This is a genomic window from Ectobacillus sp. OTK (genome assembly GCF_059698935.1).
The window spans coordinates 4255093-4311320 of sequence record NZ_AP048547.1 but is presented as its reverse complement, the minus strand read 5'-3'; the positions used below and the strand labels follow the sequence as shown (position 1 = coordinate 4311320).

Sequence of the window (56228 nt, the reverse complement as noted above, 5' to 3'; positions counted from 1 at the left end):
CAACATATTAAACTTGGATGCCAACAGGATTTGATTTAAAATTAATTGACCTTATAACATGTTTATAAAGAAAGAGCAGCCTATTTTCATAGCTGCTCTTTCTTTTAAGCTATATTTTAGGAATAAAGTGTAAGTGCAGCTGCGTCCCTGTCTTTGCCTAAGGGCTCGCCAATCGGCGAAGCTTCCTTTATAGCTCACATTCTTCAAGAGACAACACTTTCGTTTTCTTCTTTATTTTATACCCAAGCCAAATAAGAAGGAAAACGGGCAGACCAATGTAGGAAACGAGTATACCCTTCCAATCGATGGTGCCTCCTGTAAAAGCAGAATAGTTTTGTCCTAAAATGACGACTGTACATAGCACGAAAGCAAAGATCGGACCGAACGGGAACCATGCAGCTTTATATGGCAGGTCCTTTAGGTCATATCCTTGCGCAAGATATGCTTTGCGGAAGCGATAGTGGCTAATGGCAATTCCAAGCCAGGCGATAAACCCAGACATGCCCGATGCGTTTAAAAGCCAGCTATACACAACGCCATCCCCAAATAAAGAAGCAAAAAATGCAAGAGCGCCAACTGCAGAAGTGACAATTAACGCGTTAACCGGTATACCGCGCTTGTCCAGCTTAGCAAGAAACTTCGGTGCTTTGCCTTCACGTGCTAAGTCCCAAAGCATTCGTGTTGAAGCGTACATTCCGGAGTTTCCTGCTGATAACACTGCAGTCAAAATAATTGCGTTCATGACGGATGCAGCAAAGGCAATTCCAACTTTATCAAACACGAGCGTGAATGGGCTGACTGAAATATCACCGTTGGCTAAATTCTCATTTGTATAAGGAATTAAGAGAGAGATTACGAGAATGGCCAGAACATAGAATAAAAGAATACGCCAAAATACTTGTCGAACCGCACGAGGAATATTGCGGCGCGGATCCTCTGTTTCGCCGGCTGCTACGCCTAAAAGCTCTGTCCCCTGAAAGGAGAATCCAGCAGCCATGAACACACCGAGCATTGTCATAAATCCGCCATGAAATGGAGCGTCGCCGATTGTAAAATTCTTAAAACCGACTGCTTTTCCGCCAATAATTCCAAAAATCATAAGAAACCCTGCGATTAAAAAGATAATAACAGTAACAACTTTAATTAAAGAAAACCAGTACTCTGCTTCTCCGAATCCTTTGACGGATAAATAGTTGAGGCCAAACATAACGAGTAGAAAAAGAGCACTCCATAAGAGAGAAGAGCTTTCCGGGAACCAAAACTTCATAATCATCGTGACAGCGGATAATTCAGCTGCAATTGTAATGGCCCAGTTATACCAATAATTCCAGCCAAGTGCAAATCCTAATGCAGGATCAACAAATTTCGTTGCATATGTGCTGAATGATCCGGCCACAGGCATGAATGTTGCCATTTCTGCCAAGCTGGTCATAAGGAAGTACACCATAATCCCGATAGCGAGGTAAGAAACAAGGGTTCCGCCTGGCCCGGCTGTGTGAATAGCACCGCCGCTTGCTAAAAATAAACCTGTACCAATCGTTCCGCCGAGTGAAATCATTGTTAAATGCCGTGATTTTAATCCGCGCTTTAACTCAGTTTCTGCTGGTATGACGGATGATACTGTTTTTGTTGTACGTTTCATACAAATACTCCTATTCATTCGTGATAGTGGAAGGAGCGGGGAAATAGAAAAAGCCGTCGAAGGATTGACGGCTGTTATATACTGCCCACATCATGCCTTCCGTAAGATAGCGCATCACGTTTGCCGGATTTCGCAAACGTGACAGTTCTGTCCCTGTTCGGAAACAGCCCCAGCTCATGCCCCCAGAGAGAAACACAAACTTCGGCGACTTTTCCTTTCTAACGGAGTCTATGATGTTCTCTGCATCTCATCCGTCCTACTCATAAAAGCCGCGACCTCTACCTCATCGGATTGATGAGGATTTCATATCTATGAAATTTTTAAAGACGAAATAAATTATACAAAGAACGGAAAGAAGTTGCAATAGTTTTATTAATATAGTAAGTGTCCGCAGCTTCAGTGTTTTGTAATCCACACGATATCTTCAGCCGGACTTTCTCCACTTCCTTAAAATCCCCTAGGACAAACAAGGACACCCCCGCTGCCGCATACATATAATAACGAACACCACTTTTCGCGGAGGTGAAGGGATGGGTTTACTCGCAGCAATCGGTTATATGATTAAGGAGCTCTTATTGTTTGTCTCGTACGTAAAAAACAACGCGTTTCCGCAGCCGCTTTCGCCTGACGATGAAAAAAGATACTTGGAATTAATGGAGCAGGGTGACGCGAATGCGCGCAATCTCCTCATTGAACATAACCTGCGGCTTGTGGCACACATCGTAAAGAAGTTTGAAAACACTGGGGAAGATGCAGAGGATTTAATCTCGATTGGAACGATTGGTTTAATTAAAGCGATCGAAAGCTTTTCGCAGGGAAAGGGGACGAAGCTGGCAACGTATGCGGCTCGTTGTATCGAAAATGAGATTCTGATGCACCTGCGGGCGTTAAAGAAAACAAAGAAGGATGTATCGCTTCATGATCCGATTGGTCAAGACAAAGAAGGGAATGAAATTTCTTTGATTGATATTTTGAAATCGGAATCTGAGGATGTGATTGATACGATTCAGCTCAGCATGGAGCTTGAGAAAATTAGGGAGTATATTGATGTGCTGGATGAACGCGAAAAAGAGGTCGTCGTCAATCGATTCGGTCTTGGGATGGAGAAGGAAAAGACGCAGCGGGAAATTGCGAAGGCGCTCGGTATTTCAAGAAGCTATGTGTCACGTATTGAAAAGCGTGCGCTTATGAAGATGTTTCATGAGTTTGTGCGGGCAGAGAAGGAAAAAAAGACGAGAGAGTAAAAGGAGGATTCCCCGAGGGTAAAGGCTTGTCGGGGAACCCTCCTTTTACATTTTTTTCACTTTAAAGCTGCTTACCATTAAAAAGGAAAGAAGAAGCAGAAGAAATAGAAGGGCCCAACCTGGTACGGAGCCAATTAGGAAATAGGCAAGTGTTACGAGACAGCCTGCTGCTGTAATGGGAACTCCTTGAAAATAGCCATTCGACTCGGACACATTAAAGCGTGCGAGACGAAAGGCGCCAGATGCTATGTATAATGTAGTGAAAAATACAGCTGGTGCACTATACTCATGTAATGCCCCTTGATACAGCAAAAGAGCGGGGGCTACACCGAAGGAAACGAGGTCGCACAGCGAATCGAGCTGTTTGCCAAGCTCTGATTCAATGCCTAATTTACGCGCGATCATACCATCAAAACGATCTGATAAAGCAGCCAAAAAAATAAAAATAAGAGCGAGATTTAGTTCGTTGCGGACGGTGAATAATATGGAAGCGCTTCCTAATGATAAGTTAAGCATAGTAAAGATGTTGGCAGTTTGGGCTTTGAGCTTCTTAAGTGTGGCATCTAGATTTTCTAGAAAAAACAAAGGCTGTTCACTCCTTATAGATTGAGAATAGATTTTAGAATATAATAGCAATATTGTAAAGAAGAAACACGTATTCGTAAAGACAAATTTTGGGAGGTTTCATATTTGCGGCGTACATTGTATCGATTTTTGATTGAACTAACAAACGGGCGTATCACATCATATTTGCTGCGTAAGTTTGCGCAGTCCCGCCTAAGCGCCATGATAATACCATCATATGCAAAAGTATTTCAAATACAACATGGTGAGATGGAAAAAGAATTAAAGGACTACCGTACACTGCATGAGCTGTTTACAAGAAGGCTGAAGGAGAGCGTGCGTCCTGTTGATCCTGATCCTTTAGTGATTAGCAGCCCGGTTGATGGAGTGTTTGAGGCTTACGGTCCGATTGAAGAGTCGACAGAGTTTGTTGTAAAAGGCAAGCGTTATTCTCTTGTGGATATGCTTGGCAGCGAGGAGGCGGCTTCTGTATATCGAGGCGGTACATATGTGGTACTATACTTAAGTCCAAGTCATTATCATCGGATCCATAGTCCAATTAGCGGAGTTGTACGGAAGCGATTTGAGCTGGGAAGAAAGTCCTACCCAGTTAACAGGATCGGTCTTGCATACGGTAGAGAGCCGTTATCAAAAAATTATCGGGTCATCACTGAGGTTGAGAGTGAAGGCAAGCATGTTGCCATCGTCAAGGTTGGTGCGATGTTCGTTAATAGCATTGAATTGCTGCACAGAAATGACGTTTTACAAAAAGGGGAAGAAATGGCGTATTTTACGTTCGGCTCAACCGTTGTCCTTTTATTCGAGCGCGATATGGTGGAAGTGAATGCGTCTTTGCAAAGAGGACAGCAAATCCGTGTAGGACAACGGCTGGCGGTGCAGAAAAGGTTGTAAAGATGCCGATTTTGTGTTAGAAAGAGAAGAGCCGTCTTTTTTAGATGGCTCTTTTTCGGTTGTCTTTATCTATGATGAACGCTTTTGATCAAGCTTGTCCTCTAAGGAACGGCGAATAATTTCTTGTTTAATAAGCAAGATGAACTCAGGATTTAATTTCAGCTCTTTTGCTTTATAATAAGATTCAGCAAGCAATTCATCTGATAACTTTTCCATAGTTCCATGCCACCTCCTAAGAAATGATAGAGAAGCTGTCTGTATTGTTTTGTTGAGTATACTGTATCAAAAATATTCCAGTGTCACAACATCTCGGTTATCCACACCCTAATGTGGGCAACCTGTGCAAAGATTGTGTGTAATGTTAGAATTGAAAGAAAGCAGTTGTGTGGAAATTGTGCATAGAGTTATCCACAGCGAGATTTGCAAAAAATGCTGTCGAAACATTTTACATAAAATTCCTTTGAAAGAGATGAAAGTATGCTTAAATTATTTTTACCACAAGAATATGTGAAGAATGTATATGAAATTACGCCCGAGGCATTGACGGAACGCGGTATAAAAGGCATTATTACGGATCTTGACAATACGCTCATTGAATGGGATAGACCAAATGCTACGCCGGAGCTGGAAAAATGGCTCGAAAGTATGAATAATAGCGGCATTAAGGTTACGGTTGTATCTAATAATAATGAACAAAGAGTAAAGGATTTCGCTGACCCATTGCTCATTCCATTTATTCATAGCGCCCGCAAGCCGATGACTCGCGCCTTTAAACAGGCATTAGATACGATGGGACTTCAGGCGCAGGAGGTTGTTGTAATCGGAGACCAGCTGCTCACAGATGTGCTTGGCGGCAACCGTCTCGGCTTATATACGATTCTTGTTGTGCCTGTGGCGCAGACAGACGGCTTCATGACGCGATTTAATCGGAAGATTGAGCGGCAGATTATGCGGAATTTAAGACAAAAAGGTTTAATTCAATGGGAGGAATAACGATTGACAGAAGCAATGAAATGTATTGGGTGCGGCGTTTTAGTTCAAACGGAGGATAAGCAAGGAATCGGCTATGCGCCGCCATCGGCTTTAGAAAAGGAGCCGCTTATATGTCAGCGTTGTTTTCGTTTAAAGCATTATAATGACATTCAAGATGTGTCCTTAACAGATGATGATTTTCTTCGTATTTTGAATGGAATTGGTCAGACGGATGCGCTTGTTGTGAAGATCGTAGATATTTTTGACTTTAACGGAAGCTGGCTGCCGGGGCTGCATCGCTTTGTTGGAAAGAATAAAGTGTTGCTTGTCGGAAACAAAGCGGATCTTATTCCGAAATCTGTGAAGCCGGAAAAAGTGATTCATTGGATGAAGTATAGCGCTAAGCAGCTTGGATTGAAGCCTGAGGATGTGTTTTTAATTAGCGCAGCGAAAGGAAACGGTATCGAGGAATTGGCAGGTGCAATCGAGCATTATCGCGAGGGAAAGGACGTCTATATTGTCGGATGTACGAATGTTGGAAAATCAACGTTTATTAACCGCATGATTAAGCAATTTAGCGATGAAACAGAGAACGTGATTACAACATCGCATTTTCCGGGAACAACGCTCGATTTAATTGATATTCCGCTTGATGACGAGTCTTCGATGTATGATACGCCGGGCATTATTAATCATCATCAAATGGCACACTTTGTCGATAAGAAAAGCTTAAAGGTGATTACGCCGACGAAGGAAGTAAAGGCGATGGTGTTTCAATTGAATGAACAGCAAACGCTCTTTTTCGGCGGATTGGCACGCTTGGATTATGTGAGCGGCGGCAGACGGTCCTTCGTGTGTTATGTATCTAACCATTTGAAAATTCATCGTACAAAGCTGGAAAAAGCGGATGATTTATACAAAAATCATCTTGGAGAATTACTCACGCCTCCATCAGGGGAAGAACTCAAGGAGTTTCCGGAGCTTGTGAGGCATGAATTTACGATTCATGAGAGAAAGACGGATATTGTATTTTCCGGGCTAGGCTGGGTAACGGTAAATGAGCCGGGCGCAAAGGTTGTTGTACACGTGCCGAAGGGTGTAGGCGCTTCGCTTCGGAAGTCTTTAATTTAATGCATCTTAGAATCCACATCATGTTCCTGCAAAAAATACAAATAGGGAAGTGGAGAGACTATTATGAAACAGCTATACGGTGTAATTGGCAATCCAATTGGGCATTCCTTATCGCCGCATATGCACAATGATGCATTTACAGCGTTAGGAATTGATGCACATTACCATGCGTTTGCCATTGAGGAGGAAAAGCTTGAGGACGCAGTGAAGGGCTTTAAAGCGATTGGACTGTCAGGCTTCAATGTCACGACTCCTCATAAGGTGAATATTATGAAGTATTTAGATGAAATTGATGAGCTGTCACAGCAGATCGGCGCTGTCAATACGGTTGTGAATCGCGATGGGAAGCTGATTGGCTATAACACGGATGGAATAGGGTACGTTCGTTCGTTACAGTCTATAAGTAATGAGCCGCTCACTCAAAAACGCATTTTAATCATCGGAGCAGGAGGGGCCAGCCGCGCAATCTTTTTCACACTTGCATCGATTGGCGTTGCATCCGTTGATATTGCAAACCGGACGCTCGAAAAAGCTGTAGATCTCATTAGGTCGTGCCGCTATAGCGTACAAGCAGAGGCGCTTACAATGCAGCAGGCACAAGAGCGTCATCATGAATATGATATTATTATTCAAACGACAACACTTGGGATGTACCCGAATGTACAGGATACTCCTTTACAAGTGCAGCAGCTGAAGGAAGGCGCGATCGTGTCAGATATTATCTACAATCCGCGTCAAACGGCGTTGCTTCGAGCAGCTGAGCAGCATGGAGCCGTGGTTCAAAACGGTATTGACATGTTTGTATACCAAGGAGCGATGGCGTTTGAAATGTGGACGGGCCAATGGCCGGATATAGAGCGGATGAAGCAAATTGTCATAACAAAGCTTGGAGGATAAATCAATGTTAACAGGAAAACAAAAGCGGTATTTGCGCTCGCAGGCGCATCACCTCACACCGATTTTTCAAGTCGGTAAAGGCGGCGTAAACGAGCATTTGATTAAGCATGTTCAAGAGGCGCTTGAAACACGCGAGTTAATTAAGGTAAGTGTTTTACAAAACTGTGAAGAGGATCGCCACGAGGTTGCGGAGGAATTGTCTGGCGGCGCAGGAGCGGAACTGGTGCAGGTAATCGGGAGTACGATTGTGTTATATAAAGAATCGCAGGATCATAAACAAATCGTTCTGCCATGAAGAGGATTGGAGTAATCGGTGGGACGTTTGATCCGCCGCATAACGGGCATTTGTTAATAGCTAATGAGGTGTACGATGCTTTGCGGTTGGATGAAGTGTGGTTTATGCCGAATGCTTCTCCTCCGCATAAAATGGAGAAACATGTGACAAGTACACATGATCGGGTTGAGATGCTGAAGCTTGCGATTGAAGGGGAGCCGCATTTTTCCCTTTGTCTTGTTGAATTAGAGCGTCAAGGACCTTCCTACACATACGATACGATGCTAGAGCTAAAGAAAGCATATCCAGATACTGGCTTTTACTTTATCATTGGCGGCGATATGGTGGAATATTTGCCGAAATGGTATCGGGTTGAAGGGCTGCTTACGCTGGTCACCTTTGTCGGAGTCACGCGCCCTGGATACACATTATCGTCTCCGTATGATATAGTTACACTGGAAATACCGGAATTTTCCGTGTCCTCCTCGTTAATTCGCGAACGATTTGCAGAGGGGAGAACGACACGTTACTTGCTTCCGGAAAAGGTTCAGGATTATATTGAGAGGAATGGAGTATATGGAGCGGCAGCAAGCATTGGAAATCGTCCGCAAGCAAATGCATGAAAGGCGATATATTCATACGATCGGCGTAATGGAAACGGCAATAGAGCTTGCCGGGCTGTATGGGGCTGATGTGAAAAAAGCGGAATTGGCTGCTATTTTTCATGATTACGCAAAGTGCAGACCGATTGCGGAAATGGAACAAATTATAAAGGAACAGAATATGCCGCAGGATTTATTGGAGTATAATAAGGAATTGTGGCATGCTCCTGTTGGGGCCTATCTTGTGGAAAAAGAAGTGGGTATAACTGACCATGAAATTTTACAGGCCATTACGTATCATACAAGCGGACACGAGAAGATGACGCTGTTAGATACCATTATTTACGTGGCGGATTATATAGAGCCGGGTCGAAAGTTTTCAGGGGTTGAGGAAGTGAGGGTGTTAGCGCGCACGGATTTGCAAGCGGCACTCCTGCAGGCGGTGAAGAATACGATTTCTTTTCTAATGAGCAAAAATCAAACGATTTATCCGCTCACGTTCTACACCTATAATGCATTGCTGAAGGAGGAACAAGCTGAATGAATGAAAAACAACTGTTGACAGTAACAGCTAAAGCAGCTGATGATAAAAAAGCAGAGGACATTATTGTTTTAAATATGCAAGGTGTTTCGCCGGTTGCGGATTATTTTTTGATTTGCCACGGTAATTCTGATAAGCAAGTACAAGCAATTGCTCGTGAAATGAAGGAAAAAGCGCATGAAAATGGATTTCATGTAAAGCGTATCGAGGGCTTTGATGAAGCGAAGTGGATTCTTGTTGATTTAGGTGATGTAATCGCCCACGTGTTTCATAAGGAAGATCGCAGCTATTACAATTTAGAAAGACTTTGGGGCGATGTTCCGCGTGAGGATATAACGGAAGCGTTGAGCCGATGAGCTATGGACAATTTGCTTTGCTGTACGACGAATTGATGAGCGATATGCCCTATGATAAATGGGTTGCGTTCGTCGACGCGAAGCGGAGGGAAACAGGTGTGTCCGGCACTTCTTTGTTGGATCTTGCTTGCGGCACAGGCAATATTGCATTACCGCTTACAAAGGCCGGCTATGAAGTAACAGGCACAGACTTGTCCGATGACATGCTCACAATCGCGCAGCAAAAGCTGACTGCAGCAGGGATAAGTATTCCGTTATATCAGCAGGATATGAGAGAGCTGGATCTTCCACAGACGTTTGACATTGTGACGATTTTTTGTGATTCCTTAAACTATATAACGGAAGAAGAGGATGTGAAAGAAACATTCTCCCGCGTACATCGTCATGTAAAGGAAAATGGTTTATTTTTATTTGATGTTCACTCTCTCTATAAAATGCACCATATTTTTTTAAATGAAACATACACCATTAATGAAGAAGATGTCGCGCTTATTTGGCATTGTTTCGAAGGCGAAAAACCAAATAGTGTGGAGCATGAGCTTACCTTTTTCGTGAAGGATGATGGGGATGTCTATCGACGCTTTGAGGAGCTGCATGTGCAGCGCACATATGAATTGGAGAAGCTGCAGCTCTGGCTGGAGGAAGCTGGCTTTAAGCTGCTAAGCATCACAGGAGATTTTGAAGTTGCAGGGCCGGTTACCGATACGACAGAGCGCATCTTTTTTACGGCGCAAAAAAAACGTACGTAGCAGCGTGTATATTTTCTAATCAGAAGCCGCTTGGAGACGAGACTTTTATATAAAGCAGTCCCCAAGCGGCTTTTTAATGGGGCGGTATATATTGAAAAAATCCTTTTTATCCAAGCGGGCTCCCTTCTTAATTTGTGTGGAGGTGCGACAGCACTAACAAATAGACGCGAGATGAATGTTTTTATCTTCTAGAAGGAATTGCAGTATCGTTTGTCGTACATATAATTAGCAGTCCTCAAATTGCTCGCTTACCAGTTCTATATCCTCTTTAAATTTTGTATGAGTACGCTGAAGTAAATGTTCAAATATTTCCCCTAATTCCTCCTCCAGTACTTGAATCCCCTCTCCTGTAATACCGCCCTTAACGCAAACCTTCTCCTGCAACGTCGGCAGTGTGAAAATTCCCTTTTCCAACAGCTTTCCCATTCCAATTAACATACCGCTAGCTAATAATGTTGCTTGTTCCTGTGTGATTTTTGTTTCCTGCGCTGCTGCATCGATAAATCTCTGTAGTAAATAGCTGAAAAAGGCCGGACCGCAGCTGACAATGTCCGAGGCTACGCGTGTAATATCTTCCTCAATGATTGTCGGAGTGGAAATACCTGAGAACAGGGTAATGATAGCATCCTTCCATTTTTTGGAGCATCTTTCTCCGAATGTACAAAGTGAAATGCCAGATAACGCTCGATTTGTAATGCTTGGGATGACGCGAGCCACGTGACAGTTGACAATGGATTCCAATTGTCCTGTGCTAACGGGGCTTGTAATGGAGACTAGACATTTATCCTTTGTAAAGGAAGAAGCTGCCTCCTTTAAAATTGGATATATTTCAAGAGGCTTTACACAAATGAAAATGATATCGGATTGTTCAATTACGTCCTCTATTGTTTCCCCTATTTGAATGGCTGGATACTTCTCTTTTATAAAAAATGCTTTTGCTTGTGTTCGGTTAATAATTGTCAAACGAGAAGGCTTGACCATGCGTGCCTCAATGAAGGCGTCAATAAGAATACGCCCCATGTTTCCGGTCCCAATCACTCCTATGTTCATTGCTTCATCCCCTCCTTTGCAATAGCTTTCTCCTAAACAATATGAACTGTTTTCACGATTTATGAGTTTCGAATCACGGAAAAAGGAGTACGAAAAAATGGAGAGATATAAAAAATGGGGTGTACTTGCTGTTGCTATCCTTCTCCTTTTGTTTTTATTTTATTGGCAAACAGGCCGAGGAAAACAAGAGGAGCCCCTTCCAATTGCTTTGAAGCAGGAGCAAAAAGCGGAAGAATCAGAGCCGGCGGTGTCCTCTGTTATGGTTGATATCAAAGGAGCAGTAAGAAATGAAGGAGTCTATGAGCTGCCAAATGGTTCGCGCGTGAAGGAAGCACTTGAAAGAGCAGGCGGCTTGCTGCCGGATGCGGAAACGAGCAGCATCAATTTAGCTCAGCTTGTGCATGATCAAATGATGATCGCTGTGCCAAAAAAGGGGGAGCAGCCACTGTTCTCCCCTTCTAGTGAGGGAGCAAAGGTCGCAATTAATATTGCAACAAAGGAGGAGCTTGAGCAAATACCAGGGATCGGGCCGAAAAAAGCAGAAAACATTCTGCGCTATCGTGAGCAGCACGGTTCGTTTCGAAAATTGGAGGACTTACTTGAGGTGGAGGGGATTGGTGAAAAATCGCTGGAGAAGCTGAAGGATGAGATTATCGTTCCATGAATCATTGACGCCTTATGGTGCTCTCTGTACACTAAAGGAAACAAACTACTATAAGGTGTGTGCAAGATGAACAGAATTTCATGGGATCAGTATTTTATGACACAAAGTCATTTGCTTTCATTGCGGAGTACGTGCACCCGTCTTGCTGTCGGGGCAACGATTGTGCGTGACAAGCGTATTATTGCCGGCGGCTACAATGGCTCGATTGCCGGCGGGGTGCATTGTACAGATGAAGGGTGCTACGTGATCGATAATCATTGCGTGCGCACTGTGCATGCTGAGGTGAACGCGCTGTTGCAGTGTGCTAAATTCGGCGTGAAAACAGAGGGAGCGGAAATGTACGTTACGCATTTTCCATGCTTGCATTGCTGTAAGGCAATTATTCAAAGCGGGATTACGGCTGTATATTACGCACAGGATTATAAAAATCATCCATATGCGATTGAACTATTTCAGCAAGCAGGTGTAAAAGTGCGGCATGTCCCTCTTGCATATACAGTTACAACGCTGGAGGAAAAGGATGAGGCTTCACAAATCAGGGAGCTGTTATCCTCTGTAGATGAACAAATGGAGCCGGATGAATTGCGGAGGCTGCTAGAGCAAGCAAAACAATTCGTAAAGAGGTGAACGAGTTGCGCAATCAATGGGGGTATGCTGCAATTGCTGCTATGTTCGGCATTGCAGCCGCCTGCTCTCATGCTTCGGCGGCTTCTGTTACCGCTGCCGTTGCTTATGTAGTGTATTGCTTTTGGAAGCTAAGAAAAGTCCCTTTTATAATCTGCACCGCAAGCTTATGTTTGTGTTTGCTTTATACAAATGAAGTTGAGAAGAACAATCAGCCTTCTCATTCCTCAGCTGCCTCCCCGCTTACCGCTGTCATTGCATCTTCCCCGGTGATAGACGGAGACAAGCTCTCATTTACTGTAAAAACAAAGAAGCAGGAGCAGCTTCGGATGTTCTACAATATTTCATCCTCTGAAGAGAAGGAAGCGTTAAAGCGTATGCGAGCCGGAATGGTCTGTACGTTTACAGGAGAGCGGAGCAGCCCGCAGCCGGCTCGAAATTTCGGTGCTTTTGACTATAAGGAGTATTTACATCGGCAGCATATTCATTTCATATACAACGTCTCCTCTTTTTCCTCTTGTTATGAAGATCCTTCCTTTTGGCAGTGGCTGTTTTCCATCCGCCAGCAGGCTCTGCAATATGTACAGAATAACTTCTCCAAGGAAACAGCCGGCTTTGTTAACGCACTTGTGTATGGTGACAAGCAGGCAATGTCGGCAGAGACAGAGGAAAGCTACCAGCAGCTTGGGCTCATTCATTTACTTGCTATCTCCGGATCCCATATTACGATGCTTGTCGCTGCATGCTATTATGTGCTGCTTCGGCTTGGCAGCACGCGGGAGACAGCAACAGTGCTGTTGCTCGTCATTATTCCGTTGTATATGTATATGGCAGGTGCATCTCCCTCGGTTGTGCGCGCTTCTGTTACGGCTGTAGTTGTATTGTCATGCTTGTTGTTCTCAGCGCGTCTATCTGGTATAGATGCGCTCAGCATCTCGGCGATTTGTATGCTTTTGTTCGATCCATACGTATTGTTTGATATCGGCTTTCAGTTTTCCTTTTCAGCGGCCTTTGTCTTACTTCTTTCATCAGTCTCTATTTTGTCACCGGAAAAATCCGTTCTGCAAAATATGTGGAATGTCGCCTTAGCGGCACAGCTTGCCTCCCTGCCTGTTTCCCTTCATTACTTCGGACAATTCTCTCCGTATAGCCTCCTATTTAATCTTATCTACGTTCCATTTTTGTCATTTCTCATCTTGCCGCTCTGTCTTTTTGCGTTATTTTTGTCTATGCTTCTTCCTGTAATTGGTGAATGGATTGAAACGATTCTTTCGTATCTCTTATCTTTTTCTAATAAATTGCTGTTTCTTTCTGAAAAGCTGCCATATAACAAGCTTATATTTGGGAAATCACCTGCTTGGCTGACGGTATGCTATTGTATCGTGATTATGCTTCTTTTTGCGGCATGGGAGGACAAGAGGAGGAAACGGTGTGTCTTGCCGGCTGGCGGTGCGTTAGTCCTTCTTTTGGCAGCTCATTATATGTTTCCCTATTTCAATCCGTATGGGAACATTACCTTTTTGGATGTAGGACAGGGCGATGCTATTTTAATTCAACTTCCTTATGCAAAAGGAACATATATGGTTGATACAGGAGGCGCAATTACGTTCCCAAAAAAAGAATGGCAAAAGCGAAAAAATGAATTTTCGATTGGAGATGATATTGTTGTTCCTTATGTACAAAGTGCGGGAATTCGAAGGATTGACAAACTAATTTTGACGCATGGCGATGCAGATCATGTTGGCGCTGCTTTGGAAGTATTAGCCTCCGTGCCTGTGGGAGAGGTTGTGCTTGGACGAAAAAGCAGCTATTCCGATATGGAGCAGCATATTTTGCAGCAGGCAGAGCAAAAAGGAGTTCATATTGCCTTTGCAGGAAGCGGAATGGAGTGGAGAAATGGAGACGCGTATTTTAAGGTGCTGTCTCCTTTTGGAGAGGAGGAGAAAGAGAATGATCAATCTATTGTGCTGCATGCGAGAATCGGCGGACTGACGTGGCTGTTTACAGGTGATTTAGAGGAGGCAGGGGAAGGTCGTTTAGTAAAATCATACGGCAACTTGAGTGCGGATGTGCTGAAGGTTGGCCATCACGGCAGTAAAACCTCTACATCAGATATGTTGCTAGAGGCTGTGCAGCCACGTATTGCTGTTATTTCTGTCGGAAGCAAAAATCGATACGGCCACCCGCATGAAGAGGTGCTGAAGCGGCTTATAAAGCAACACGTAGCCATTTGGAGAACGGATGAGAATGGGGCGATTACGTATATTTTTTCAGAAGATAGAGGAACGTTTCGCACAAAGCTTACATATGATGAAAGCACAATAGGCAAGGAAAAAAATAAGACTGCACGGAGCAGTCTTTTACGAGCCGATGAATTTGATAACAGTTGCGATGATAAATACCGTTGCAAAGAATCCGAAAGAGACAAAAAAACCTACCCCTGAATCGACAGCGTCGTTCCGTTTGCTTTGAACGTTCTTTTCAAATTCATTCACCTTGACCCCTCCCAACTTGTCTTTTTCAGTATAAGATATTGTCAGAAAAAAATCTACAATTTACCATGTTCTTTCCATGCATGTAAACAGTTGTCACTTATACTTGTGAAGCCGGAGTAAATAATAACAGTACATCATTACCGTTACTGCGTAAGAAGCCCGGGACTTATTCAGTAACGTTTTTATATAGATGCAGGAGCGGGTGTCACACCCGCTTCTTTATCCGAATAGAGGAGTATATCGCTTTTGAGATATTGGCCCAGCCTTGCTCTCTCCCCATATGATAGAGAACAAACAGGAAGCTTCGTCAAGCCTTACATTTTATACGCAGGTTGTTTTAATTTTGGAACAAAGACGGTTCGTGTCTCCCTTTCTTATTGTAAAACGAAAAATATATAGGTAGTATATATATATGTAACAAATTGGGGAGAGGCACATGAACGATTTACATAAGAAATTCAAGAAAAAACAATTTGCACCGATATATTTGCTGTACGGTACAGAAATATATTTTATCAATGAAACAATAAATATGCTGCTTTCAGAAGCACTTGAGGAAGAGGATCGCGAACTAAATACTGTCGTGTATGATTTAGATGAAGCGTATTTAGAGGACGTTGTTGAGGATGCTCATACGCTTCCGTTTTTTGGAGAACGAAAGGTGCTTCTCGTGAAGTCTCCTTATTTTTTGACTGCACAAAAGGAAAAGCTAGAGCAAAATGTAAAGGTACTGGAGAAATATATAAGCGAGCCATCACCATTTTCCATTGTGGTGTTAATTGCTCCATTTGAAAAGCTGGATGAGCGGAAAAAAATTACAAAGCTATTGAAAAAAGAAGCAGAAGTGATGGAAGCAAATGCGCTGCAGGGGCAAGATGTACGAGCTTGGATTGCGAGTCAAGCGGCGGAGCAGCGTGTTCAAATGGATAACGATGCGGTGGATTTGTTGCTTGAGCTTGTCGGCAGCAATATGATGATACTGTCGCAGGAAATACAAAAACTTCTTTTATATGCCGGCGCAGACAGTGTAATCAATCGGGATCTTGTGGCGCAGCTTGTTCCGAAATCGGCAGAGCAAAGCGTATTTGCACTTGTAGAGCGGGTGGTGCATAAGGATATTGCCGGGGCAATGAGAATGCTGGAGGAGCTGCTTGTGCAACAAGAGGAGCCTATTAAAATATTGGCGCTTTTGGCCAGTCAATTCCGGCTATTGTATCAAGTGAAGGAGCTGCAGCAGCGGGGGTACGCTCAAAATCAAGCGGCGTCTCATCTTGGTGTGCATCCATACAGGGTAAAGCTGGCGATGGGGCAGGCGCAGCGCTTTTCATTTCAAGAGCTGCGAAGCATTATAGATCACTTAGCGGATGCAGATTATGATATGAAGACAGGGAAGCTGGATAAGCGGCTCGTGCTGGAAATCTTTTTAATGCGCTTGAATCATAGGTAGAGAACAAAAAAAGTTCATGCAGATCTTGTTGCATGAACTTTTTTTACACTTTAAGAAAGTATAAATTTCCAGCTAGAAGCTCATTCGACGTAGTAGGAAATTTTAGGAACAAAGTGTAAGTGTAACTACGCCTCTGTCCTCGCCAATCGGCGGGTTTTCTTTATAGGAAAGCATAGCTTTTGGCTGTTGTCCAGCTTCATCAGCCTGTCCCCCTTTGCAAGCAAACAGGGCTGATTTCACTTTTCTATTGCCTGGCCTCCAACAGTCTGCTTTTCTATATTTTCATAGTTGCAAAGAAAAAACGACCTATATGAGGTCGTCGTTTTGTAAGATTACGCGTTTGTCACGTTCAATCTCTTCGCTAGACGAGATTTTTTGCGAGCAGCAGCGTTCTTGTGGATTAAACCTTTAGTAGCAGCTTTATCAAGCTTTTTCGCAGCAGTTGCGAAAGCAGCCTTTGCAGTTTCTAAGTCATTATTGTTAAGTGCAGCTTCAACAGTCTTAACCGCTGTACGAACTTCAGACTTTTGAGAAGCATTTTGTGCACGACGCTCTTCACTGATCTTAGCGCGTTTGATAGCAGATTTAATGTTTGCCATATCTTTCACCTCCCTGGTGCGATCGAGTAACTCGATACTTACATAGAACAAGGAACATTCTATCAAACGTATAGAAGAAATGCAATAGTGAAACGAGATGAATTTTATACAAATAGAGACTTTTCTAAAGAATGTTTCTTGCTGTTTTTGGAAATTCTAATTTTATTCATAAATTAGGGGGGAATTATCAATGAGTGAGTCTCTCGATTTAAGCAAGTATTCTGTTCGTACTGATTTAGCGGTGGAAGCACATGAGATGCTGATGGAGCAGGAGGAAGCGCAAAGCTCTATTAATGGTGTCATTGTAAAAGAGAGGGAAGAAGATGGCGTTACTATTACAAAGGTAACGATTGATGAAAACGGTACTGAGGCGATGGGGAAGAAGCCGGGTAATTATTTAACACTGGAGGTACAAGGAATCCGTCAGCAGGATACAGAACTGCAGCAAAAGGTGGAGCGGGTGTTTGCGAAGGAATTTGCGAACTTTTTAAAGGAGATTGGCATTCACGATGATGCGAGCTGCTTGGTCGTTGGGCTCGGCAATTGGAATGTCACCCCTGATGCACTTGGACCGATTGTAGTGGAAAATACGCTCGTCACACGACATTTGTTCGAGCTTCAGCCTGAGCATGTCGAGGAGGGATTTCGGCCAGTTAGTGCGATTCGCCCTGGTGTAATGGGGAGTACTGGTATTGAGACGAGCGATATTATTTTTGGTATCGTTGAGAAAACAAAGCCTGATTTTGTGATTGCAATTGATGCGTTGGCAGCGCGTTCAATCCAGCGGGTAAATAGCACGATTCAAATTTCGGATACCGGCATTCATCCAGGCTCCGGCATTGGGAATAAACGGAAGGAACTAAGTAAAGAAACTCTTGGCATTCCGGTTATTGCAATTGGTATTCCGACTGTTGTTGATGCCGTTTCAATTACAAGTGATACAATCGATTTTATTTTAAAGCATTTCGGACGCGAAATGAAGGAAGGAAACAAGCCGTCGCGTTCATTGCTTCCAGCTGGTTTCTCCTTTGGCGGCCGAAAAAAGTTTACGGAGGAAGATATGCCGGGTGAAAAGGAGCGGAATATGTTCATGGGTATCGTTGGAACACTTGAGGAAGAGGAAAAACGGCGGCTGATTCATGAGGTACTCTCTCCATTAGGACATAACCTGATGGTAACGCCGAAGGAAGTGGATACCTTTATTGAGGATATGGCTAATATAATTGCAAGCGGCTTAAACGCTGCTTTGCACCACCAAATTGATCAAGATAATACGGGCGCATATACCCATTAAAACCGTGTTGCCGCAACACGGTTTTTTTAGAGCGTAATAGAAGGCAGGATGTGTTTTGCATTGTCCGGCTTTGTCGGTCTGCTTGCTGCAGGAGAAAGCCCCCTGGCCAATGAGGCCAAAAGCGCTTCAATGTGCAGAGAATCGTCTCCTTCGCAAGCAAACCGGTTTTTTTAGAGGAGGTGTAACGATGAGACGATTTTTTATGAGATGCGTGATGTTAATAGGTATTTTGTTCGTGTCTGTGCTCGCCGGTATGCAGCTTGCGAATGACGGGTTAAAGCGAATGAAGGGATATAATGATCCAACCTATGAACAGGTTGCTCATATTACAGGAACGGAGAATGGGGATGTAGAGGCGACGCTTCTTGGTAATACATTTATAATTGAAGAAAAGCAAAAGGAGCTCGAGCGCTTAAAAACCTTTAATATGTTTTCTAGACTAGGGGATGGATTAACAGCCGGGGTACAAAAGGCTGCGCAAGCCTCTACAAATGCATTTGCTCAGAAGATTCAAGACATCTTTCAGGAAATTAGGAAGTAACAGACAAAAGGCCGGCACGTATCGCTGCTCTGCATTTTCTTTTTGCATCAAATGAGCATATCATAAGGTAAGGATACCGTTTCCATTACTTTTCGTTGAATCTTTACAATCGTATTGATATAATCAAAAGCAGTGTATGTTGGCGACTTTAGTAGGAGTGAGAAACAATGAATCAAGAAGAACGAGCAAATAGGCAATCCCGCATTCGAAATTTTTCCATTATTGCCCATATTGACCATGGGAAATCCACGCTAGCGGATCGTATTTTAGAGAAAACAAATGCGCTCTCGCAGCGCGAAATGAAGGCGCAGCTGTTGGACTCCATGGATTTGGAGCGTGAACGTGGAATCACCATTAAGCTGAATGCGGTGCAGTTAAATTATAAAGCAAAAGATGGCCAAGAGTATATTATTCATCTGATTGATACACCGGGTCACGTCGACTTTACGTACGAGGTATCACGCAGCTTAGCGGCGTGCGAAGGTGCAATTCTTGTTGTGGATGCAGCACAGGGCATTGAGGCGCAAACGTTGGCAAACGTATACCTTGCGCTCGATAATAACCTTGAAATTCTTCCGGTTATTAATAAAATTGACTTGCCAAGCGCTGATCCAGAGCGTGTCCGTCAAGAGATTGAGGATGTAATTGGACTTGATGCATCAGAGGCGGTGCTTGCTTCGGCGAAGGCGGGCATCGGAATTGAAGAAATTTTAGAGCAAATTGTAGAAAAAGTACCAGCCCCTTCAGGAGATCCGGAAGCGCCGCTTCAAGCGCTAATTTTTGACTCTTTATATGACGCATATCGAGGTGTTATCGCGTATATTCGTGTTGTCAATGGTACGGTGAAGGTGGGCGATAAAATCCGCATGATGGCAACAGGCGCCGAATTCGAGGTAACAGAGGTCGGTGTATTTACGCCGAAAACTGTTTTGCGTGATGAGCTATCCGTTGGGGATGTTGGCTTTTTGACCGCTTCGATTCGAAATGTCGGCGATACGCGTGTAGGGGATACGATTACGCACGCAAAGCGCCCGGCAGCGGAGCCTCTTCCAGGGTACCGTAAATTGAACCCGATGGTATTTTGCGGCTTATATCCAATTGATACAGCTCGCTATAATGATCTGCGCGAGGCGCTGGAAAAGCTGCAGTTGAACGACTCTGCTCTTCAATTCGAACCCGAAACATCACAGGCGCTCGGCTTCGGCTTCCGCTGCGGCTTCTTAGGCTTGCTTCATATGGAAATTATTCAAGAGCGTATTGAGCGTGAGTTTAAGATTGATTTAATTACAACAGCACCAAGCGTTATTTATACGGTTCATCTGACAAACGGACAACAGCTTACAGTAGACAATCCGTCCAATATGCCAGATCCACAAACTATTGACCGTGTAGAGGAGCCGTATGTAAAAGCAACTGTTATGGTGCCGAACGACTTTGTCGGTGCGGTTATGGAGATTTGTCAAGGGAAGCGCGGCACGTTCATTGATATGCAATACTTGGATGAAACACGCGTCACGTTAACATATGAGATTCCGCTTTCAGAGATTGTGTATGATTTCTTTGACCAGCTGAAATCCAGCACAAAGGGCTATGCATCCTTTGACTATGAGCTTATTGGCTACAAGGCGTCCAAGCTTGTAAAGATGGATATTCTGCTAAATGGGGAAACAGTCGATGCCCTATCCTTTATTGTGCATCGCGACTCTGCATACGACCGCGGTAAAGTAATCGTTGAAAAGCTGAAGGAGCTTATTCCAAGACAGCAATTTGAGGTGCCAATTCAAGCAGCGATCGGAAACAAGATTGTTGCCCGTTCGACGATTAAAGCAATGCGCAAAAACGTATTGGCAAAATGCTATGGCGGTGACATTTCCCGTAAACGTAAGCTTTTGGAAAAGCAAAAAGAGGGTAAAAAGCGCATGAAGTCCGTCGGCTCTGTAGAAGTACCGCAGGAAGCGTTCATGGCTGTTTTACGAATGGATGATAAGTAAAGAAAACTAGCCGTTTGGCAAAAACAGAGGCGTAATTGGGGGTATACTGTATACGTTAAATCCCCTACTGCGCTGATTGGTCTTCTAGCTGGAAATTTATAATTTCTTAAAGTATAAATAGAAATTGGGAAGCCGCACGGACTGCGGCTTCTTTTCGTTACGAGCAAAGTTGGCTTGCTTCTCGCAGCAATCAGGAAGGAGAATAAATGATGATCCAATCCGCCTATATTCATATCCCATTTTGTCAGCATATTTGTCATTACTGCGATTTTAATAAAATGTTCATTGACCGGCAGCCGGTGGAGCAGTATTTGGATTACTTAGAGAAAGAAATTGAAAATACGGTGCAGCATATTCCCTTTGGACAGCTGCAAACGATTTTTGTCGGCGGCGGAACACCGACTGCTCTTAACATGAAGCAAACAGAGCGCCTTCTTTCCATGATTGATAAGCATTTGCGCCCTAGAGCGGCCGGATATGAGCTGACGTTTGAGGCAAATCCGGGTGATGTGCCAAAGGAGAAGCTTAGATTATTAATTGAAGGCGGTGTGAATCGTCTGAGCTTTGGCGTACAAACCTTTCAGGAGGATTTGCTGAAAAAGCTCGGCCGCACGCATACGAAGCAGGATGTGGTCAAATCGGTAGAGGATGCGAAGGAAGCTGGATTTTCCAACATAAATCTAGATTTGATTTATGCGCTGCCGACGCAAACTATCCAGGATGTTCGGCAAACGCTCAAGGAGGCATATGCCTTAGATGTACCGCATTTTTCAGCCTACTCGTTAATCATTGAACCGAAAACGGTATTTTACAACATGATGCAAAAAGGGAAGCTGCCGCTGCCAAGTGAGGAACACGAGGCCCAAATGTATGAAATCGTTATGGATGAGATGGAGAGAAACGGTTATTATCAATATGAAATTAGCAATTTTTCAAAAGCTGGATATGAAAGCCGTCATAATCTTACGTATTGGAATAACGAGGAGTATTACGGCTTTGGTGCAGGCGCGCACGGGTATACAGCAGGAAAGCGGACACAAAATGCAGGGCCGTTAAAAAAATATTTTAACGCTATTGATGAAACGGGTTTTCCATATGTAAGCGAGCATGAGGTAACGAGGCAGGAGCAAATGGAGGAGGAACTATTTTTAGGGCTCCGCAAAACGGAAGGTGTCAGCAAGGAAATATTTTTTCAAAAGTTTGGTCTGCACCTAGACGCTATATTTCAAAAACAAATCGAAGAGCATACACGTCTTGGGCTGCTCGAGGAGACAGCTGCAGCCATTCGATTGACAAGAAAGGGCAAGCTGCTCGGAAACGAAGTATTTCAATCCTTTCTTATTAATGAATCTTGATCGCTTTTGCATTGACAACGGAGCGCTACTTTTGGTAATTTAATAATAGATTTAGCACTCGAAAGATTAGAGTGCTAACAGAGGTGATTGTACATGCTTACTGACCGTCAGCTCTTAATTTTGCAAATTATCATTGATGATTTTATCCGTTCGGCACAGCCTGTCGGATCGCGCACGCTGTCTAAAAAAGAAGAAATTACATTCAGCTCTGCGACGATTCGGAATGAAATGGCCGATCTAGAGGAGCTGGGCTTTATCGAGAAAACGCACAGTTCCTCCGGACGTGTTCCCTCTGAGAAGGGATACAGATTTTATGTAGATCACCTCCTCGCTCCGCAGCGTCTGCCGCAGCAAGAGGTTGTGCAGGTGAAAAGCTTATTTGCTGAGAAGATTTTTGAAATGGAAAAGCTGGCACAGCAATCAGCAGAAATTTTGTCTGATTTAACAAAGTATACGTCAATTGTGCTTGGACCGAGAGTAGGCGAGAACAGGCTGAAAAGCGTGCAAATTGTTCCGATTGGTCCGCAAACAGCTGTGGCTATCATTGTTACGGACACAGGACATGTGCAAAATAAGACAATTACTGTGCCGCCCAACGTTGAGCTTGGCGATTTAGAGAAGATGGTAAATATTTTAAACGACAAGCTTGTAGGCATTCCAATTTCTGAACTGCACAATAAGATTTTTAAAGAAATTGTCACTGTTCTTCGTCAGCATATACAAAGCTACGATGCGGTGGTAAAGATGCTCGATGGTACGTTCCAGTTTCCGTTATCAGAAAAGATGTATTTAGGCGGAAAAACAAACATGCTATCGCAGCCAGAGTTCCATGATATTAATAAAATTCGTTCTCTTTTAATGATGATGGAGCATGAACAGGAATTGTACAGCATGCTGCGTGATAAGCATTCGGGTATTCAAGTGAGGATCGGCCGCGAGAACGGTTCATCAGCTATGGAGGATTGCAGCTTGATTACGGCTACGTATTCGATAGGTGAAGAACAACTTGGAACGATCGCGATTTTAGGACCGACCAGAATGCATTACTCTCGCGTTATTAGCTTGCTGCAGCTATTTACAGGTCAACTGACCAAGGTGTTTCAAAACTTGCATCAAACGAAGGAATGATGGGAAAATAAGGTAGGTGCAGTTACTGGGGGAACATGCTTCTTCCAGTAACCTAGTTGCAAGAACACTCTTTAAGGGAGGTGAAAGTAATGGAAGAACGTAATGAACAAACAGTTGAAGAAACAAACGAGCAAACAGTTGAGGAAACAGTTGAACAACAGAAAGAGCAGGTCGAGGAGCAAGCAAGCAATGAGGTGTCTCCTTTAGAAGAGAAAATCAATGAACTGCAGGCGAAGCTCACTGATACAGAAAACCGTATGCTTCGTTTGCAAGCGGACTTCGATAACTACCGTCGTCGTGTCCAGCTTGATAAGGAAGCAGCGGAGAAATATAGAGCCCAAAGTCTGGTAAGTGATTTATTGCCGGCTCTTGATAGTTTTGAAAGAGCGCTAAAGGTAGAAGTAAAGGATGAATCCGGCATGGCACTGCTGCAAGGGATGGAAATGGTATACCGCCAAATGATGGAAGCTCTTCAAAAAGAAGGGGTAGAAGCAATTGAGGCGGTCGGCAAGCCGTTTGATCCATATCAGCATCAGGCTGTGATGCAGACAGAGGATAGCGAGTATGAGTCTAATACAGTTGTAGAGGAGTTTCAAAAGGGCTACAAGCTAAAAGACAAGGTTATTCGTGTTTCGATGGTAAAAGTAAATCAATAATCATTACATAGGAGGGATTCTCTATGAGTAAAATTATCGGTATCGACCTAGGTACAACAAACTCCTGCGTAGCTGTCATGGAGGGCGGCGAGCCGAAGGTAATTCCAAATCCAGAAGGGAATCGTACAACGCCGTCTGTTGTAGCGTTTAAAAACGGAGAGCGTCAAGTAGGTGAGGTTGCAAAGCGTCAATCCATCACAAACCCGAACACAATTATGTCCATCAAGCGTCATATGGGCACAGATTACAAAGTAAATGTTGAGGGCAAAGATTATTCTCCTCAGGAAGTGTCTGCTATTATTTTGCAACATTTAAAAGCGTACGCGGAAGAATATTTAGGCGAAAAAGTAACAAAAGCAGTTATTACAGTTCCAGCGTACTTCAACGATGCAGAGCGTCAAGCAACGAAGGATGCAGGCCGCATCGCGGGTCTTGAGGTAGAGCGCATTATTAACGAGCCGACAGCAGCAGCGCTTGCATACGGCTTAGATAAAACAGATGAAGAGCAAAAAATTCTTGTCTATGACCTTGGCGGCGGTACATTTGACGTATCGATTCTTGAACTTGCAGAAGGTACATTCGAGGTAATTGCGACAGCTGGAGACAACCGTCTTGGCGGTGACGATTTTGACCAAGTCATCATCGATTATTTAGTTGCTGAATTCAAAAAGGAAAACGGCCTTGACCTCTCTCAGGATAAAATGGCATTGCAGCGTTTAAAAGACGCGGCAGAAAAAGCGAAAAAGGATTTATCCGGCGTAACAAGCACGCAAATTTCCTTACCGTTTATTAGTGCCGGCGCAGCGGGACCGCTTCACTTAGAAGTAACATTAACAAGAGCGAAGTTTGAAGAACTTTCCGCAGGTCTTGTGGAAAGAACATTAGCACCAACACGTCGTGCGCTGCAGGATGCAGGTCTGTCTGCAAACGAAATCGACAAAGTCATCCTTGTTGGTGGTTCTACACGTATCCCAGCGGTACAAGAGGCGATTAAACGCGAAACAGGAAAAGAGCCGTACAAAGGCGTAAACCCTGATGAAGTTGTTGCACTCGGCGCAGCTATTCAAGGGGGCGTATTAACAGGTGATGTAAAAGGCGTTCTATTGCTCGACGTAACTCCGCTTTCTCTTGGTATCGAAACAATGGGCGGTGTATTTACAAAGCTTATTGAGCGTAACACAACAATCCCAACAAGCAAATCACAGGTATTCTCAACAGCAGCTGATAACCAAACAGCGGTAGATATTCATGTATTGCAAGGTGAACGTCCAATGGCGGCTGATAATAAAACGCTTGGCCGTTTCCAATTGGGTGACATTCCGCCAGCACCACGCGGCATTCCGCAAATTGAAGTTAGCTTTGATATCGATGCGAACGGTATCGTAAACGTGCGTGCGAAGGATTTAGGAACAAACAAAGAACAAACAATTACAATTACTTCTTCTTCAGGTCTATCCGATGAAGAAATCGATCGTATGGTACGCGAGGCGGAAGCGAATGCGGAAGCTGATAAGCAGCGTAAGGAAGAGGCAGAGCTTCGCAATGAAGCAGATCAGCTTGTATTCCAAACAGAGAAAGTGGTTAAAGATTTAGAAGGGAAAGTAGATGCTGCGGAAGTAACAAAAGCAAATGAAGCGAAGGATGCTTTAAAAGCAGCGATCGAAGCAAACGATCTTGCTGAAATCCGCGCGAAAAAAGACGCGTTGCAAGAAATTGTGCAGCAGCTATCCGTGAAGCTATACGAACAAGCGGCACAAGCAGCGCAGCAGGCACAAGGAGCAGAAGCAGGTGCAGGTGCGAAGAAGGACAATGTTGTAGACGCTGAGTACGAAGAAGTAAAAGACGATAAGTAAGATGACAAAAGTCAAAGTCAAGTATACCTTGGCTTTGGCTTTTTTCTTAGAGTGTATTTTTGGAGAAGCAAACCGGGTCGTGTTCGCTTTTCTTGATCTAGCTCCCACGACCTGCTCCCTTCCGTAAAATAACCTCCCCCACAAAAGGCAAAAAGCGCCTTCCGTGGTGGAGAACATTTTACTGCGGGAGCAAACCGGGTCGTGTTCGCTTTTCTTATTTGCAAAGGTATTTCTTTAGGTGTTACAATTACGTTTATGTGAAAGGAGTCGGGGGTGTTACATTATGAGTAAGAGAGATTACTATGAGGTGCTGGGCGTTAGCAAAACAGCCTCTAAAGATGAAATTAAGAAGGCATACCGCCGTTTAGCTAAGAAATATCATCCGGATGTAAGCACAGAGCCGGATGCAACAGAGAAGTTTAAGGAAGTACAGGAAGCATATGAAGTTTTAAGTGATGATACAAAGCGTGCGCAATATGATCAATTTGGTCATGCAGGTCCAAATCAGGGCTTTGGCGGCGGCTTCGATGGTGCAGATTTTGGCGGCTTCGGCTTTGAGGATATTTTTAGTTCGTTTTTTGGCGGCGGTGGCGGCAGAAGACGCGACCCGAACGCGCCTCGTCAAGGAGCAGACCTTCAATATTCAATGATGCTAAGCTTTGAAGAGGCGATTTTTGGAAAAGAGACAGAGATCGAAATTGCGAGCGAAGAAAATTGCGATACATGTCACGGCTCTGGCGCAAAGCCGGGAACTTCAAAGGATACATGTTCGCATTGCGGCGGAACGGGTCAAGTGAGCGTGCAGCAAAATACACCGTTTGGCCGTATCGTAAACCGTCGTGCATGTGAGCACTGCCGTGGAACTGGCCAAATTATTAAGGAAAAATGTACGACGTGTCATGGCTCAGGAAAAGTGCGTAAGCGTAAAAAGATTAATATCAAAATCCCGGCCGGCATTGATGATGGTCAGCAAATTCGCATCGCAGGAAAAGGAGAAGCTGGAACAAACGGCGGACCTGCGGGAGATTTATACGTTGTTGTACGCGTCAGACAGCATGAGTTTTTTGAAAGAAATGGCGATGATATCATTTGCGAAATGCCGCTTACATTTGCACAGGCTGCGCTTGGTGATGAGGTAGAGGTGCCGACCGTTCACGGTAAGGTGAAGCTGAAAATTCCAGCTGGTACGCAAACGGGTACAGAGTTCCGTTTAAAAGGAAAAGGAGCGCCGAATGTAAGGGGTTATGGTCAAGGTGATCAATATGTAATTGTGCGCGTTGTGACACCGACAAAACTTACATCCCGTCAAAAAGAGCTGTTAACAGAGCTGGCGAAGGATGGACATGAGGATTTGCATAAGGATGATAGCTTATTTGCTAAGCTTAAAAGAGCATTTAAAGGGTAATACTGGTTGATATGGTAAAGCCTCTTTATCCGGTTATGTTCCTGCGGATGAGGTGAGTAAAGCAAATCAAATCAAATCAGGTTTTTAGCGTACATGAGCCCCCTTTTATAGGCAGGGGGCTTGTGTATGCTTAAAAAACATAGGAGACAAGTGTATTATGAAATGGTCAGAAGTTACAGTTCATACATCACAGGAAGCTGTTGAGGCAGTTTCCCATATTTTGCATGAAGCAGGTGCAAGTGGTGTTTCGATTGAGGATAAAACAGATTTTACAAAGGAGCGTGACAACCGCTTCGGTGAAATTTATGAGGTAGATGCGGACCAGTATCCAGAGGAAGGTGTACGTGTAAAGGCGTATTTTGCACTCAATGATACATTCGATCAGCTGTTAGAGCAAATCCGTGCATCTGTTAGTGCCCTTTCATCCTTTGGGCTTGACATTGGAGCTAATATTGTGACAGCGTCAGAGGTTGATGAAGAGGATTGGGCAACGGCTTGGAAGCAATATTACCATCCCATTAAAGTATCCGATACGTTTACGATTGTGCCAACATGGGAGGAGTATACACCTGAGGTAGAAACAGAGCGTATTATTGAGCTTGACCCGGGGATGGCATTTGGGACGGGTACGCATCCGACAACGATTATGTGCATCCAGGCGCTTGAAAAAACAGTCCAGCCAGGTGATCTTGTGATTGACGTTGGTACTGGATCCGGCATATTGAGCATTGCGGCTGCAAAGCTTGGCGCTTCCGCTGTACGGGCGTATGATCTGGATGAAATAGCAGTGAAGAGTGCGCAGATGAATGTGGAACTCAACCAAGCAAATGACGTTGTCACGGTCGGGCAAAATAATTTATTAGAAAATATTGAAGGGCCTGTTGATGTCATTGTTGCAAACCTTCTTGCAGATATTATTTTATTATTCCCAGATGATGCGGCAAGGGTGTTAAAGCCGGGCGGATTATTTATTACATCCGGTATTATTGCGGCGAAGAGTGAGGGTGTCAGTGAAGGGCTGCAAAGAGCCGGGTTTACTATTGAGGAAGTTATGATGATGGAAGACTGGGTTGCAATCATTGCCCGCAACAAGGCGTAAGGGTGTGAGCGAATGCAGCGTTATTTTGTGCATACAGAACAGGTAAATAACAACCATATTATAATAGAGGGTGACGATGCGCATCATATTGCCAGAGTGATGCGTATGGAACCAGGAGATGCAGTGTATTGCTGCCTGGACGGAAAAACAGCGCTTTGTACGATTGCTGAAATTACCAATACATTTGTAAAAGTGGCTGTTGTACAATGGGTGGAGGAGCATAGCGAGCTGCCCATTGCGATCACCATTGCAAGCGGACTGCCAAAGGGAGATAAGCTTGAGCTCATTTTGCAAAAGGGCACCGAGCTTGGGGCAGCCGCCTTTTTGCCGTTTCAGGCATCTCGTTCCATTGTAAAATGGGATGGCAAAAAGAGCGAGAAGAAGGTAGAGCGATGGGCAAAGATCGCGAAGGAAGCGGCAGAGCAATCGCACCGGAGCATCGTGCCGTCCGTAACAGCACCGCTTTCCTTTAGGGAGTTGCTTGCGGCAAGCACACAATACGATGCGTGTATCGTAGCATACGAAGAAGAAGCAAGAAAAGGCGAAAAAGCAAACTTTGTGCAAACACTCGAGAAGCTTCAGCCGGGGCAGCGCCTTCTTATTGTATTTGGTCCAGAGGGCGGTTTGACAGAGGATGAAGTCCAGCGTTTGCGTGAACATAATTTTGTTTCCTGCAGCTTAGGACCGAGAATTTTACGAACAGAAACAGCACCGCTTTATGCGTTATCCGCTGTTTCCTATCATTTTGAATTAATGAGGTGATTATATGGCAACAGTTGCGTTTCATACGTTAGGGTGCAAAGTCAACCATTATGAAACAGAAGCAATTTGGCAGCTCTTTAAAGAAGCGGGCTACGAGCGCACCGAGTTTGAGCGGGCGGCAGATGTGTATGTCATTAATACATGTACGGTAACAAACACAGGCGATAAAAAGAGCCGACAAGTCATTCGCCGTGCTGTCCGTCAAAATCCGGACGCTGTTATTTGTGTAACAGGGTGCTATGCACAAACATCTCCTGCTGAGATTATGGCAATTCCTGGTGTTGACATTGTAGTTGGTACACAAGACCGCAGCAGCATGCTTGGATATATTGAGCAATATAAAAATGAGCGTCAGCCGATTAATGCGGTGCGTAACATTATGAAGACTCGTGTATATGAGGAGCTTGATGTCCCGTATTTTACAGACCGTACACGTGCGTCGTTAAAGATTCAAGAGGGCTGCAACAATTTCTGTACATTTTGTATTATTCCATGGGCACGCGGCTTAATGCGTTCACGTGACCCGCAGGAAGTTATTCGTCAAGCACAGCAGCTTGTGGACGCAGGCTATCAGGAAATCGTCCTAACCGGTATTCATACAGGCGGATACGGCGAGGATATGAAGGACTATAATCTTGCGATGCTGCTTCGTGACATGGAAACGCAAGTGAAAGGATTAAAGCGTCTCCGTATTTCATCCATTGAAGCGAGTCAAATTACGGACGAAGTGATTGAGGTACTCCGCAATTCTAAGATTGTCGTGCGTCATTTACACATTCCGATTCAATCAGGATCGAATACGGTGTTAAAGCGTATGCGCCGCAAATATACAATGGAGTTTTTCGGGGAGCGTATTGAGCGCCTGAAGGAAGCACTTCCGGGCCTTGCGATTACATCGGATGTCATTGTTGGCTTCCCGGGTGAAACAGAGGAAGAGTTTATGGAAACCTTCAACTTCATCCAAGCAAACAAATTCTCTGAGCTTCATGTATTCCCGTATTCTAAGCGTACAGGTACGCCTGCCGCTCGTATGGATAACCAAGTAGCTGAGGATGTCAAAAATGAGCGCGTACACAGGCTTATTGCGCTGTCTGATCAGCTAGCGAAGGAGTATGCTTCTATGTTTGAAGGTGAAGTGCTCGAAATCATCCCAGAAGAGGCATTTAAGGATCAGGATCAAGATGGTTTACTCGTTGGTTATACAGACAACTACTTAAAGGTTGTATTTGAAGGCACAGAAGATTTAATCGGCAAGCTGGTAAAGGTGAAAATTACAAAGGCTGGTTACCCGTATAATGAAGGGCAATTTGTCCGCGTTGTCGAGACGGCGGCTGAAACAGAAGCTGCCAGCGCCTAATAAGAAGCATGCAAACGAGGCGTTTGCATGCTTTTCTTTTTTGGGTCTTTTTATAACGGGAGCGCCCTGTTTTTTCCTGTGTTATATCTTTCTTGTTTTCCCTGATCAGAAGGAACACAGTTGTTGTATAAATTGTACATATTAACGGAACAACGGTAAATGCTGCGTGTAAAAAATACTTCCTGCCAATAATGAATACAGACATGCAGCAAAGGTGAAAAATGTATATGCTTTGCTCCTGTATATCCATGCATAGACAAAAAAGTGAGAGCTGCCTAATAATCCTATAGTGAGAGGCAGCCATTCAGGGACATAGGTATAGACAATTTTGAAGACAGCTAAGTATGAAATCATAGAAAGCGGATAACTTAATAATAGGAAAGGCATGTATTTTGTGATATAATCCAGATGGTTGCAGTTGTCAGACAACTAACTTCATACATAGTAGTGCGGAAAGGAGTAAAAGAATGAATTATGCCAAACTAATTGATCATACATTATTAAAGGCAGACGCCAAAAAGGAAGCAATCGTAACATTATGCGAGGAAGCAAAGCAACATCACTTTGCATCCGTTTGTGTCAATCCTGCTTGGGTAGAGACGGCGGCGCAGCTTCTTCATGGAACAGATGTAGCCGTATGCACGGTAATCGGCTTTCCTCTAGGGGCAAACACACCGGAAACCAAAGCATTTGAAGCTCGTGACGCGATCAGCAAGGGTGCAACAGAGGTGGATATGGTTATCAATATCGGTGCATTAAAAGGTGGAAATGATGAGCTTGTTGAACGGGACATCCGTGCGGTTACCGAAGCAGCACAAGGGAAAGCGTTGACAAAGGTTATTATTGAAACGGCTCTTTTAACAGAGGAAGAGAAGGTGCGTGCTTGCCAGTTAGCAGTTAAGGCGGGAGCGGATTTTGTTAAAACGTCGACAGGATTTTCAACGGGCGGTGCAACGGTAGAGGACATTGCCCTTATGAGAAAGACGGTTGGACCTAATATTGGTGTAAAAGCATCAGGGGGGGTTCGAGACTTTGCGGGCATGGAGGCAATGGTGCAGGCGGGAGCAACAAGAATCGGAACAAGCTCCGGTGTAGCGCTTATTAGCGGACAAGCAGCACAAACAGACTACTAAGAAAAGCAGAAACGGCCCATTTTGCTCATGGCGAGAGACAGTGCCTAAAAAGTGATGCTTTCTCCTTGTATTGGGCGCTTTCGTTTTTTAAGGATATCTGTCAATCAAATTTTCTTTACAATATGGTTGACCAGGCAGGAAGCAATGTATTATAATCTTAAAAGACATGCTGAAGAAGTGTTTCTTTTTTGCATGCCCTAGAATCTAAGATGTAAGTGGATGTTTCGGAGGGAGGGAAAGAAGGATGTCTAAAACAGTCGTTCGCAAAAACGAATCTTTGGAGGATGCGCTTCGTCGTTTTAAGAGAGCAGTTTCTAAAACTGGTACGCTTGCAGAAGCAAGAAAACGCGAGTTTTACGAAAAGCCAAGCGTAAAACGCAAGAAGAAGTCTGAAGCAGCTAGAAAGCGTAAATTCTAAGAGAGGGTGTATTTATGAGTCTTCTCGATCGTTTAAACGATGATATGAAACAAGCGATGAAGAATAAAGAAAAAGAAAAGCTTACCACCATTCGGATGGTAAAGTCTGCTTTACAAAATGAAGGCATTAAGCTGCAGCAACAGTCCTTGTCTGAGCAAGATGAGCTGACAGTATTGACTCGTGAATTAAAGCAGCGCAAAGACTCCCTCCTTGAATTTGAAAAAGCGGGTCGCGAAGACCTTGTGAATAAAATAAAAGGCGAAATTGCAGTTTTAGAAGTATATTTGCCGCAGCAGTTGAGCGAAGAAGAGCTAATAGCCATTATTAAGCAAGTGATTGCTGATACAGGCGCAGCTTCCAAAGCTGATATGGGCAAAGTAATGGGTGCGGTGATTCCAAAAGTAAAAGGAAAAGCCGATGGCTCTTTAGTGAATAAGCTTGTTTCACAATTGCTATCATAAAAAAACGTCTCGGTTACGAGACGTTTTTTTATGCTGTTTCATGTGGAGAGCAAGATTTTATATATGGGAAAGAAACGTTTAAAGAGGAGCTGCAAAAGCATTCTTTTTGAGGCTGTTCACTTTATCTTTTTTCCCTCGCAGCCACATACCTCTTCCCAGTGTATTGGCTAACAGCACCTTTAGTAGCGAGGGGCACACAGAATACTTTTGTGGAGCCCCTCTTTTGTTTTGTGTGCGGGTTGTTTGCCTGCCGGAGCTAAGCGAAATGCCCTAGCTTTTCTTGCTCTTTAAAAATGCATTGTAGGCGGTTCGAGGAATTTTCTTCACCTTTCCCATTTAAAGCTTAAAAAAGCGCTGCCAGCATGCAGACTGACAAGTATAGAGCTTGTAATCATCCCGTCCCAAACATCGAGGCGAGGATCTAAAAAGGGGGGTTCCTAATAGTCCGCCAAGCAAAAGAGCTATAACAAAATCAAGGAAACGTAATTACGACATGGATCGTTGGCCCGTAAATGTTGCTACAAGCACCAAGAATATATAAATGATTACCCCGCGTTCAAGCCATTGCAGCATAGTAAGATGACTATGCCTCAAAAAGATAGACAATGGTTGCTCCTCCTTTCCTCTATCTATTTTCACCACCTCTTACCGTATATGTAAAACAGAGCCGTTTTTCTTTTTCGGTGCTAGAATATGCCTTTTCTTCATACATATGAGATGAGAAGGGGGGATTCTTCGGTGAGAAAGCTTCAGCAACAAATGAAAAGTTGGATTACTAAGAAGATGGACCTGCCTGCTGACGTCCTCATGGATCTTCCTCGCATTACACTGGTCGGACAAATTCACATTTATATAGAAAATCATCGAGGGCTGTTAGTATTCTCGGACACAGAGGTGCGTCTGCTTCTTAAGCAGGGGCAATTGCTTATAAGGGGCAACTCATTTGTCATCAAGACGATTCTTCCCGAGGAACTGTTGCTTGAAGGAACAATAGAACAAGTTCTATTTTTGAACGAGTAATGGAGGAGAGTCATGAAGAATCATTGGGTTACCGTCTTTTTTGGATACGTGAAGGTAAGGCTGAGCGGTCGCGGCAGCGAGCGCTTTGTAAATGAGTGCGTACGTAGAGGGATGTTTGTCTGGAATGTAAAGCGAATAGGAAGCGAAACGCTTACCTTTCACATGCTGCTGAAGGATGTGCGCAGGCTTCGCGCAGTTCGCCGTAAAAATGAATGTGATATTGCGTTTATCGGACGGTACGGCTTTCCGTTTTGGCAGAAGCGTCTCCTTCGCAATAGCGGCTTTTTAATTGGCTTTGTTATCTTTTTTGTTAGTATTATTGTCTTATCTAACATGGTATGGAATGTGAAAATCGAGGGAGCAAAGCCAGAAACGGAATATTTGTTAACTAAGGAACTGGATCGTCTGGGTGTGGGAAGAGGGAAGCTGCAATTTCAAATGCCTGATGTAGATGCCATTCAGCGTTCATTAACGAACAATGTCCATTCCATTACTTGGGTAGGTGTGGAGCTGCGGGGCACGACCTACCATTTGCAGGTTGTGGAAAAGACAGAGCCGGAAAAAGAAGAAGTGTTATCCCCTCGTAACTTAATTGCCAAAAAAGAGGCAGTGATTGAAAGGCTGTTTGTTGAGAAGGGGAAGCCGGTTGTAGCGGTGCATGATCACGTGGAGAAGGGGCAATTGCTTGTGTCTGGAATGTATGGTAAAGAAGACAATCCGACACTCGTCCCTGCCAAGGGAGTGATCTTTGGCGAAACTTGGTACAAGTCAGAGGTGGAAGTCCCTTTAAAAACAACTTTTCAGGTATATACAGGAGAGTTTTTTGTAAAGCATTATATCAAATTCGGGAATTTTAAGATAAAAGTTTGGGGATTTGAAGAAAATAAATACAAGCGTTTTAAGGAAGACGCTATGACATACAATATAAGATTTTTCCGCTGGTCATTACCGATTGCTTATGAGAAAGTTTCGGTGCGGGAGGAAGAGGCCGCAGAAAGGCAGTATACAGAAAAACAGGCAATTGAGGCTGGAAAAGAAATGGCGCAGCAGGAGCTTAAGAAAAAATTGGACGAGAAAGCGATGATTGTTGGGGAAAAAATTTTACAGAAGCAGTTAGAGAATGGTAAATTAAAGTTATCATTACACTATAAGGTAATAGAGGATATCGTTGCTACCCAGCCGATTTCTAAACCGGATACGCAAAAAGAATCTAAGCAGAAACCAAAGTCATGATCAGGCTGGTGTAAACGCAACCGAAAATGCAGGCATTAGGTAGAATGTTTGTATTGCAAAGTGTAAAAATTTAAAGAAAGGGAGTCTACTGAATAAATTATATATACGATGAGCTGCATTGGAATATATGCCTATTAGCTGACCATACAAGTTGAATCTCATGGAAGCAGCTACATATCTCAACGTATATAGTCGTATACATTTTCAGTAGCAGACTAACTAATGACCGAACAATTAGTAGAACTAACTCAACAAGTAGAAAATCAAAATGAAGCGGCCGCCCTTTTTGGTGTAAATGATGCCCATCTTAAGCTCATTGAACAGGAGCTGCAGGTTTCTATTGTTACAAGAGGCGGTTCGGTGCGAGTTTCTGGAACAGACGAGCAAGTTCAACTTGTGGAAGAAATTTTGCAGCGGCTGCTTGCGGTCATCCGAAAGAGCGTAACGATTACAGAACGAGACGTTGCTTATGCTATACAGCTTGGACAGAGCGGGCGATTACAGCATTTTGAGGAATTGTATGAAGAAGAAATCTTCCGAAATGCAAAGGGAAAGCCGATTCACGTGAAAACGATGGGCCAAAGGCAATACATACACGCTATGAAAAAGAATGATATTGTCTTTGGGATTGGACCAGCTGGAACAGGGAAAACGTATTTGGCGGTAGTAATGGCTGTTCGAGCATTAAAAAATGGTTTAGTCAAACGTATCATCTTAACAAGACCGGCAGTTGAGGCTGGAGAAAGTCTTGGATTCCTGCCAGGTGATTTAAAGGAAAAGGTTGACCCGTACTTACGTCCGTTATATGATGCTCTTCACGATGTGCTTGGGCAGGAGCATACGCAGCGTATGATTGAGCGCGGTACAATTGAGATTGCCCCGCTTGCTTATATGAGGGGACGTACGCTCGACGACTCTTTTGTTATTTTGGATGAGGCGCAAAACACGACGAGCGCGCAAATGAAAATGTTTTTAACCCGCCTTGGCTTCGGTTCCAAGATGGTTGTGACAGGCGATCCGTCACAGGTGGATTTGCCGAAGGGAGTAAAGCCTGGCCTTTCCTCTGCATCCACTATTTTACGCACCGTATCCGGGATTTCCTTTATTATTCTCGAACAAGCAGATGTTGTTCGTCATCCGCTCGTTCAAAAAATTATTGAGGCGTATGATAAAACAGAATGACCCAGTTCGGGTCATTTTTTCCATTTATGTAAGATCCTCTATGTGCGAATTGGCTGAGACGCAAGCTCCTGTCTAATTATAAGGACAGAATGGCATTTCAATTTCTGTTTAATCGGTCTTTGTACGGCTTTTAGGATAAAATTGCAATGAATCAATATCCTCTTCTGCTCCGGAAAAGGTTGGCGTTTGTTTGTTTTTTTACTATCATAAAAGAGGGAGACAGCTTCTTCACTTTTCAGAGTTGCTTTTTCCTTGCGGTGAGCAACTGGCAGGAGCTAGGCAGAACAGTAAATTTATAAGTCCCGATTCTTTCAGAAAAACCTTTTACGCTATGAATTTTTGGAGAGGAGCTTAAATTTCTATCATGTCCAAGTCACACAAACTGTCCCAATGGTTTCGAAGGATGCGGTATTCCAGACTGTTCGTTGCTGCATTATACCTCTTCTTAGGAACCGTGCTGTTTTTTACTCTCATCGGTAATGTGAGACCGGATAAGCTTGATATTAAGCTATTATCCATTGCTAAAAACTCCATTCACTCACCTGTTACGATTGAAGATAAGGCAACAACAGAGAAACGAAAGCGTGAAGCTGCCCAAAAGGTACCGGATCAATATACATATCATAGTGAGTATAAAAGCAATCGTGTGAATGTGGTGGAGTCAGTATTTAGTGCTGTGAAGGAGGTACAGGAGGAAGCGGCGGCTGTACCTGCTGACCAACAAAAGCTATCTGAACAGGAGCAGCTGGAGAAGCTGAAAAAGAAGCTGCCGGCGGATTTGGTGAAGAGCCTATCTGATCAAGGCTTGTTGGCATTGTTGAACGCCTCAGCGGATCAATTATCTGTCGCAAGGGAGTCAACAGTCACGGCGGTCAACTATTTGATGAGTGACCAAATTGATATGAATGAAGCTGACCGGGCGAAGACGCGCATTGCGAAGGAGCTTCAGAGTGTGAGTGTAAGCGGAGGATTAAAAGCGGCTATTGTAGCGCTCGGTCAATATGCTGTTGTGCCGAACTATTTTTATGATCCAGTTACGACAAAGGAAAGAAGACAGCTGGAAATGGATGCAGTGGATCCTGTTTTTATTTTACAAGGCCAAATTCTTGTAAAGGAAGGAGACACCATTACAAGAGAGGTATACGAGCAATTAAAGCTTGTCGGCCTGCTTGATGACCACCGTGCCTTTCAGCCTTTCGTTGGTTTGTTTCTTCTTCTGTCTGTACTGCTATATTTTATTTATAAGCAGTTTGAGCAGTTTTCCAAACGGCAGCGCAGCGATAAACCTTATCTTTTCGCTTATACTATTATTATAACCATCACTATTTTGACGATGAAGACCATTAGCTTATTTCAAAACATCGAGTATAGCGGTCTTGGCTATCTGGTTCCGGTTGCGATGGGCACGATGCTTGTGAAGCTAATGATTGGAGATCGCTTCGTTTTTGTAACAAGTCTCATTTTCTCTATAAGCGGGAGCATTATGTTTAATGAGGGGATCACAAGCGCATTGAATTACCATGTTGGTTTCTACTTGCTCATAAGCTCGCTTTCCGTCAGTGTTTTTTTGCGTGACAAGAAGCGGCGCAGCATGATTTTGCAGGCGGGTACTCTTGTTGCTGCTTTAAATGTTGTCGTGTTAGCTGCTTTGCTGCTGCTTCGTAACGGCACCCTCTCGCTTTCAGAAGCGGCATTGCACTTTCTAATGGCTGCTGCTTCCGGTATTGTTTCCTCGGTGCTCACACTCGGAATTCAGCCGTATCTAGAAAGCGGTCTTGGGATTATATCATCGATGAAGCTGATGGAGCTTGCAAGTCCAAACTCTCCGCTGCTGCGCAAAATCTTGCTTGAGGCACCCGGTACGTACCATCATAGCATTATGGTGGCAAACTTATCGGAGGCAGCTTGCGATGCGATTGGGGCTGACGGCTTGCTGGCGCGGGTCGGAGCATATTATCACGATATCGGCAAAACAATGCATCCGCATTTTTTTATCGAAAACCAAATGGGGATGACGAATCCGCATGATTCCTTAAAGCCGGAAGTGAGCAGGGATATTATTTTTGCTCATGTCAGTGATGGAGTAGCGGTGCTTCAGGAGCATCGAATCCCAAAGGAGATTATTGATATTGCCGCGCAGCATCATGGTACGACTTTGCTGAAATATTTTTACCATAGGGCGGTGCAAGAGGACGAACAGCGTTACACTGAAGATATGTTTCGTTATCCAGGCCCGAAGGCATCCTCGAAGGAATCGGCGATTGTCGGCATTGCTGATAGTGTAGAGGCGGCTGTCCGCTCGATGAACGCACCGACGCCGGAGCAAATTGGACAACTAGTACAAGGGATTATTACCGAACGTTTAAAGGATGGGCAGTTCAGCGAATGTGATTTAACGTTTAAGGAACTGCAAACAATTGAAAAAACGCTTTGCGAGACATTAAACGGCATTTTTCATTCGCGCATTAAATATCCAAACTTATAAGATTGCAGGTGTATACATGGGAGTGACAATTGATTTTTTTGATGAAACGAAGGAAGTAGCTGCGGAGCATATTGAAACGCTTCAGCAGTTAATTCACTTTGCTGCTAAGCGAGAAGGAATTGAGGAAGAGGCAGAAATGTCCGTGACATTTGTGGATAATACGCGTATTCAAGAAATAAATTATGAATATCGGGGTAAGAATCAGCCGACTGATGTAATTTCCTTTGCGATGGAGGAGATGGGAGAAGGAGAGCTTGAAATTGTTAACGAGGATATGCCGCGCGTTCTTGGGGATATTATCATCTCTATCCCAAAAACGAAAGAGCAGGCTGAGGAATATGGTCATTCCTTTATGAGAGAGCTTGGTTTTTTAACAGTACATGGCTTTTTGCATTTGCTTGGCTACGATCATATGACAGAAGAGGATGAAGCTGTTATGTTTACAAAGCAAAAAGAAATTTTAGACGAATACGGACTGCGCAGATGAAAAAGGGGAAACTGCTAAAAAGCTTTCAATATGCATTTCGGGGAATTGTATTTTGCTTAAGCTCAGAGCGGAATATGAAAATTCACGCAGCGGCTGCTGTGATCGTTGTATTAGCCGGTATGTATCTTCATGTGACGAAAACGGAATGGCTTGTGCTGCTTTTAACGATAGGCGGTGTATTGTCCTTAGAAATGGTAAATACGGCGCTTGAGAAAACGGTAGATTTAGCGACGGAAAAGCGGCACCCTTTTGCTGAAATTGCAAAGGATGTTGCCGCTGGTGCCGTGCTGATTTTCTCCTGCATTGCTGTTGTAATCGGGCTATTGATTTTTATTCCATATTTGCGATAGCTGACTGCTTCATTCAGCTGCATAGCAGTACTTAACTTTAAATGGAGAGGAAGAGAGATGTGAGTATTCAAGATCTTATCCAACAAGCGATAGAAGCGCGCAAAAAGGCGTATGTACCTTACTCAAAGTTTGGTGTTGGAGCGGCGCTTCTTACGAAGGATGGAAAGGTGTATAAAGGCTGCAATGTGGAAAACGCGTCATACGGCTTAACAAACTGTGCGGAGCGCACAGCGTTATTTAAGGCCGTTTCAGAAGGGGATACTGAATTTGCAGCTATTGCTGTTGTAGCGGATACGAGCGGTCCTGTGTCACCTTGTGGCGCATGCCGGCAAGTTATGGTAGAATTGTGCAAGCCGGACACTAAGGTATATTTGTCAAACTTACAGGGGGACATGCTGGAAACAAGTGTCACGGAGCTATTACCAGGAGCATTTTCATCGGAGGATTTACATGAATAAAGAAGGATTTAAATCAGGATTTGTTTCTATTATCGGAAGACCGAATGTCGGGAAATCAACATTCCTTAACCGCATGATCGGTCAAAAAATCGCTATTATGAGCGATAAGCCGCAAACGACGCGCAATAAAATCCAAGGGGTATATACAGAAGAGGACGCACAAATTGTTTTCATTGATACTCCAGGCATACATAAGCCAAAGCATAAGCTCGGCGACTTTATGATGAAAATTGCGCAAAACACGCTTAGAGAAGTAGATATTATTTTATTTATGGTCAACGCCGAAGAAGGACCAGGCCGCGGTGATGAGTTTATTATTGAGAAGCTGCAGCATACGAAGCAGCCGGTATTTTTGATTATCAATAAAATTGATCAAATTCATCCGGATGATCTTTTACCGCTTATCGACAAATATCGTACGTTGTATACGTTTGCAGAGATTATCCCGATTTCTGCTTTAGAAGGAAATAATGTTGATACTCTCGCAAGAACGGTTAAAAAGTATTTGCCAGAGGGGCCGCAATATTATCCCTCTAACCAAATCACAGATCATCCGGAGCGCTTCATTATGGAGGAACTCATCCGTGAGAAGGTGCTGCATTTAACGCGCGAGGAGATTCCTCATTCTGTTGCCGTTGTGATTGACGCGATCCAAAAGCGTGAAGGCGGTGCTGTTTATGTAAATGCGACGATTGTTGTAGAGCGTCCATCCCAAAAGGGGATTGTGATTGGCAAACAAGGCGCTATGCTAAAGGAGATTGGTAAGAGGGCGCGCATGGATATTGAAGCCCTTCTCGGATCCAAGGTTTTTTTAGAGGTTTGGGTGAAGGTTATTAAGGATTGGCGTAATAAAATGACGCAGCTGAGAGATCTAGGCTTCCGCGAGGATGAGTATTTGTAGGAAGCCTTCTAGCTCCCGCGGCCTGCTCGCTACAGGGGAAGACAAGTAAAATTAGAAAAATTTTTCTCACATGAAATCGGACAGTTAAGGTCATTTTAATAACAAGAAATTGAAACATATGCTAGTTTGACCGAGAAAGGTGGGTTCTTATGTTGAAGTTTACCTGGAATGTCTTTGCAAATACGGGCAACATTGAAACATATCTTCTCCTAAAAGAGCTTGAGCGCAGCGGGGAAGAGGTACCAAACCAGCAAAATGAGGAGCTAGCAGAAATCGATTCTTCAATTTCTTGATCTTATCTGTTCGGCCCGCGGAGGTGACGAACATGTTTCAAAAAATTGAGGGAATTGTTATTCGGACAACAGACTATGGAGAAACTAATAAAATTGTCACAATTTTCTCCCGGGAGCTCGGCAAAATAGGTGTTGTAGCAAGGGGAGCGAAAAAGCCGAAGAGTAGACTAGCAGCCATTTCGCAGCCTTTTACACATGGCTATTTTCTAATTCAAATCGGTTCCGGTCTCGGCACACTGCAGCAAGGAGAAGTTCTTTCTTCCATGAAGGACATACGTGAGGATTTAATTGTGACAGCGTATGCTTCTTTTGTAATAGAGTTGACAGATAAAGCAACGGAAGAGAAGCAGCCAAATGCATTTCTATTTGAATTGCTGTATCAAACGTTGCATTATATGGACGAGGGAGTAGACCCTGAGATTTTAGGGCTCATTTACCAAACGAAAATGCTGCCGGTTCTTGGGCTCTATCCGCAGTGGGATGCTTGCTCGGTATGCGGTCAAAGCGAACAGCTTGCCGCCTTCTCTATAAGGGAGGGCGGCTTTCTATGTCACCTTCACGCTAAGCAGGATCCCTATTGTATGTCTATAAACGAGGCTGCCGGAAAGCTCCTTCGCTTATTTTACCATTTTGACTTATCCCGTCTCGGGAGCGTATCAGTGAAAGAAGAAACGAAAAAACAAATTCGAACCGTCTTGTACGCATATTATGATGAATACTGTGGGATTTATTTGAAATCCAGACGATTTTTAAATCAGCTTGACAAATTTCATACATAGATATAAACAGGACCTATAGGAATAGGTTCTGTTTTTTACTTTAAGGAGGTATAAATTTCGAGCTGGAAGCTTATTCAACTTATCAGGAAATTTTAGGAATAAAGTGTAAGTGCAACTACGTCTCTGTCTTCGCCTAACAGCTCGCCAATCGACGAGCTTTCTTTAAAGAAATCTGTCTTTACGAAATAGCGTTCTTTTTCAAGCTCTCTATTTAGTATATAATGTTTAGAAGATGATATAACTTTTTTCGGATGCTGCGTGACGAAGGTGGTGATTACCATAGAACTGAATAAAAGACAAGAACAGATCATCCAGATTGTAAAGGATAATGGTCCTATCACAGGAGAAGCAATTGCGGATCAGCTAAACTTAACGAGAGCGACACTTCGGCCGGATTTGGCCATTTTGACAATGGCTGGCTATTTAGATGCTCGTCCGCGTGTCGGATATTTTTATACCGGAAAAACAGGCGGACAGCTGCTTTCAGAGGCAGTGAAGAAGTTAGTGGTAAAAGAGTATCAATCGCTGCCAGTTGTAGTGGACAAGAACGTATCTGTATATGATGCAATTTGCACGATGTTTTTAGAGGATGTTGGCACCTTATTTGTAGTTGACCACGATGCGTTGCTTGTAGGTGTTTTATCGAGAAAAGACTTGCTTCGGGCTAGCTTGGGCAAACAGGAGTTAACCGCTGTACCTGTCAATATTATTATGACGAGAATGCCTAATATTACGATGTGCCGCAGAGAGGACAGTCTATATGAGGTCGCTAAAAAGCTCATTGAAAAGCAAATTGATGCGATGCCAGTTGTGAAAGAAACAGAGAAGGGTATCGAGGTCATAGGACGCATTACAAAAACAACAATCTCACGGGCATTTGTCGACTTAGTAAATAATGAATTGTTGTAATAGTATATCAAAAGTGAGGGAATGGGATGAATAGTCAAATAGTCTACGTTGTCTCCGATTCCGTAGGCGAAACAGCAGAGTTAGTTGTTCGAGCTGCGATGGGGCAATTTCTTTTTGTGCCGGATATTCGCCGTGTGCCTTATGTAGAGGACACGGGAACGTTAAAAGAAGTGATTTCGATTGCCAAAAGCAATCAAGCAATGATTTGTTTTACACTAGTAAAGCCGTGGATGAGAAGCTATTTAGTGGAAGAGGCAGCCAAAGAGGGCGTTCAAGTATATGATATTATTGGTCCTCTAATCGAGCAAATCCAATCTCAGACTGGGGCAACGCCTCGTTATGAGCCGGGACTCGTTCGTCTTTTAGATGAGGAATATTTTAAAAAGATTGAAGCGATTGAATTTGCAGTGAAATATGATGACGGCCGTGATCCGCGTGGAATTTTAAAAGCGGATATCGTACTTATCGGTGTATCCCGTACATCCAAAACACCATTGTCCCAGTATTTGGCTCACAAACGACTAAAGGTGGCAAATGTGCCGCTCGTTCCAGAGGTAGATCCTCCAGAGGAGCTGTATCGCGTGCCGCGGGAAAAATGCTTTGGATTGAAAATCGACCCGGAAAAATTAAATGATATTCGCAAAGAACGTTTAAAAACGTTAGGGCTAAGCGATGGAGCAACCTATGCGAATATTGAACGAATTAAAGAGGAGCTGCGCCACTTCGAAGCTATCGTTGATAGAATCGGCTGTAAGGTAATCGACGTGTCTAATAAAGCAATTGAAGAGTCGGCAAATGTGATTTTGAATGTATATCAAAATCAACGCAGTCTATAAAAGGGGAATCATGCCCCGTCTTTTAAGCTGAAACGTAAAAATAGACCATCATTGAAAACCCAGTAAAATCAAGGGTTTCGAAGATGGTCTATTTCACATTCTTCCCATTAATTTGTATTGTTTAAGGTTTTTTGGGTCAGGAATTCATAGCTTTTTAATTGATGTCCAGCTCCCATGACCTGCTCTCTTTCACAAGATAACCTGCCTCACAAAAGGCAAAAAGCACCTTCCGTGATGAAGAACACACAGAATACTTCGGTGAATCAGCTCCGTCAACCTGTGTATTTTGTGCACGGGTTGTTTACTACAGGAGTAAAGGCGGGCATCTTAGTACATCAAAAATGTATACAGTTGGCGCATGGGCTCTCCTGAAAAAATGAAATGTTTTTGGATACTATAACATAACGATGCCATAACTGCTTCCAAATATGGGAATGATGGTAGTGGAAAATAGAAAATTCCCTTGTTTGATAAAAATATTTTAAGAAAAATAAAAAGGATTGTAGCGGATTTGAGTGAAATATATTATAATAAAAAATTGTGATAAAAACATATATTTTACGTTTAGACTTTGTTTTTTCCGAATAAACTATGGGTAGAATGATGTGGGCATCTTTTAAGGAAGTCCAACAAAAATCTAGGCAAGAAAACACGCTTTGCGGAAGGATTCAAAGAAGGGATGTAGAATAGAGAAATATGCCAAAAATCAGCAAGATTTTTGTTGATGCCGATGCATGCCCTGTTAAGGAAGAAATTGTGCAAGTCTGTGAAGCATTTCATGTTCCGATTTATTTTGTGGCATCCTACGCACACCAAACAAATTTTGGCGGAGGAACATGGGTGTATGTCGATTCCGTCCAGGATGAAGCAGATTTTCATATTTACAAGCATGCAAAGCCGGGAGACCTTGTCGTAACGCAGGATATGGGTTTGGCATCCCTGCTCGTGAAAAAAGGTGTGCATGTTCTGTCTCCAAGAGGAGCAGCCATCACGGATGAGCAGATGGACACAATTTTATATAGCCGATATGTATCTGCGAAATTACGCAGAGAAGGAACCTTTTTAAAAGGCCCAAAAGCATTTTCCAAAGAAGACAAAAAGAAATTTCAACAAAATTTACAAAAAATATTGTCGAATCATGAAGGAATTCAATAATTTGTATCGAATACAACATACAACACGGAGATGGAGCTATGGCGAACCGAATTCCTGAAGAAGTAGTAGAACAAGTTCGTCGTTCTATTGATATTGTAGACGTTATAGGCGAATATGTTCAATTAAGAAAGCAAGGACGAAACTATTTTGGATTATGTCCTTTTCATGGGGAAAGTACACCTTCTTTTTCCGTTTCGGCTGACAAACAGATTTTTCACTGTTTTGGCTGCGGTGAAGGAGGCAATGCCTTATCATTTCTTATGAAAATTGATGGCATTTCGTTCACAGAAGCAGTGAAAAAGCTGGGAGAAAGAACGGGTGTAGACGTAACGAAATATGTTTCCGAACAAGACGGCATAGAACATCCGCAAGCAGACTACGCCTCCAGCATGATAGAAGCGCACGAGTTGCTCAAAAAGTATTATCATCATCTTCTCGTGAATACAAAGGAAGGAAATGAAGCCTTTCAATACTTGCTTAGCAGAGGGATTTCGAAGGAGACAATGCTGCGATTTGAAATCGGGTATGCGAGTTCCTCTCGAGATCATGCCGCTAAAGTGCTGCAAAAAAGGGGCTTTTCACTTCCTCTGATGGAACAGGCCGGCCTTGTTATACAAAGTGAACAGGACGGCTCCTATTATGACCGCTTTCGTAATCGCATCATGTTTCCGATTCAGAACATGCAAGGCAAGACTGTCGCATTTAGCGGAAGAGCAATCGGGCAAGACAATCCGAAATACTTAAACAGTCCAGAAACGCCTGTTTTTCAAAAAAGCAAGCTGCTTTACAATTTTCATCATGCGCGCCCATCTATTCGGAAACAGCAGCGTGTGCTGTTATTTGAAGGCTATGCCGACGTGCTGGCTGCCATTCGCAGCGGCTTTGAGGAGGCGGTTGCGACAATGGGAACCGCGCTAACAGAGGAACAGGCTAAGATCATCCGCCGCAATACGGAAACTGTGGTTCTTTGCTACGATGGAGACAAGGCTGGCCAAGAGGCAACTGAAAAAGCAGGCCGTGTTTTGCTGAATATTGGCAGTCAAGTAAGGGTGGTTATGCTCCCGGATAAGCTTGACCCGGATGAATATGTTAGAACACACGGCGAGACTGCATTTCGGAATCTTGTGGAGAAAAGCGTCAGTTTTATTGACTTTAAGCTGCAGCATCTCCGCTTCGGACGCAATTTACAGGATCCACAGGAGCAGGGAGAATATATACAGGCTGCTGTTCGAGAACTTGGAAAGTTAACGACATTTGTACAAGCGCAGCCCTATCTGCAATTGCTTGCAAAGGAATTTCCATACCATATTGAGGACTTGCGGAATGAATTGCGTCAACTGCAGCAAAAAAAAGAGCGCCATGTGATTGCACAGACCATGCAGCCAGTAAAAGCGAAGCCGAGATTTGCTGGCTATGAAAGAGCTGAGCGCGAATTGATTTATCATATGCTGCAAAGTGAAGAAGTGGCTCAGCGTGTCCAACCATTCACTGAATATTTTCATACAGAGGAACATAAAGGGATTTTATATGAGCTGTATGCATATTATGAGAAAGGATACGAACCTGATATAAGTCACTTTCTCAATTGGCTTTCGAACGAGCCGTTGAAAAATATTGTTGCGGAACTCGCGACAGATGAAATGATTAACACGGAGTATTCCGAGGAATTGCTTCAAGGGAATCTTGAATCGCTCTATAAACATAAGCAAAAGATAGAACAAATGAATTATATTTTTGAACTGCGAAATCTAGAGCGAACAGATCCGTTAGCAGCAGCCAGGTTCGCACAAGAGCATATCATCAACAAGAGAAAAGCAAAACAATAGCTTTTTCCATGATAACAAGCTATAATTTTTATTTGTATCTCGCGTAAGGAGGGGAACAAATGGCTGACAAATCAGCTCGTTCTAAAGAAATGGAAACTGATGTGACTTTCGAGCAGGTAAAGGAACAGCTTACAGAGCTCGGAAAGAAGCGCGGCGTTCTTACATACGAGGAGATTGCAGAACGCATGAGCGGATTCGAGATTGAATCTGATCAAATGGATGAATACTATGAATATTTAGGGGAACAAGGCATTGAACTGATTGGTGATGCTGATGAGGACCCAAATGTTCATCAATTAGAAAAAGAAGAAGAGTTCGATTTGAACGATTTAAGCGTTCCTCCAGGCGTGAAGATTAACGATCCAGTTCGGATGTACTTAAAGGAAATCGGACGTGTCGATTTGCTTTCCGCTGAAGAAGAAATCCAATTAGCAAGACGTATTGAAGAAGGCGACGAAGAAGCAAAGCGCCGTCTTGCTGAAGCAAATTTGCGTCTCGTTGTTAGTATTGCAAAGCGTTATGTAGGACGCGGTATGCTGTTTCTTGATTTAATTCAAGAAGGGAATATGGGATTAATTAAAGCAGTTGAAAAGTTTGATTACCGCAAAGGTTATAAGTTCAGTACGTACGCAACATGGTGGATTCGCCAAGCAATTACGCGTGCGATCGCTGACCAAGCGAGAACAATTCGTATTCCTGTGCATATGGTTGAGACGATTAACAAGCTCATCCGCGTACAGCGCCAATTACTTCAGGATTTGGGTCGCGAGCCGAGCCCAGAAGAAATTGGAGAAGAAATGGATTTAGCACCGGAAAAAGTGCGCGAAATTCTAAAAATTGCACAAGAGCCCGTTTCATTAGAAACACCGATTGGCGAGGAAGATGATTCACATTTAGGTGACTTTATTGAAGACCAAGAAGCTACTTCGCCTGCTGACCATGCTGCATATGAATTGTTAAAGGAGCAGCTTGAGGATGTGCTTGACACATTAACAGACCGCGAAGAAAACGTATTGCGTCTTCGATTTGGGTTAGATGATGGACGCACTCGCACACTAGAGGAAGTAGGAAAAGTGTTTGGTGTTACGCGAGAACGCATCCGTCAAATTGAAGCAAAAGCACTTCGGAAATTAAGACACCCAAGCCGCAGCAAACGACTTAAGGATTTCTTAGAATAAATGCTTACGAAAGTTTACTTCATTCCAGGTGAAGTAAACTTTTTTTTAAAGGCTTGTTTATGCTTTTGTACAGGAAAGGACATGAGAACTAGTTACAATTCTTGTAATTTATTTTACAGAATTGTCTATTGATTTGCAAATGCTCATTTTATTATTTTTCGAGTAAATTCTGTTTTGGTTTACAATATTTAAGTTGAATAGTGGGAGTTTTTGCTGCATCACGGAGGTTTTTAGCAAAAAAATCTAGAGAAAATCTCTTTCATTTGTCAGAAGAAAAAGACATATTTTCTCTTATGTGGAAAAAATCAGAAAAATTTAGAATATTTTCCCCGCATTTTGGAGTTTATACTTTTCCGATAGAGCGTTTTCAAGTACAATAGAACTGTTCATACAAAATAGTTAATGGGGTACATAGAGGGGGATAAAAGAAATGAAACGCAACCCATTGATTCCATTCGCATTGATTGCAGTTTTAGGGATTGCTTTAACGTTTCTGCTTTCATTCCAAGGGCTATACAAGGCGGAACAACTGGCGGATGCTGAGAAAAACGGCGGGAAAACAACACAAACAGCTGCTTCGAAGCCAGAGGATATTGTTAAGCAAAGTTGCGTAAGCTGTCATGGCGATCAGCTGCAAGGAAATATTGGTCCAAGCTTGCAAAAGGTTGGCGGAAAGCTGTCTAAAGAGGATATTCAAGGTATCATTTTAAATGGTAAAGGAAGCATGCCAGCCGGTTTACTTCCTGCTGATCAAGCTTCAAAAGTAGCAGAATGGCTCGCACAAAAAAAATAATACATTCGACCCTTTGTGATTGTGACAAAGGGATTTTTTTATACTTTAAGAAAGTATAAATTTCCAGCTAGAAGCCAATTCGACGCGGAAGGAAATTTTAGGAATAAAGTATCACAACTACGCCTCTGTCTTCGCCTAACGCTTTGCCAATCGGCGAGTTTTCTTTATGGAATAAAGTATACATGTTGTGAGTCCTAACCCACTTGGTTTATCTTGTGCTAAAATAAGTCAGTACTATAGCTTGCAACAGTATAGAAAAATTTTTATGATGAAGAAAAGATGTAAAGGATGAACAGAATGAATGAGTTAAAGCTTTCAAAGCGGCTTCAGGCCGTTGCGGAGGAAATTATTCCGCAGTCAATCTTGGCTGATATTGGATCGGATCATGCATATTTGCCGTGCTATTCCGTGTTACATAACAGAGTTGTTTCCGCTATTGCCGGCGAGGTAGTAGAGGGCCCGTACCAATCGGCAAAAACTACTGTTGAACAGCTTCATTTAGAAGATAAGATTTCCGTACGCAAGGGAGACGGACTGTCAGTTCTCGCTGCCGGGGAAGCAGATGTGATTACAATTTGCGGTATGGGAGGTGCCCTTATTCGCGACATATTGGAGCGCGGTAAGGATAAGCTGCCAGGGGTGCAGCGTCTCGTACTGCAGCCGAATATTGGAGCTCATAATATTCGCCAATGGTTAATTGAAAATGGGTGGGAGTTGAAGAAGGAACGGATTTTAAAGGAGGACGGAAAGATTTACGAGGTTTTGTGTGCTGAAAAAGGGAATGAGCTGCAGCCTTATCAGGAGAACAAGATGGCGGGAATCTTGATGGGCCCATTTTTACTGCAGGAGAAAAGCGATGTATTTGTAGAAAAGTGGCAGCATGAATTAAAGAATCTTAAAGCTATTTATGAGCAGCTGAACAAGGCGGCGGAAACAGAGGAAACAAGGAAGAAGCGACAGGAATTAGTTGAAAAAATAGGCGTTATTGAGGAGATTTTAGGATGAGCAAAATTCCGAATGGTCATGAAATCATTAACTTATTTGAAGCAATGTATCCAAAGGCCCTTGCTATGGAGGGGGATCCCATTGGTTTACATATTGGTGCTTTAAATCGGCCGGTGACTAACGTATTAATTGCACTAGATGTAACAGAGGAGGTTGTGGATGAAGCTATTGAGAAGCAGGCAGGTTTAATTATTGCACATCATCCGCTTGTATATCGTCCGTTAAAAGCGATTCACACAGATACCGCTTATGGCCGAATCATCGAAAAGTGCATCAAGCATGATATTGCCGTATATGCTGCTCATACAAATGTCGACGTGGCAAGCGGCGGAGTAAATGATTTACTAGCCGAGGCGCTTGGTTTAGTACAAGCAGAGGTTCTTGTACCAACATACGAAGAAAAATTGAAAAAGCTAGTTGTCTTCGTCCCTGTTTCTCATCAGGAAGCGGTGCGGCAAGCTTTGGGAGATAGCGGAGCAGGCCATATAGGAAACTACAGCCGATGCACTTTCAATGTGGAAGGAACGGGAACGTTTTTACCGCTGGAGGGAGCTAATCCGTATACCGGAATAGAGGGGAAGCTTGAGAATGCTGAGGAAGTACGGATTGAAACCATTTTCCCAGCTTCCTTGCAGCGTAAAGTAGTACGAGCAATGCTTGCAGCTCATCCGTATGAAGAGGTTGCGTATGATATCTATCCCCTTGAGAATGAAGGACATGTGTTGGGCTTAGGTAAAATCGGATATTTACCAGAGGCGATGACACTCGAGCAATTTGCTGAATATGTAAAAGAACGATTAGATGTCCCGACCGTCCGAGTTGTCGGAGAGCTGCAGGATAGAGTAAGAAAAGTGGCAGTGCTCGGGGGAGACGGGAATAAGTACATCAAACAAGCGAAGTTCAAGGGTGCAGATGTATATGTTACGGGCGATTTGTATTATCACGTGGCACATGATGCCATGATGCTTGGATTACGTGTTGTGGACCCCGGCCATAATGCAGAAAAAATTATGAAAGCAGGCGTACAAAAGCAGCTGCAGCAAAAAGCAACTGAAAAGAAGCTGGCTGTTACAGTACACGCATCTGCTGTCAATACGGAGCCATTTACGTTTATATAAGAAAAAGCGGAAGAGAGATCTCTCTTCCGCTTTATTTTTATTGATTTGTTTTCACTTTCGGTAAAATCTTAGAAAGCGGCACTTGTCGCTTGCGTTCCCATGTTGCGGGATTGGCTGGATCGTATTGCTCAATGAATGCAATTACTTCTTTTGTAATTGGCGTAGGAGTAGAGGCGCCTGCTGTAATGGCAACAGTTTCAACTCCTTCAAGCCACTCAAGCTGGATTTCGCTCACATCGGAAATACGGTATGCCTTTGTTCCTGCAATTTCCATAGAAACCTGAGCCAAACGATTAGAGTTGTTGCTTTTTGGATCGCCTACTACGAGTGTTAGGTCCGCTTCTTTTGCTTGGTCAGCTACCGCCTCCTGCCGCACCTGGGTTGCCAAGCAGATTTCCTTATGGAATTCTGCTGTTGGATAGCGCTCTTGAATTTTCTTCATAAGATGCTGTACATCCCATTGGCTCATCGTTGTTTGGTTTGTGACCAAAATTCGATCAGTCGGGAGATTCAAGGCAGCTATATCCGTTTCCTTCTCGACAAGATGCACAATATCGGGTGCAATACCGATTGCTCCTTCTGGCTCCGGATGTCCTTTTTTGCCGATGTAAATAACGTGATATCCTTGTTCCTTCTTGTTACGGATTAAATCATGCGTCTTTGTGACGTCGGGACATGTAGCATCAATGGTTGTCAGGCCCTTTTCCTGCGCCCTCCGCTTTACTTCAGGAGATACACCGTGCGCTGTAAAAATGACAGTGCCAGACTCTACCTGTTCTAAAATCTCAAGACGGTTCGGGCCATCCAATGTAATAATCCCCTCTTCTTCAAATGCGTCAGTTACATGTTTGTTGTGGACGATCATCCCTAATATATAAATTGGCCGCGGTAAATCTTTATTAAGCGCTGCATTGCGCGCAATAACCATTGCATCTACAACTCCATAGCAATAGCCGCGCGGGGCGATTTTAATTACCTTCATCTTGTATTCCTCTCCTTTTTAGCAAGGACTTTCACTAGCTAGTCTTCTTTATTATAAAGGAGGAGGGGAGCCTTGACAAAGTTATACGTATAATTTTGGCACCGATGTTTTCATGACAACGGATGAAGCTGGCTGCTCTGGTGGTGCTTGGGTTTTTTCTGCTATTGGATTATCCTGTTTTTTTTCTGTTTTTTTAGTTTCTGGTTTTTCTGTCTTCTTAGTTGCCGGTTTTTCTGTTGTTGGCGTTTCCTGTTGTATGGCTGCCGGTGCTGCTGATGTTGTTTCCTCAGTTGCTGTTTCCTTATTGCCGCTAGGAGTGAGTGCATTTAAAATTTTTGTTAAGTTTGGGAAGTTGCGCACTAGTGGACCATATTGCTGTACAACGGGACCGACAGTTTGTGCGACCTGGACAATTTTTTCTACATTTCCTACGATAGCAGAAGGGTTGGCAACTAAGTTAGAAAAAAAGCTGCCAATTCCTCCGGAGCTGCTTGCTGCTGCAGCACTTGTTGCCGCAGCCTGCGGCATCATTCGGACATTTGTATTTGCATTTGTATTAGGAGCTGATTGTTGACGCGGATGCATCATGGGCTGCGCCTGGGAGCCGTAGTTGTTTATGGGCATAAAGCCCATATTTTGCGAATTTTCATCTTTCTTTCCAAATAGCTTTGATAAAATCCCTCCCTGCCGTTTTTGCCTCATGGGCATTGGCTGCATAGGCATTGGCTGCATGAGCATGGGCTGTATAGGCATTTGCTGCGCAGACATTTGCTGCATAGACATTTGCTGCATAGGCATCTGCTGCATAGGCATTGGCTGCATAGGCATTTGCCTCATAGGCATTTGCTGCGTTCGCTTTTGTTGCACATCCCTCCTCATTCCTCCGGTTGGATATGGGTGTGATTGCGGCATGTACATCATCGGTTGGCGGGGAGGTATTTGTGGTTGGTTCATAAAAAAGAACTCCTCTCTTGTAGGTGTATACACTACCATATGCAGCAATAAGAAAAGAGGTTAGTTTTCCAAGCATAGTATCAAACTAATAATAGCTTTTCCATGCAGAATTGGTTATAATGATATCTTGCCTGATTTGTGCGTTAAATAAGGAGAAGGAAGGTGGAATAGATGACAGCATCATTTGAACAATTTTTATTTCAGCCATTTTTATTAGAGGCTGTAAAAGAGCTCGGCTTTCTAGAGCCAACTGAAATTCAGCGTAAAATTTTTCCGATTGCCAAAAAAGGCCATAGTGTTATTGGTCAATCACAAACAGGGTCCGGCAAAACACATGCGTACTTACTGCCAATCTTACATGCGGTTAAACCGGAACGGGAAGAAGTGCAGGCTGTAATTACAGCACCGACACGCGAATTAGCGCAGCAAATTTATCAAGAAATTTTAAAACTTACAAAATTCTGCAAAGAGGAGCAGATGATTACTGCACGCTGCTTTGTTGGCGGAACGGACAAGCAGCGCACAATTGATAAGCTGAAAAAGCAGCCGCATGTAGTCGTCGGTACACCAGGACGTATTCACGATTTAGTGGAGGAGCAAGCGTTATTTGTGCACACTGCTTCAACCATTGTTGTTGATGAGGCAGATTTAATGCTTGATATGGGATTTATTGAGGATGTGGATAAAATTGCGGCGCGGATGCCGCAAAAGTTACAGATGCTCGTTTTTTCAGCGACTATTCCTGAAAAGCTAAAGCCATTTTTGAAAAAATATATGGAAAATCCAGAGTACGTACATATCAACCCGAATCAAGCAGCAGCACAAAATATCGAGCATGCGATTCTGCCGCTTCGCCATCGCAACAAGAAAGACCTATTGAGAGATATTCTTGTGCAATATCAGCCGTATTTGGCGATTGTATTCACAAATACGAAAAAGCATGCGGAGGAAGTTGCGGATGCGCTAACGGAGCGAGGATTAAAGGTTGGACGTATTCACGGTGATTTAACACCGCGTGAACGCCGGAAAATGATGAAGCAGGTGCGTGAATTAGAGTATCAATATATCGTTGCAACAGACTTAGCGGCTCGCGGTATTGATATTGAAGGAGTTAGCCATGTTGTGAACTATGAACTGCCGGATGATTTGGATTTCTATATTCATCGCGTCGGTCGTACGGCACGCGCAGGCTTTTCTGGAACTGCCATTACGATTTACGAGCCAAGTGATGAAGAAGCGCTGGATAAGCTGGAAAAGCGCAATATTGAATTCCATCATATTGACTTGCGAAGCGGTGAATGGGTGGAACTCGGTCCTCGCAGAAAGCGTCAAAGCCGTAAAAAGCAAGAAAATGAGATGGATATTATGGCAAAGAAGGTTGTAAAGAAGCCGGCTAAAATTAAGCCGGGCTATAAGAAAAAGCTAACTGAGGAACGAGAGAAAATTAAACGGAGATACAGTAAGAAAACGAAATAAGAGCATGCTCCTTTGTTTAAGGATAAGAGATCATAACTTTTGAGATATTATCTAACTTCATCGGCCCGCTCTTATCTCTAGAATAACTCCCGCTGTAAAAAGCACCTTGTGTGGCGGAGAACACAAGGAAAGCTTCAGCGAATCAGTTTCGCTGAAGCTGCACGTTTTGTGTGCCGGTTGTTTTTCTTTAGAAGCAAGGGCGGGCCGATTCTGTTTTTCTTACGTTTTTTATGTTCGTTTGCTTGGTAAACAAATGAGGTGGTACATATGTTGAAAATAGGTTCGCACGTATCAATGAGCGGCAAAAAAATGCTGCTTGCATCAAGTGAGGAAGCAGTTTCTTATGGAGCTACAACATTTATGGTGTATACGGGAGCGCCGCAAAATACGAGACGCAAGCCGATTGCAGACTTAAATATAGAGGCGGGTCTTCGTCATATGAAGGCGCATGGCATTGAGGAGATTGTTGTGCATGCTCCCTATATTATTAATATTGGAAATACGCAAAATCCTGATACATTTCAGCTCGGGGTGGATTTTTTGCGTACAGAAATTGAGAGAACCGAGGCATTGCAAGCGGCAAAGCAAATTGTCCTGCATCCGGGAGCGCATGTTGGAGCAGGCGCAGATGCAGGCATCGCTAAAATTATTGAAGGCTTAAATGAAGTGATAACTGCGGGCCAAACGGTGCAAATTGCTTTGGAGACAATGGCTGGAAAAGGTTCTGAGTGCGGCAGAAGCTTTGAGGAAATCGCTCAAATTATTGACGGTGTTACGCATAACGAAAAGCTGTCTGTTTGCTTTGATACGTGTCACGTGCATGATGCCGGCTATGATATCGTAAACGACTTTGATGGTGTACTAGAGCAATTTGATCGTATTGTCGGCATTGATCGCATTCGAGTGCTGCATATTAATGACAGCAAAAATGAACGCGGCACGCATAAAGACCGTCATGAGAATATCGGCTTTGGACATATTGGCTTTGAAGCGCTTAGCTATATTGTCCATCATCCGCAGCTGCAGCATATTCCGAAAATCCTTGAAACACCTTATGTCGGAGAAGATAAAAATAATAAAAAAGCTCCGTATAAGCAAGAAATTGAGATGCTGCAAAACCGGACTTTTGATCCGGATATTTTGCATAAAATCCTGTTATAAAGAAAACTCGCCGATGGCGAGCCTTTAGGCGAAGTTGCACTTATCGTTTATTCCTAAAATTCCCTGCCGCGTCGAATGGCTTCTAGCTGGAAATTTATAAATTCTTAAAGTGTAAGAAACGCCCCGCGATCTGCTTTCTCTACAGCAAGCAGGCTATGGGAAGCAGGTGTCTTTGAAAAAACTTATACTTATGTACTAAAAAAGGAGAGACTCTACGCTCTCCTTTTTAGTTTAGAAGCTTTTGCAGTAATGTATTCACCTGCTGAGCTGTTGACGGTGAGGTGACCTTTGCAATTTGTTTAATGAGCTCAATCCGCTCTATGTGACTATAAATATTAATATTTTTTCCTTTAATAAGGGAAACAATTTTTTGTGCCTGTTCTTCCGTAATTGGGATTTGATACTCCTTGCTTAATTTCAGCAGCTCATTCGCTGTGATACTGTTTAATTTTTTATTTACAATTTGTTGAATGAAGTTCATACGCTTCCTCCTTTTCCGCTATCTAACGGAATATATGTAAAGGAAGCTTGTTTATATTCCTTTGTTTTCCCAACTTTGAGGAAAGTATGGTATAATAGGTTTTGTTTAGGTTTGTACAAATTTTCACAATCAAAGTGTGTATTCATAGAACAAACAAATAGTATTTTGCAAAGGAGAAGCGATGGGGAATAAACAACATAAAAAAGAAAGTTTTGGTCATATCTTATATCGTCTAGTAATGATTGTGATTGGAGCTGCTTGTGCAGCAATAGCGATTGAGTTATTTTTAATTCCGAACAAAATTATCGATGGCGGCGTAATTGGTATCTCCCTCATTTTAGATTTTCTTACGCCGGAAAGTGTATGGTGGCTTAATTTTTCCACTTTAGTAGTCCTCCTGAATTTACCTTTTATGTACTCCGGATATAAACAAATCGGAAAAACCTTTATGTTTTCTTCTATTTTTGCAATCATCTGCCTTGCTGTTATTGAAGGAGTGCTTCATCATTTTCATCCATTCACAACCAATCCGATTTTAGCCACTGTATTTGGCGGCCTAACTCTGGGTGTTGGCGTTGGGCTTGTTATTCGGCATGGAGGCTCTTTAGATGGAACTGAAATTTTAGGAATTCTGCTTACGAAAAAGCTGCCGTTTTCTGTTGGAGAATTCGTGATGTTTATGAATATCTTTATTTTTGGCTGGGCGGCATTTGTGTTCGGTCTTGAGCAAGCGATGTACTCGGTTATGACGTACTATATTGCATTTAAAACAATTGATACAGTTATTCAAGGTCTTGATGAAACAAAGGCTGTTCTCATTGTTTCAGATTATTATGAGGATGTTTCAAACGCCATTTTGGACCGTCTTGGCCGCGGCACAACGAAGCTCGCTGGAAAGGGAGGATATACAGATAAGGAAAAAGAGGTTATTTATGCTGTTATTACTCGCC

58 protein-coding genes, 1 pseudogene and 1 riboswitch (1 of these 60 running past the window's edge) are annotated in these 56228 nt (G+C 43.3%); of the genes and pseudogenes, 49 read left to right on the top strand and 10 right to left on the bottom strand.

What is annotated here, in order from left to right; all coding sequences use genetic code 11:
- Positions 1-187: 187 nt before the first annotated feature.
- A complete protein-coding gene (locus tag AC6HZ4_RS21405) occupies positions 188-1642 on the bottom strand; it encodes an amino acid permease (RefSeq protein WP_497491799.1) in 1455 nt (484 codons plus the stop codon).
- A gap of 99 nt (positions 1643-1741) precedes the next feature.
- Positions 1742-1931, bottom strand: a riboswitch (Lysine riboswitch).
- Positions 1932-2172: 241 nt separating this feature from the next.
- On the opposite strand from AC6HZ4_RS21405, the gene sigK reads away from it, so the two are divergent.
- Positions 2173-2886: an RNA polymerase sporulation sigma factor SigK gene (gene sigK, locus AC6HZ4_RS21400; protein WP_497491798.1), complete on the top strand. Its 714-nt coding sequence runs from the start codon at positions 2173-2175 to the stop codon at positions 2884-2886.
- 45 nt (positions 2887-2931) lie between these two features.
- Here sigK and pssA read toward each other — a convergent pair whose 3' ends face one another.
- The gene (gene pssA / locus AC6HZ4_RS21395; protein ID WP_497491797.1) at positions 2932-3471 is read right to left on the bottom strand and encodes a CDP-diacylglycerol--serine O-phosphatidyltransferase; all 540 of its coding nucleotides are present in this window, start codon (positions 3469-3471) and stop codon (positions 2932-2934) included.
- A gap of 105 nt (positions 3472-3576) precedes the next feature.
- Here pssA and AC6HZ4_RS21390 point away from each other — a divergent pair, with 105 nt between their 5' ends.
- Complete coding sequence (locus AC6HZ4_RS21390; protein ID WP_497491796.1) at positions 3577-4362, top strand: phosphatidylserine decarboxylase; 786 nt, start codon at positions 3577-3579, stop codon at positions 4360-4362.
- Between the two features lie 69 nt (positions 4363-4431).
- Here AC6HZ4_RS21390 and AC6HZ4_RS21385 read toward each other — a convergent pair whose 3' ends face one another.
- Positions 4432-4578: a sporulation histidine kinase inhibitor Sda gene (locus tag AC6HZ4_RS21385; RefSeq protein ID WP_129727340.1), complete on the bottom strand. Its 147-nt coding sequence runs from the start codon at positions 4576-4578 to the stop codon at positions 4432-4434.
- Positions 4579-4839: 261 nt separating this feature from the next.
- Between AC6HZ4_RS21385 and AC6HZ4_RS21380 the strand changes: the two genes are divergently transcribed.
- From AC6HZ4_RS21380 to AC6HZ4_RS21345, 8 genes are all read left to right on the top strand, one after another.
- A complete protein-coding gene (locus AC6HZ4_RS21380; protein WP_497491795.1) occupies positions 4840-5355 on the top strand; it encodes a YqeG family HAD IIIA-type phosphatase in 516 nt (171 codons plus the stop codon).
- Positions 5356-5358: 3 nt separating this feature from the next.
- The gene (gene yqeH, locus AC6HZ4_RS21375) at positions 5359-6465 is read left to right on the top strand and encodes a ribosome biogenesis GTPase YqeH (RefSeq protein WP_497491794.1); all 1107 of its coding nucleotides are present in this window, start codon (positions 5359-5361) and stop codon (positions 6463-6465) included.
- Between the two features lie 63 nt (positions 6466-6528).
- Positions 6529-7362, top strand: a complete 834-nt coding sequence (gene aroE, locus AC6HZ4_RS21370) for a shikimate dehydrogenase (protein ID WP_497491792.1) — start codon at positions 6529-6531, stop codon at positions 7360-7362.
- A gap of 4 nt (positions 7363-7366) precedes the next feature.
- A complete protein-coding gene (gene yhbY / locus AC6HZ4_RS21365; protein WP_497491791.1) occupies positions 7367-7657 on the top strand; it encodes a ribosome assembly RNA-binding protein YhbY in 291 nt (96 codons plus the stop codon).
- Positions 7654-8259: a nicotinate-nucleotide adenylyltransferase gene (locus tag AC6HZ4_RS21360; protein WP_497491790.1), complete on the top strand. Its 606-nt coding sequence runs from the start codon at positions 7654-7656 to the stop codon at positions 8257-8259. Before yhbY ends, AC6HZ4_RS21360 begins: the two co-directional genes overlap by 4 nt.
- Positions 8213-8782, top strand: a complete 570-nt coding sequence (yqeK, locus tag AC6HZ4_RS21355; protein ID WP_497491789.1) for a bis(5'-nucleosyl)-tetraphosphatase (symmetrical) YqeK — start codon at positions 8213-8215, stop codon at positions 8780-8782. The genes AC6HZ4_RS21360 and yqeK overlap by 47 nt, the downstream gene beginning before the upstream one ends.
- Entirely contained in the window at positions 8779-9135 is a 357-nt protein-coding gene (gene rsfS / locus AC6HZ4_RS21350; protein ID WP_497491788.1) for a ribosome silencing factor, read from the top strand. The genes yqeK and rsfS overlap by 4 nt, the downstream gene beginning before the upstream one ends.
- Positions 9132-9884 carry a class I SAM-dependent DNA methyltransferase gene (locus AC6HZ4_RS21345; RefSeq protein WP_497491787.1) on the top strand — a complete coding sequence of 251 codons (753 nt, stop codon included), beginning with the start codon at positions 9132-9134 and terminating at the stop codon, positions 9882-9884. The genes rsfS and AC6HZ4_RS21345 overlap by 4 nt, the downstream gene beginning before the upstream one ends.
- A 225-nt stretch (positions 9885-10109) precedes the next feature.
- Here the strand turns inward: AC6HZ4_RS21345 and comER are convergent, their stop codons facing one another.
- Entirely contained in the window at positions 10110-10934 is an 825-nt protein-coding gene (gene comER, locus AC6HZ4_RS21340) for a late competence protein ComER (protein WP_497491786.1), read from the bottom strand.
- Between the two features lie 97 nt (positions 10935-11031).
- Here comER and AC6HZ4_RS21335 point away from each other — a divergent pair, with 97 nt between their 5' ends.
- The 3 genes and pseudogenes from AC6HZ4_RS21335 to AC6HZ4_RS21325 all read left to right on the top strand — a co-directional run.
- Entirely contained in the window at positions 11032-11598 is a 567-nt protein-coding gene (locus tag AC6HZ4_RS21335; protein ID WP_497491785.1) for a helix-hairpin-helix domain-containing protein, read from the top strand.
- A 66-nt stretch (positions 11599-11664) separates the two neighbouring features.
- Complete coding sequence (locus tag AC6HZ4_RS21330; protein ID WP_497491784.1) at positions 11665-12225, top strand: ComE operon protein 2; 561 nt, start codon at positions 11665-11667, stop codon at positions 12223-12225.
- 41 nt (positions 12226-12266) lie between these two features.
- Positions 12267-14462: pseudogene (locus AC6HZ4_RS21325) on the top strand (DNA internalization-related competence protein ComEC/Rec2); the annotation flags it as partial.
- Between the two features lie 120 nt (positions 14463-14582).
- Here AC6HZ4_RS21325 and AC6HZ4_RS21320 read toward each other — a convergent pair.
- Complete coding sequence (locus AC6HZ4_RS21320; protein WP_497491783.1) at positions 14583-14717, bottom strand: YqzM family protein; 135 nt, start codon at positions 14715-14717, stop codon at positions 14583-14585.
- A 436-nt stretch (positions 14718-15153) separates the two neighbouring features.
- Here AC6HZ4_RS21320 and holA point away from each other — a divergent pair, with 436 nt between their 5' ends.
- Positions 15154-16164: a DNA polymerase III subunit delta gene (gene holA / locus AC6HZ4_RS21315; RefSeq protein ID WP_497491781.1), complete on the top strand. Its 1011-nt coding sequence runs from the start codon at positions 15154-15156 to the stop codon at positions 16162-16164.
- Positions 16165-16496: 332 nt separating this feature from the next.
- Here the strand turns inward: holA and rpsT are convergent, their stop codons facing one another.
- A complete protein-coding gene (gene rpsT, locus AC6HZ4_RS21310; protein ID WP_497491779.1) occupies positions 16497-16763 on the bottom strand; it encodes a 30S ribosomal protein S20 in 267 nt (88 codons plus the stop codon).
- 190 nt (positions 16764-16953) lie between these two features.
- Between rpsT and gpr the strand changes: the two genes are divergently transcribed.
- From gpr to mtaB, 11 genes are all read left to right on the top strand, one after another.
- Positions 16954-18057, top strand: a complete 1104-nt coding sequence (gene gpr, locus AC6HZ4_RS21305; RefSeq protein WP_497491778.1) for a GPR endopeptidase — start codon at positions 16954-16956, stop codon at positions 18055-18057.
- A gap of 187 nt (positions 18058-18244) precedes the next feature.
- Positions 18245-18598, top strand: a complete 354-nt coding sequence (locus tag AC6HZ4_RS21300; RefSeq protein ID WP_497491777.1) for a YqxA family protein — start codon at positions 18245-18247, stop codon at positions 18596-18598.
- A gap of 167 nt (positions 18599-18765) precedes the next feature.
- Entirely contained in the window at positions 18766-20589 is a 1824-nt protein-coding gene (lepA, locus tag AC6HZ4_RS21295; RefSeq protein WP_497491776.1) for a translation elongation factor 4, read from the top strand.
- 209 nt (positions 20590-20798) lie between these two features.
- Positions 20799-21944 (top strand): radical SAM family heme chaperone HemW, encoded by a 1146-nt coding sequence (gene hemW / locus AC6HZ4_RS21290; protein WP_497495796.1) that lies wholly within the window; start codon positions 20799-20801, stop codon positions 21942-21944.
- Positions 21945-22037: 93 nt separating this feature from the next.
- A complete protein-coding gene (gene hrcA / locus AC6HZ4_RS21285) occupies positions 22038-23072 on the top strand; it encodes a heat-inducible transcriptional repressor HrcA (RefSeq protein ID WP_497491774.1) in 1035 nt (344 codons plus the stop codon).
- 89 nt (positions 23073-23161) lie between these two features.
- On the top strand, positions 23162-23728 hold the full coding sequence (gene grpE / locus AC6HZ4_RS21280; protein WP_497491772.1) for a nucleotide exchange factor GrpE: 567 nt from the start codon (positions 23162-23164) through the stop codon (positions 23726-23728).
- A gap of 23 nt (positions 23729-23751) precedes the next feature.
- Positions 23752-25581, top strand: coding sequence for a molecular chaperone DnaK (dnaK, locus tag AC6HZ4_RS21275; protein ID WP_497491771.1), 1830 nt, complete (start codon positions 23752-23754; stop codon positions 25579-25581).
- Positions 25582-25864: 283 nt separating this feature from the next.
- Entirely contained in the window at positions 25865-26986 is a 1122-nt protein-coding gene (gene dnaJ / locus AC6HZ4_RS21270; RefSeq protein WP_497491770.1) for a molecular chaperone DnaJ, read from the top strand.
- A gap of 157 nt (positions 26987-27143) precedes the next feature.
- Positions 27144-28085, top strand: coding sequence for a 50S ribosomal protein L11 methyltransferase (gene prmA / locus AC6HZ4_RS21265; protein WP_497491768.1), 942 nt, complete (start codon positions 27144-27146; stop codon positions 28083-28085).
- Positions 28086-28097: 12 nt separating this feature from the next.
- Entirely contained in the window at positions 28098-28847 is a 750-nt protein-coding gene (locus tag AC6HZ4_RS21260; protein ID WP_497491767.1) for a 16S rRNA (uracil(1498)-N(3))-methyltransferase, read from the top strand.
- A 4-nt stretch (positions 28848-28851) separates the two neighbouring features.
- Positions 28852-30204 carry a tRNA (N(6)-L-threonylcarbamoyladenosine(37)-C(2))-methylthiotransferase MtaB gene (gene mtaB, locus AC6HZ4_RS21255; RefSeq protein ID WP_497491766.1) on the top strand — a complete coding sequence of 451 codons (1353 nt, stop codon included), beginning with the start codon at positions 28852-28854 and terminating at the stop codon, positions 30202-30204.
- Between the two features lie 141 nt (positions 30205-30345).
- Here the strand turns inward: mtaB and AC6HZ4_RS21250 are convergent, their stop codons facing one another.
- Complete coding sequence (locus AC6HZ4_RS21250; protein ID WP_497491764.1) at positions 30346-30558, bottom strand: DUF7010 family protein; 213 nt, start codon at positions 30556-30558, stop codon at positions 30346-30348.
- A gap of 113 nt (positions 30559-30671) precedes the next feature.
- Between AC6HZ4_RS21250 and deoC the strand changes: the two genes are divergently transcribed.
- The 21 genes from deoC to AC6HZ4_RS21145 all read left to right on the top strand — a co-directional run bounded on the left by deoC (position 30672) and on the right by AC6HZ4_RS21145 (position 50224).
- Positions 30672-31337, top strand: a complete 666-nt coding sequence (gene deoC / locus AC6HZ4_RS21245; protein WP_497491762.1) for a deoxyribose-phosphate aldolase — start codon at positions 30672-30674, stop codon at positions 31335-31337.
- 244 nt (positions 31338-31581) lie between these two features.
- Positions 31582-31755, top strand: a complete 174-nt coding sequence (rpsU, locus tag AC6HZ4_RS21240; RefSeq protein ID WP_129727313.1) for a 30S ribosomal protein S21 — start codon at positions 31582-31584, stop codon at positions 31753-31755.
- 14 nt (positions 31756-31769) lie between these two features.
- On the top strand, positions 31770-32216 hold the full coding sequence (locus AC6HZ4_RS21235; RefSeq protein ID WP_497491760.1) for a GatB/YqeY domain-containing protein: 447 nt from the start codon (positions 31770-31772) through the stop codon (positions 32214-32216).
- 717 nt (positions 32217-32933) lie between these two features.
- Positions 32934-33236: a sporulation protein YqfC gene (yqfC, locus tag AC6HZ4_RS21230; RefSeq protein WP_379952305.1), complete on the top strand. Its 303-nt coding sequence runs from the start codon at positions 32934-32936 to the stop codon at positions 33234-33236.
- A 12-nt stretch (positions 33237-33248) separates the two neighbouring features.
- The gene (gene yqfD / locus AC6HZ4_RS21225; RefSeq protein ID WP_497491759.1) at positions 33249-34469 is read left to right on the top strand and encodes a sporulation protein YqfD; all 1221 of its coding nucleotides are present in this window, start codon (positions 33249-33251) and stop codon (positions 34467-34469) included.
- Positions 34470-34691: 222 nt separating this feature from the next.
- A complete protein-coding gene (locus tag AC6HZ4_RS21220) occupies positions 34692-35651 on the top strand; it encodes a PhoH family protein (protein WP_497491758.1) in 960 nt (319 codons plus the stop codon).
- Positions 35652-36015: 364 nt separating this feature from the next.
- Positions 36016-38136, top strand: coding sequence for an HD family phosphohydrolase (locus AC6HZ4_RS21215; RefSeq protein ID WP_497491757.1), 2121 nt, complete (start codon positions 36016-36018; stop codon positions 38134-38136).
- Between the two features lie 16 nt (positions 38137-38152).
- Positions 38153-38623, top strand: coding sequence for an rRNA maturation RNase YbeY (ybeY, locus tag AC6HZ4_RS21210; protein WP_497491756.1), 471 nt, complete (start codon positions 38153-38155; stop codon positions 38621-38623).
- Positions 38620-38973, top strand: coding sequence for a diacylglycerol kinase family protein (locus AC6HZ4_RS21205; RefSeq protein WP_497491755.1), 354 nt, complete (start codon positions 38620-38622; stop codon positions 38971-38973). The genes ybeY and AC6HZ4_RS21205 overlap by 4 nt, the downstream gene beginning before the upstream one ends.
- Positions 38974-39014: 41 nt before the next feature.
- A complete protein-coding gene (locus AC6HZ4_RS21200) occupies positions 39015-39431 on the top strand; it encodes a cytidine deaminase (protein ID WP_497491754.1) in 417 nt (138 codons plus the stop codon).
- Positions 39424-40332: a GTPase Era gene (era, locus tag AC6HZ4_RS21195; RefSeq protein ID WP_497491752.1), complete on the top strand. Its 909-nt coding sequence runs from the start codon at positions 39424-39426 to the stop codon at positions 40330-40332. The genes AC6HZ4_RS21200 and era overlap by 8 nt, the downstream gene beginning before the upstream one ends.
- A 149-nt stretch (positions 40333-40481) precedes the next feature.
- A complete protein-coding gene (locus tag AC6HZ4_RS21190) occupies positions 40482-40625 on the top strand; it encodes a YqzL family protein (RefSeq protein ID WP_497491751.1) in 144 nt (47 codons plus the stop codon).
- A gap of 32 nt (positions 40626-40657) precedes the next feature.
- Entirely contained in the window at positions 40658-41404 is a 747-nt protein-coding gene (gene recO, locus AC6HZ4_RS21185) for a DNA repair protein RecO (RefSeq protein ID WP_497491749.1), read from the top strand.
- Between the two features lie 270 nt (positions 41405-41674).
- Positions 41675-42313: a transcriptional regulator CcpN gene (gene ccpN / locus AC6HZ4_RS21180; protein ID WP_497495795.1), complete on the top strand. Its 639-nt coding sequence runs from the start codon at positions 41675-41677 to the stop codon at positions 42311-42313.
- A 26-nt stretch (positions 42314-42339) separates the two neighbouring features.
- Positions 42340-43149, top strand: a complete 810-nt coding sequence (locus AC6HZ4_RS21175) for a pyruvate, water dikinase regulatory protein (protein ID WP_497491747.1) — start codon at positions 42340-42342, stop codon at positions 43147-43149.
- Between the two features lie 696 nt (positions 43150-43845).
- On the top strand, positions 43846-44304 hold the full coding sequence (locus AC6HZ4_RS21170) for a YaiI/YqxD family protein (protein ID WP_497491745.1): 459 nt from the start codon (positions 43846-43848) through the stop codon (positions 44302-44304).
- 38 nt (positions 44305-44342) lie between these two features.
- A complete protein-coding gene (gene dnaG / locus AC6HZ4_RS21165) occupies positions 44343-46130 on the top strand; it encodes a DNA primase (RefSeq protein WP_497491743.1) in 1788 nt (595 codons plus the stop codon).
- Between the two features lie 59 nt (positions 46131-46189).
- Positions 46190-47308 (top strand): RNA polymerase sigma factor RpoD, encoded by a 1119-nt coding sequence (gene rpoD, locus AC6HZ4_RS21160; protein ID WP_497491741.1) that lies wholly within the window; start codon positions 46190-46192, stop codon positions 47306-47308.
- Positions 47309-47738: 430 nt separating this feature from the next.
- Positions 47739-48101: a cytochrome c550 gene (cccA, locus tag AC6HZ4_RS21155; protein WP_497491739.1), complete on the top strand. Its 363-nt coding sequence runs from the start codon at positions 47739-47741 to the stop codon at positions 48099-48101.
- A 297-nt stretch (positions 48102-48398) separates the two neighbouring features.
- On the top strand, positions 48399-49106 hold the full coding sequence (locus AC6HZ4_RS21150) for a tRNA (adenine(22)-N(1))-methyltransferase (protein ID WP_497491737.1): 708 nt from the start codon (positions 48399-48401) through the stop codon (positions 49104-49106).
- A complete protein-coding gene (locus tag AC6HZ4_RS21145) occupies positions 49103-50224 on the top strand; it encodes a Nif3-like dinuclear metal center hexameric protein (protein WP_497491736.1) in 1122 nt (373 codons plus the stop codon). Before AC6HZ4_RS21150 ends, AC6HZ4_RS21145 begins: the two co-directional genes overlap by 4 nt.
- A gap of 37 nt (positions 50225-50261) precedes the next feature.
- Here the strand turns inward: AC6HZ4_RS21145 and AC6HZ4_RS21140 are convergent, their stop codons facing one another.
- On the bottom strand, positions 50262-51206 hold the full coding sequence (locus tag AC6HZ4_RS21140; protein ID WP_497491734.1) for a 4-hydroxy-3-methylbut-2-enyl diphosphate reductase: 945 nt from the start codon (positions 51204-51206) through the stop codon (positions 50262-50264).
- Between the two features lie 81 nt (positions 51207-51287).
- Positions 51288-52160 carry a VrrA/YqfQ family protein gene (vrrA, locus tag AC6HZ4_RS21135; protein WP_497491733.1) on the bottom strand — a complete coding sequence of 291 codons (873 nt, stop codon included), beginning with the start codon at positions 52158-52160 and terminating at the stop codon, positions 51288-51290.
- A 171-nt stretch (positions 52161-52331) separates the two neighbouring features.
- Here vrrA and AC6HZ4_RS21130 point away from each other — a divergent pair, with 171 nt between their 5' ends.
- Complete coding sequence (locus AC6HZ4_RS21130; protein ID WP_497491731.1) at positions 52332-53636, top strand: DEAD/DEAH box helicase; 1305 nt, start codon at positions 52332-52334, stop codon at positions 53634-53636.
- Between the two features lie 267 nt (positions 53637-53903).
- Entirely contained in the window at positions 53904-54797 is an 894-nt protein-coding gene (locus AC6HZ4_RS21125) for a deoxyribonuclease IV (RefSeq protein ID WP_497491729.1), read from the top strand.
- A gap of 226 nt (positions 54798-55023) precedes the next feature.
- Here AC6HZ4_RS21125 and AC6HZ4_RS21120 read toward each other — a convergent pair whose 3' ends face one another.
- Positions 55024-55278, bottom strand: a complete 255-nt coding sequence (locus AC6HZ4_RS21120) for a DUF2624 domain-containing protein (protein ID WP_497491727.1) — start codon at positions 55276-55278, stop codon at positions 55024-55026.
- 181 nt (positions 55279-55459) lie between these two features.
- Between AC6HZ4_RS21120 and AC6HZ4_RS21115 the strand changes: the two genes are divergently transcribed.
- Positions 55460-56228, top strand: the 5' portion of a protein-coding gene (locus AC6HZ4_RS21115; RefSeq protein WP_497491725.1) for a YitT family protein. The gene runs 113 nt beyond the window's last position; only the first 769 of its 882 coding nucleotides appear in the window; the start codon lies at positions 55460-55462; the stop codon falls past the right edge of the window.

What these genes read in the sequence shown, in the direction of transcription:
- AC6HZ4_RS21405 (WP_497491799.1), bottom strand. Translation starts at nt 1,642, where the DNA reads ATGAAACGTACAACAAAAACAGTATCATCCGTCATACCAGCAGAAACT.
- sigK (WP_497491798.1), top strand. Translation starts at nt 2,173, where the DNA reads ATGGGTTTACTCGCAGCAATCGGTTATATGATTAAGGAGCTCTTATTG.
- AC6HZ4_RS21385 (WP_129727340.1), bottom strand. Translation starts at nt 4,578, where the DNA reads ATGGAAAAGTTATCAGATGAATTGCTTGCTGAATCTTATTATAAAGCA.
- AC6HZ4_RS21380 (WP_497491795.1), top strand. Translation starts at nt 4,840, where the DNA reads ATGCTTAAATTATTTTTACCACAAGAATATGTGAAGAATGTATATGAA.
- aroE (WP_497491792.1), top strand. Translation starts at nt 6,529, where the DNA reads ATGAAACAGCTATACGGTGTAATTGGCAATCCAATTGGGCATTCCTTA.
- yhbY (WP_497491791.1), top strand. Translation starts at nt 7,367, where the DNA reads ATGTTAACAGGAAAACAAAAGCGGTATTTGCGCTCGCAGGCGCATCAC.
- AC6HZ4_RS21360 (WP_497491790.1), top strand. Translation starts at nt 7,654, where the DNA reads ATGAAGAGGATTGGAGTAATCGGTGGGACGTTTGATCCGCCGCATAAC.
- yqeK (WP_497491789.1), top strand. Translation starts at nt 8,213, where the DNA reads ATGGAGCGGCAGCAAGCATTGGAAATCGTCCGCAAGCAAATGCATGAA.
- rsfS (WP_497491788.1), top strand. Translation starts at nt 8,779, where the DNA reads ATGAATGAAAAACAACTGTTGACAGTAACAGCTAAAGCAGCTGATGAT.
- AC6HZ4_RS21345 (WP_497491787.1), top strand. Translation starts at nt 9,132, where the DNA reads ATGAGCTATGGACAATTTGCTTTGCTGTACGACGAATTGATGAGCGAT.
- comER (WP_497491786.1), bottom strand. Translation starts at nt 10,934, where the DNA reads ATGAACATAGGAGTGATTGGGACCGGAAACATGGGGCGTATTCTTATT.
- AC6HZ4_RS21335 (WP_497491785.1), top strand. Translation starts at nt 11,032, where the DNA reads ATGGAGAGATATAAAAAATGGGGTGTACTTGCTGTTGCTATCCTTCTC.
- AC6HZ4_RS21330 (WP_497491784.1), top strand. Translation starts at nt 11,665, where the DNA reads ATGAACAGAATTTCATGGGATCAGTATTTTATGACACAAAGTCATTTG.
- holA (WP_497491781.1), top strand. Translation starts at nt 15,154, where the DNA reads ATGAACGATTTACATAAGAAATTCAAGAAAAAACAATTTGCACCGATA.
- rpsT (WP_497491779.1), bottom strand. Translation starts at nt 16,763, where the DNA reads ATGGCAAACATTAAATCTGCTATCAAACGCGCTAAGATCAGTGAAGAG.
- gpr (WP_497491778.1), top strand. Translation starts at nt 16,954, where the DNA reads ATGAGTGAGTCTCTCGATTTAAGCAAGTATTCTGTTCGTACTGATTTA.
- AC6HZ4_RS21300 (WP_497491777.1), top strand. Translation starts at nt 18,245, where the DNA reads ATGAGACGATTTTTTATGAGATGCGTGATGTTAATAGGTATTTTGTTC.
- lepA (WP_497491776.1), top strand. Translation starts at nt 18,766, where the DNA reads ATGAATCAAGAAGAACGAGCAAATAGGCAATCCCGCATTCGAAATTTT.
- hemW (WP_497495796.1), top strand. Translation starts at nt 20,799, where the DNA reads ATGATCCAATCCGCCTATATTCATATCCCATTTTGTCAGCATATTTGT.
- hrcA (WP_497491774.1), top strand. Translation starts at nt 22,038, where the DNA reads ATGCTTACTGACCGTCAGCTCTTAATTTTGCAAATTATCATTGATGAT.
- grpE (WP_497491772.1), top strand. Translation starts at nt 23,162, where the DNA reads ATGGAAGAACGTAATGAACAAACAGTTGAAGAAACAAACGAGCAAACA.
- dnaK (WP_497491771.1), top strand. Translation starts at nt 23,752, where the DNA reads ATGAGTAAAATTATCGGTATCGACCTAGGTACAACAAACTCCTGCGTA.
- dnaJ (WP_497491770.1), top strand. Translation starts at nt 25,865, where the DNA reads ATGAGTAAGAGAGATTACTATGAGGTGCTGGGCGTTAGCAAAACAGCC.
- prmA (WP_497491768.1), top strand. Translation starts at nt 27,144, where the DNA reads ATGAAATGGTCAGAAGTTACAGTTCATACATCACAGGAAGCTGTTGAG.
- AC6HZ4_RS21260 (WP_497491767.1), top strand. Translation starts at nt 28,098, where the DNA reads ATGCAGCGTTATTTTGTGCATACAGAACAGGTAAATAACAACCATATT.
- mtaB (WP_497491766.1), top strand. Translation starts at nt 28,852, where the DNA reads ATGGCAACAGTTGCGTTTCATACGTTAGGGTGCAAAGTCAACCATTAT.
- AC6HZ4_RS21250 (WP_497491764.1), bottom strand. Translation starts at nt 30,558, where the DNA reads ATGATTTCATACTTAGCTGTCTTCAAAATTGTCTATACCTATGTCCCT.
- deoC (WP_497491762.1), top strand. Translation starts at nt 30,672, where the DNA reads ATGAATTATGCCAAACTAATTGATCATACATTATTAAAGGCAGACGCC.
- rpsU (WP_129727313.1), top strand. Translation starts at nt 31,582, where the DNA reads ATGTCTAAAACAGTCGTTCGCAAAAACGAATCTTTGGAGGATGCGCTT.
- AC6HZ4_RS21235 (WP_497491760.1), top strand. Translation starts at nt 31,770, where the DNA reads ATGAGTCTTCTCGATCGTTTAAACGATGATATGAAACAAGCGATGAAG.
- yqfC (WP_379952305.1), top strand. Translation starts at nt 32,934, where the DNA reads ATGAGAAGGGGGGATTCTTCGGTGAGAAAGCTTCAGCAACAAATGAAA.
- yqfD (WP_497491759.1), top strand. Translation starts at nt 33,249, where the DNA reads ATGAAGAATCATTGGGTTACCGTCTTTTTTGGATACGTGAAGGTAAGG.
- AC6HZ4_RS21220 (WP_497491758.1), top strand. Translation starts at nt 34,692, where the DNA reads ATGACCGAACAATTAGTAGAACTAACTCAACAAGTAGAAAATCAAAAT.
- AC6HZ4_RS21215 (WP_497491757.1), top strand. Translation starts at nt 36,016, where the DNA reads ATGTCCAAGTCACACAAACTGTCCCAATGGTTTCGAAGGATGCGGTAT.
- ybeY (WP_497491756.1), top strand. Translation starts at nt 38,153, where the DNA reads ATGGGAGTGACAATTGATTTTTTTGATGAAACGAAGGAAGTAGCTGCG.
- AC6HZ4_RS21205 (WP_497491755.1), top strand. Translation starts at nt 38,620, where the DNA reads ATGAAAAAGGGGAAACTGCTAAAAAGCTTTCAATATGCATTTCGGGGA.
- AC6HZ4_RS21200 (WP_497491754.1), top strand. Translation starts at nt 39,015, where the DNA reads ATGGAGAGGAAGAGAGATGTGAGTATTCAAGATCTTATCCAACAAGCG.
- era (WP_497491752.1), top strand. Translation starts at nt 39,424, where the DNA reads ATGAATAAAGAAGGATTTAAATCAGGATTTGTTTCTATTATCGGAAGA.
- AC6HZ4_RS21190 (WP_497491751.1), top strand. Translation starts at nt 40,482, where the DNA reads ATGTTGAAGTTTACCTGGAATGTCTTTGCAAATACGGGCAACATTGAA.
- recO (WP_497491749.1), top strand. Translation starts at nt 40,658, where the DNA reads ATGTTTCAAAAAATTGAGGGAATTGTTATTCGGACAACAGACTATGGA.
- AC6HZ4_RS21175 (WP_497491747.1), top strand. Translation starts at nt 42,340, where the DNA reads ATGAATAGTCAAATAGTCTACGTTGTCTCCGATTCCGTAGGCGAAACA.
- AC6HZ4_RS21170 (WP_497491745.1), top strand. Translation starts at nt 43,846, where the DNA reads ATGCCAAAAATCAGCAAGATTTTTGTTGATGCCGATGCATGCCCTGTT.
- dnaG (WP_497491743.1), top strand. Translation starts at nt 44,343, where the DNA reads ATGGCGAACCGAATTCCTGAAGAAGTAGTAGAACAAGTTCGTCGTTCT.
- rpoD (WP_497491741.1), top strand. Translation starts at nt 46,190, where the DNA reads ATGGCTGACAAATCAGCTCGTTCTAAAGAAATGGAAACTGATGTGACT.
- cccA (WP_497491739.1), top strand. Translation starts at nt 47,739, where the DNA reads ATGAAACGCAACCCATTGATTCCATTCGCATTGATTGCAGTTTTAGGG.
- AC6HZ4_RS21150 (WP_497491737.1), top strand. Translation starts at nt 48,399, where the DNA reads ATGAATGAGTTAAAGCTTTCAAAGCGGCTTCAGGCCGTTGCGGAGGAA.
- AC6HZ4_RS21145 (WP_497491736.1), top strand. Translation starts at nt 49,103, where the DNA reads ATGAGCAAAATTCCGAATGGTCATGAAATCATTAACTTATTTGAAGCA.
- AC6HZ4_RS21140 (WP_497491734.1), bottom strand. Translation starts at nt 51,206, where the DNA reads ATGAAGGTAATTAAAATCGCCCCGCGCGGCTATTGCTATGGAGTTGTA.
- vrrA (WP_497491733.1), bottom strand. Translation starts at nt 52,160, where the DNA reads ATGAACCAACCACAAATACCTCCCCGCCAACCGATGATGTACATGCCG.
- AC6HZ4_RS21130 (WP_497491731.1), top strand. Translation starts at nt 52,332, where the DNA reads ATGACAGCATCATTTGAACAATTTTTATTTCAGCCATTTTTATTAGAG.
- AC6HZ4_RS21125 (WP_497491729.1), top strand. Translation starts at nt 53,904, where the DNA reads ATGTTGAAAATAGGTTCGCACGTATCAATGAGCGGCAAAAAAATGCTG.
- AC6HZ4_RS21120 (WP_497491727.1), bottom strand. Translation starts at nt 55,278, where the DNA reads ATGAACTTCATTCAACAAATTGTAAATAAAAAATTAAACAGTATCACA.